The following is a 50,771-nucleotide window of genomic DNA, read 5'->3' as shown; positions in this document are numbered from 1 at the left end:
AAATCACGGGATTTTCCAAACAAAATTGTCCAATCCGAGAAAAAGAACGGATTGGACAATTTTATAAGAGGATTTTGCAGAGGTCTCATTATATGAGATGGGGGGTGAAATTCGTTTAACTCCGGCATACGATCTGCTTAATGCGACCCTCATCAACCCCAAGGATGACGAGGAACTGGCATTAACCCTGAATGGTCGGAAAAAGAAACTGAAAAAAGAAGATTTCATCCAATCGGCAACCACACTCGGTATTGACGAGGTGGTTGTGGATCGACTGATCAACAAATACGTCAAGTTGTTGCCTAAGTTTGAAGTTGTCATCCAAAACTCTTTCATCAGCACAAAACTTAAAGAGAAGTACAACAGCTTGTTGCGAGAACGGATTGACCGACTTTCAAGATGACGGACAAATTTTGTCCGACGTTTGCCCAAGATGGATAGTACTCTCTCTTCTTCCCGTTTTCCCGATTCTTCCCGTTTTCCCGCTTCTTCCTCTTTTTCTTCGCCGAAACCCTCCGACGCACTCTTGTCGGGAGGTTTCGGCGAAGTTTTTGCGGTCGTGTGGCGTGGCGTGTTTTTTCGTCTGTCAATCGTTCGCGCGTTCGGCGAAATTGTTTGTATACTTGCTCGCAAAATCAACATTAAAAGCACTTTTCATGAAGACAATCAAGCCTTTTTTTTGCCTTCTTGCAGTTTTTGTTTTCTCCCTTTCGTCGGGCGCGCAGACCGCGGCGTGGCAGCACGGCGTGGTTTGCCTTCGAACCGACCGAAAAGCCCAAAATACAATCGCCCCGTTGCCCTTGTCGCGATGGGGTGTGTTTTTGAGGCATGATTGTCCGATAAATTCAAATAACTTCCGAGTTCTTTTGTCATTCGTATGTGTTCAAAGACCACCTCTTCGCTCGGTTCGGGGTGTGCGTTTGTTTTTATGCGTTCCGTTTCCTCCGCTCTCGGCGCAGAAATGCGAAAAAAGAGAACAAACACAAGAAAATACGGACAGAGAGGCTTGTCTTTCAATAAAAAAGGGTAATTTTGCAGTGCCTGTGCCGATGCCGAAACGCGGGGGATGCTCCGACTGAGGCGTAAGCGCAGGGCAAAAACGGCTCGACGCCGAAGATACGAAAAAAGAATATTCAATATCATCAACAACACCTTTATGAACAAAATCAAACTCCTCGTGCTCGGCATCATTGCCCTGACGGTGATGCCGGCGGTGGCGCAGATGTCGCAAATTCCGCAACTGCCGATCGACCCGGCCGTGCGCCACGGCAAGTTGCCCAACGGATTGACTTACTACATCCGACACAACGCCGAACCCAAAGGACAGGCCGACTTCTACATTGCCCAAAAAGTGGGCTCCGTGCAGGAAGAAGAGGAACAACGCGGACTCGCACACTTCCTCGAACACATGGCTTTCAACGGCTCGAACCATTTTCCGGCCGACGGACAGCTCGTCAAGTATTGCGAGAGCATCGGTGTGAAGTTCGGCCAAAACCTCAACGCCTACACCTCAACCGACGAAACCGTCTACAACATCGACAACGTCCCCATGACGGGCAACAATCTCGACTCCTGCCTCTACATTCTGCAAGACTGGGCGGGAGGTCTGCACCTGACCGACAAAGAAATCGACAAGGAGCGCGGCGTGATCAACGAGGAGTGGCGCATGAGCACAACGGGTGCCATGCGCATCTATGAGCGTCAGCTCCCCAATCTCTACCCCGGCAGCCGCTATGGCAACCGTCTGCCCATCGGACTGATGTCGGTGGTGAACCATTTTCCCTACGACGTGTTGCGCGCGTACTACAAGAAGTGGTACCGCCCCGACCTGCAAGGCATCGTCATCGTGGGCGACATCGACGCGGACGAGGTGGAGCAGCGCGTGAAAACCCTTTTCTCGCCGCTCACCATGCCCGAAAATCCCGCCGCCTATGAGCACTATCCCGTGCCCGACAACAGCGAACCGATCTACATCATCGACAAAGACAAAGAGCTGCGCAGCCCCTCAATCGGCCTCTCTTTCAAACACAAACCCATGCCTGCGGAATTGCGCAACACGATGGTCTTTTTGGCGCAGGGCTACATGCACGGCATCATCAACCGAAGCATCAACGCCCGCCTCAATGAGTTGAGTCAAAAGCCCGACTGTCCGTTTGTTGGCGCAGGAGTGAGTTATGGAAACTATCTTCTTTCCAAAACTTGCGATGCTTTTGAACTGAACATCGTGCCCAAAAACGGACAAGATGCCGCCGCCGTGAAAGCCGCCTTGCAGGAAGTGGAGCGTGCCGCACGCCACGGCATCACCGCCACTGAAATCATACGTGCCCGCGATGAGTTTCTCAGCGGCATGGAGCGCATATACGACAACCGCGAGAAGCAGAAAAACAGTTTCTACACGAAGCAGTATGTGCGTCATTTCCTCGAAAACAACGCCGTCCCCGGCATCGAAACGGAGTATGATCTCTGCAAGATGCTCGCGCAGCAAATTCCCTACGACGTGCTCAATAAAGAGATTGCACGCCTTGCCGCATCGATCGACACCAACTTTGTGTTTTTCGCCATGTATCCCGACAAAGCGGAGCAGACCATTCCCACCGTCGAGGCCATGAAGGCCGCCGTTTCCGAAGCCAAGGGCGCAGACCTCGAAGCCTATGTGGACAACGTGAAAAACGAGCCCCTCATCGCCAAGCTCCCCAAGAAGGGCAAAATTTCCAAGGAAAGCCCCGCCGCCTTCGGCTACACCAAGTGGACGCTCTCCAACGGAGCCAACGTCTATTTCAAGAAAACCGACTTCAACGACGCGCAAGTCATCATGTCGGCACACAGCTTCGGCGGAAACTCCAAGTTTGCCGATCGCGACCTTGAAAACTTCCTCTTGCTCGACGACGCCATTTCCTCCACCGGACTAGGCAACTTCAAGGCCACCGAGCTCGAAAAGAAGCTCGCCGGGAAGCAGGCCTCCGTTTCGTTCGGCGTGGGCGAACTCTCCGAGTCCGTCAGCGGCATCTCCACTCCAAAGGATCTGCGCACGCTCTTCGAGCTGATCTACCTCCGTTTCCAAAAGCCCGTGGACGATCCCGACGCCTACAACAACTTCATGGCGATGATGAAAACGCAGCTCGAAAACGCCGGAAAGCTCCCCATGAGCGCGTTTAGAGACTCCATTTCGTCTACCCTCTACAAGGGCGTCGCCCGCAAGCAACCCGTCAGCCTCGCCACCCTCGCCAAGGCCGACTACAACACCATGAAGCGGCTCTACACCGAGCGTTTCAACGCCGCCGGCGACTTCGACTTCTACTTCACCGGAGCTTTCGACACCGACTCCCTCCGCGCCTTCACCGAGCAGTACATCGCCCCCCTGCCCAAGGCCAAGAAGCGCGAGGCCTACACCGATCTCGGCATCGAAATGACCAAGGGAGAGGTGGAAAACCGCTTCCGCCGCAAAATGGAAACCCCGCAGGCCTATATCCTCCAAGTGTGGCACGGCGAAACCCCCTATTCCCTCAAAACGGCCGCCACGATCTCGGCCTTTGGCGACATTCTCGAAAAACGCCTCCTCAAAACCATCCGCGAAGACGGCGGCATGGCATACAGCGTCAATGCCTCGGCCTCGGCCGAAAAGGGCAAGAAGGAGCAATACAGCCTCCAAATCGTGTGCCCCTTCACCCCCGAAAAATGCGACTCCGTGCTCTACCTCATCGAAGAGGGCATACGCGGCATTGCCCAAAACGGCGTGACCGAATCCGAACTGGAAGACGTGAGAAAGTTTGAACTCAAAGAATATGCCGAAGCACAACGCAACAACGGCTACTGGCAGGGGCTCATCTTGAACCGAAACAACTGGAACGTGGACAGCCGCACCGGCTACGAAGACTGCATCAAAACCGTCAGCTCCAAAGACATTCAAGACTTCGTCAACAACGTGCTCTATCGCCACCGCAACCGCTCCACCGTCATCATGCTCCCCGAAGAGCAAGACACGGACGGCGCGAAATAAACACAGCCTTTTCGGCCGAATACTTGTCAAAGCCGCAACTTCACAGGGAGTTGCGGCTTATTTTCTGTTAGAAAATAATTGAAAACCCTCTCAAAAGTTTGGAAAACCGAGACGAACGCATTACTTTTGTGCCCAAATCGTCCGTGCGATCCTTTCTTTTTTTGAACATCTTATAAAACAACTCTCCGATATGAAGAAAATCACCCTTCTCCTTGCCCTTCTTGCCACTGCGACCGCAGGCATGGCACAACGCTACACCGTCAGCGGAAAAGCCCCCGAAGTCGGAAAAACCGTCCGCCTCTTCCACCTCGAAGCCGAACGCGACTCCGCAGTCGTAGCCCCCGACGGCACTTTCCGCTTTGAAGGCGACGCCGGCGGCAAGCCCTTTGCCAAAATCGAACTCGACGGACACCTCGCCTTTCTCGTGCTCGACGGCGACGTGCAAGTCGATTTCAACACCCGCACCACCTCCGGCACGGCCGAAAACAAACTCATGGACGAACTGGAAAAACGCATGCGTCCCCACTCCGCCGCTGCCGACGCCCTCATGAAACCCCTCTTGGAACACATCAAAGCCGGAAAGTCGCGCCAAGACCCCGAATTTCTCCAAGGCTATGAGAAAATGATGACCCACGTCAGAGAAATGGCCGGGGAAATCAAGAAAACCGTCCTCGCCCATCCCGACCGCATCTTCGCCGCCCCCCACGTGGCCGAAATGGCACAGTTGTTCGACGAGGGCGACATGGTCGAAATGCACGCCGCAGGCGCAGCCATTTTCAAAACCAACCTCCTCAAACCCATCGCCTCCGAACTCGCCGCCATGAGCCGCCGCGCCGTGGGGCAGCCCTTCATCGACCTCAAAATGCACAACCCCGACGGCATGGTGCGTTCCCTCTCCGACTTCTGCGGCAAGGGCAACTACGTGCTCATCGACTTCTGGGCATCGTGGTGCGGACCCTGCCGAGCCGAGATGCCCGCCGTCAAGGCTCTCTACGACAAATATAAGAGCAAAGGCTTCGACATCGTCGGCGTGTCGTTCGACCAAGACAAAAACGCATGGACGGGAGCCATCAAGAAGCTCGGCCTCGACTGGCACCACATCTCCGACCTCAAAGGTTGGCAGTGTGCCGCCGCCGAAGCCTATGGCATCAGAGGCATTCCTGCCACCGCCCTCATCGCCCCCGACGGCAAAATCGCGGCTTTCGGACTCCGAGCCGAGGGATTGGCCGAAAAACTCAAAGAAATCTACGGCGAATAAGGCCGTCGGCATCGCCGCTGCGTGAAAGGGGGAGAAAGCCCCCTTTTCGTGCAGATAAGCAAACCCTAAACCTCACAACATGAAACGCAAACTCACCCTCTTCCTCTCGGCCTTTCTGCTCACTGCCGTTGCCACATGGGCGCAGGTCTCTTTTCAAGTAAGCTATAAGCGTGTCAGCCCCACCGAAATCGACATCATCTTCACCGGAAAAGCCGAAAACGGCTGGCACATCTACGGTAAAGACATCGCCGACGGCGGCCCCACACCTGCCACTTTCTCCCTCGACAATGCCAAAGGCGCGCGGCTCAAAGGTACACTCAAAGAAGGCGCGGGCATCAAGAAGAAACACGATCCGATCTTCGACATGCCCGTCACCTATTTTGAGAACACCGCCGTATTCACCCAGCGCGTCGAACTGACCGACAAAAGTTATCAACTCCGCGGCTACCTCCGCTACGGCGCGTGCAACGACCAAAGCTGTCTGCCTCCCACCTCCGTAGACTGTTCTCTTCTCGGCACCGACGGTCCTGCGGTCGCTACTGCTAAAACCGAAGCACCGAAACCTGATGTCCACACCGCTGCGACGGCACTTGATGAGCACGACAAAGAAACCGAAGAATTGACCGATGACGAAGAAACAGAACTCCTCCCCACCGACACCGTTTCCAGTGTCTTGCTGTCAGCCTCTGCCGCCGACCTTTGGAAACCCGTCGTGGCCGAACTGCAAGCCTTCGGCGGCGATGCCCACTCCACCGGCAACAAGAGCTTCCTGCTCATTTTCGCCCTCGGCTTTCTCGGCGGATTGCTTGCCCTCGCCACTCCCTGCGTCTGGCCGATCATCCCCATGACCGTCAGCTTCTTCCTAAAACGCAGTGCAGACCGCACAAAGGCCGTGCGCGACGCCGTCACCTACGGCGTTTCCATCATCGTCATCTACGTAGCCCTCGGCCTGCTCATCACCTCCCTCTTCGGAGCCTCCGCTCTCAACGATCTCTCCACCAACGCCGTTTTCAACATCATCTTCTTCCTCATGCTCGTGGTGTTTGGCGCATCGTTTCTCGGCGGATTTGAAATCACTCTTCCCTCCTCATGGGGCAATGCCGTCGATTCCAAAGCCTCTGCCACCACCGGCCTGTTGAGCATCTTCCTCATGGCCTTCACCCTCGCCCTCGTCAGCTTCTCGTGCACGGGGCCCATCATCGGTTTCCTCCTCGTCGAAGTTTCCACCGCCGGCGGCAGCACCCTCGCCCCCACCATCGGCATGCTCGGCTTTGCCTTGGCCTTGGCCTTGCCCTTCACTCTCTTTGCCCTCTTCCCCACGCTTTTGAAAAAAACAAGCCGCGGCGGCTCGTGGATGAACATCGTCAAGGTCACCCTCGGTTTCCTCGAACTGGCCTTTGCCCTCAAATTCTTCTCCGTTGCCGACTTGGCCTACGGCTGGGGACTGCTCGACCGCGAAACTTTCCTCGCCCTTTGGATCGCCCTCTTCGCCCTCTTGGCCTTCTATCTTTTCGGTTTCATCAAGTTTCCTCACGACGATCCCGACGAGCGTCAAACCTCCGTTCCCGCCTTCTTCGTGGGCATCGCCTCGCTCGCTTTCGCCATCTACATGGTGCCCGGTCTTTGGGGCGCGCCCTGCAAAGCCGTCAGTGCCTTTGCCCCGCCCATGACCACGCAGGATTTCAACCTCGACCACGTCAAAGTGGAGCCGCAGTTCAAAGACTACGAAGCCGGCATGGCCTATGCCCGCAGCCAAGGCAAGCCCGTGCTCATCGACTTCACCGGCCACGGCTGCGTCAATTGCCGAAAGATGGAAGCCGCCGTTTGGCACGACGCCCAAGTGCGCGACCTCATCAACAAGGACTACGTCCTCATCTCCCTCTATGTCGATGACAAAACCGCCTTGCCCGAACCCATCGTCGTCACCGAAAACGGCAAGCAAACCACCCTCCGCACCGTCGGCGACCGTTGGAGCTATCTGCAACGCGTCAAATTTGGTGCCAACGCCCAGCCTTTCTACGTCCTGCTCGACAACGACGGCAAGCCCATTGCCCCGAGCCGCAGCTACGACGAAGACATCGACGCCTATGTCAGTTTCCTGCGCAACGGTCTGAAAACCTATGCCGCCGGAACATCCGAATAAACCCGAAAACCAACGGACGGAGCTGAACATTCAGCTCCGTCCGTTTCTTTTCGAAAAAAAGAACCTATTGGGCGTTTTTGTGGCGTTCCACTTGGTGTTTTTGCGGTGCTTCGCCGGATTTTTGCCGCAACAAGGAGAGAAGAGAGAAACAACGATGAAAACGCCGGAAAAAGAGATGTAGCAGGGAGAAAATAAAGCCTGCCGCCAAAGAAAGAAACAAAAGATGAGGGAGAAATGCGATGTTAGCCGAGAGGCGAAGCGCGTCAGGAGGAGGAAGTAAGATGTTTTTTGTATTCGGTGGGGGTGACGCCGCAGATGTTTTTGAATACTCTCACGAAGTTGGAGTAGTCTTTGAAACCGCTTCGCTCGGCCACTTCGCTCAGGTTCATGCCGGGATCGGAGATGAGGAGCGTTTGTGCCCGATTGATTTTGAGTTGGTGGAGATGAGCGGTAGGGGTTTGGCCGGTGAGGGCGGTGATTTTGCGGTAGAGCTGGCTGTTGCTCATGCACATTTCTGAGGCAAGGAGGGTGACGTCGATTTCGAGTTTTTGTTCGAGCAGACGATCGAAGGTGGCGGTCAGTTTGGAGAGGAAACGGGCGGCGGCTTTTGTTCGGGGATTGTCGGCGATGTCGGCGAGAGCGATGTCGGAGGTTGAGGGAGAAGGTGCGGAGATAGAGGGGGAAGATTCGGAGAGCATTGGGGCGAGCGGTCGGGTGAGTTCTCGTGCATATTTCTCTCGCAGACGTTGTCGGCTTTCGAGGAGTTTTTCGACGCGTGTGCGCAGTTCGTCGCTGTTGAAGGGCTTGGCCAGATAGGCGTCGGCTCCGGCTTCCAAGCCTTTGACGCGCTCGGCTTCGGTGATTTTGGCCGTCACCATGATGAGGGGAATATGGCTGACGATGTCGTTGTTTCTGATGCGGCGACACACTTCGATGCCGTCGATGCCGGGCATCATGAGGTCGGTGATGATGATGTCGGGTACGAGTTCGAGAGCTTGGCGCAGGCCTTCGTTTCCGTCGGTGGCATAGTGTAGGTTGTATCGGCCGCCGAATTGGGAGCCGATGTAGTCGGCCACGTCGCGATTGTCTTCGATGACGAGGATCCGGCACTTGTCGGGATGTTCGGTTTCGGGGGTGATCGGCGGAGCGACATGGGGGAGGAGTGGCCGATTGACGCCGTGGTCGGGCGAGGCTTTGAGGCGGATGTCGTTTTTTATGGGCAGATCGAGCCGAAAGTGTGAGCCTTTGCCGAGGGTGCTCTCGACGGAGATGATGCCGCCGACGGCATCGACGATTTGCTTGACGAGGGTGAGGCCTATGCCGGTGCCGAGGTTGCAGGCACGGTCGGCGGCCTGATAGAAGGTGTCGAAGATGTGGGGGAGGCTTTCGGGGGCAATGCCGCGTCCGTTGTCGGCCACTTCGACGTGGAGGCGTTTGTTTTCGCGACGCAGGGTGATGGTGACGATGCCGTGTTGCGGAGTGAACTTGAAGGCGTTGGAGAGGAGGTTGTTCATGACCTTATTGACGTAGTCGGGCACGAAGTCCATCTCGACGGCTTCACGGGCGACGAGGCGGAGGTCGATGTTTTGCGAATGGGCATATTCGCGATAGCTTTCGACGATCATGGCGACGTGTGCCACAATGTTGCCGTTGCGCCAATCGGGATCGCCGACGGCAGATTTGATTTTGGAGATGTCGAGGAGTTGGTTGATCAGGGTGAGGAGGCTGTCGCCTTGCCGCTCGATGGTGTGTGCTTTTTCGCGCAACTCGTCGCAGAGTTGGGAGGATTGCGACATTTCGCGGCTCAATCCGAGGATGAGGGTGAGGGGTGTGCGCAGCTCGTGGGTGATGTTGGTGAAGAAGTTTTCGCGCAGGTCGGCGAGTTGTTTTTGCATGAACAGGCTGTGGCGGTGGAGGCGCATGAGGTAGAGCAGAAAAAAGATGACCAGCCCCAAGATGATGACCACTGCGACGCTGAGGAGCAGGAGGTTCATGCGCTCGGCCTTGCTCTGTTCGATGCGCACGGCGTATTCGTCGTTTTTATATTTGGCGTTGTAGTTGCTGATGCTTTGCTGCATCTCTTTGTCGTAGACGGAGTCTTTGAGTTGGAGGAGTCGTTCCAAGTGCTCGGTGGCGCGAGGCAGGTCGATAGCTTTGAGAGACAGGTAGAGTCCTTTTTGGGCGCGGCTCTCGTTGTAGAGGTCGCCCTCTTTTCTAAACTCTTCGGCGGCTTGTTCAAAGTGGGCGACGGCTTCTTGTGACCTTCCGGTGTTGTGGAGCATCTCTCCCATTTGGTTGTGGCAAATGGCGAGCGAGTGGACGTTTCCGGCAGCTTTGAGGAGGGGCATGGCGCGCTGCAAGGATCGGCCGGCGGCGTGCCAGTCGCCGAGATCGGCTTGGGCGGAAGCCATTTGCGAGAGTCGGATGCCGATTTTGTCGGTATTGCCTTGTTCGGTGTCGAGGTCGAGTGCGCGTCGGGCGTGGCGGAGCGACTTGCGGCTGTCACCCATGGCGTGGTAGATTTCGGAGGCCATGCCGTGTTGCACGGCCATGCGGTTGCGATCGCCGACCTTAGTGCTGTGTTTGAGGGCTTCGAGGATGTATCCGGCGGCTTGATCGAGATGTTTGGCAGCCAGACTGATGGCGGCCAAGTTGCTGAGCGAGGTGCTGATGCGCAGTTCGTCGCCGAGGCTGCGGTCGAGGTCGAGGGTGTTCCGGGCGTGGGTGAGGGCATTGACGTAGTCGGCCTTGCGAAAGTGGAGGAGTGTGAGTAGGGCTTCGCAGTCGGCGGTTTGGGGGAGGTTTCGGCCGAGGCGGCTGAGGCGTGCGGCGCGGTCGGTGTAGTCGATGCCGAGGTCGTAGCGGCGGTTGTCGTAGAAATAGCTCCCTGCCCAATAGCACACGATCAGATCGACGCTGTCGGGGTGGGTGCCGGGCGCGAGGCGGACTTTCTCGTCGAAGACCTCTTCGGCCTCCAAACGTCGGAGGAGCTTCTCGGCGGCGGCAAGGCGTTTTGCACCGCGACTGTTTTCGTAGTTTTCGAGGAGCGTTTCGACCGATTCTCCCTCAATGCGCGCTACACCGGGCGCGGCAGCCGTTGCCGAGCGCACCATGCTGCCCGAGGGGGATTTCGAGGAAGAGGGGGAGGAGGTGGGACTTTTGCCGCAAGAAGCGGACAGAAGACCGACTGCAAGAAAAACAAAAATGCCCGACACCCGGCAAAAAAGACGAGAGAAGAGCGAGAAAAGAAAAGAGAGGAGAAAAATGCCGGGGAAGAGGGCGCGGAGGCCGTGCTTTTCAAGGTTCATAGAAGGGGCGGAGAGAGTCGGACAGAAGAGGAGCGACCGAAAGGATAGACAACAAGAGAAACGAAAAAAAAGAGTGACGGCATGAGTCATGAGGTTCACCGAGAGATCGAACTTCGCGACGCGGCGGCTTTCAAAAAGAGAGCGAACGAAGCGTTTTTTTCGGATTTTTTCCGCGATGAGAGGGCGGATTTTTCGGCAAAGTTATATAAAATATTTCGACGCGACAAAATTTCTTTCGGCATTTTCGGGCTTTCGACAGCAGAAATAAGCGGCAAAAAGCAACAAGAAAAAGGAGAAACAGCTCTATTGCGCACTGTCGCCGACGTGTGGAGGGGCAATGCCGTATAGTGAGACAAGACGCTATAAAACACATATTTAAGTTCAAAAATGAACGATACGGCTCAAACAGACAGGAAAAAATGCACGATTTTGCAAGATTTTTGAACGATTTTGCAAGGGAGGGTTCGAGAGTATTTAATTAACTTTGCGGTAGAAAACATTATTCTTAAAAAAACTTCGCCGAAGCGTTTCAGCGTGCACCATACTTTCTCGCATCCACGCCTCCCCACTCGCCCGACCGCAACAAAGAGGGCAGGCCGAAAAAAGGAAACCGGCCGGAAAGAGGGACGAAACAGACCGACCGTTTTTTCTATTCGCACATCAAGCATCTATTGCAAACCTTTTTTTAATATTCAATTTCTTATGAAAAGCAACTTACTAAGGAACACTTATGCGGCCGCTGTCGCATTGTTCATCGCCTTGTTTTCCGTTTCACTCGCGACGAGAGCGGAAAACTACGACCTCGAAGTGGCAGGAATACGGGTCACCTCCCAAAACTGCAACAACATCGCAGGCGATCCCAAAAACTTCTCGGAAAATACCCTCGGCAGGATAAGACCCCGAGCAGGCGGATATGTGAAATACGTGCCTCACAGCAAGACGCTCTACATCAAAGACACCAACATAGTGGGAATCGGTGAAACGGGATTTTCATACGCCATTAGGTCTGCCATCGAAGGTCTGACCATTTTGGTGGAAGGCACCAACAGCATCAGTTCGCAAACGGAAGGAGATTTAGGTGTCGTGCTCAACAAAAAATGCACCTTAACAGGTGGCGGCACATTGGATGTTACGATATGGGATAATGCGGATTTCATACTTGCGGCTCCCGTCACCATCCAAAACTGCACCATCATCGCCAACAATACACAAAACGCTTTCTATGGCTATGGCAGCAGCCTCACCGTAAGAGGTGCCAAAATGGTAGTCAAAGGGGAAATGAGCGGTTTCGACCTCATACTCAGAGGCAGCAAACTCATTACTCCCTCGGGCGTGAGTTGGAATGCCGAAAAGAAAGCCATGTGCAATGCGGCAGGCCAGTTGGTTTACGACGCCGTGATCACGATTGAACGCGATGTAAAAAACTATGGTTTGACCATTGCGGAAACTACTGTGACCTCGACCAACTGCGACCTCATCTCCGATTTTTCGGGCGTGAGCGGCACGGTGAGCTACGACCCCGCCACCAAAACCCTCTATCTCAAAAATGCCGAAATCAGCACATACAGCGAAGAAGCCGACGCCATATATTCGGAAATAGAAGACTTGAACATTCAAGTGGAAGGCAATTGCACCGTCAAGGCAGCATTTAGCGGACAAGACGATGATTGCGAGGGAATCGCCGCATTAGGTTCTCTCAAAATCTTGGGCAACGGCACGCTCAATATCAATTCCGAAACCTATGGCATATATATATATAATGACAAGAAACTAACTATCGACAACTGCACCGTCAAAGTCAAAGGAACATCCTACGGCATTCGCGGAGGAAATAACACCACCCTCCTCATCATAAACTCCGACGTAACGGCGGAGGGTTCCCTTTCGTCCGTCAGCAACATCAACAACTTCTCCACAATCGGCTGCGGCATCAGAGTGCCCCAAGGTGCGAAGTATGACAAGGACAATAATGCCGTGTGCGACGCCTCCGGAAACATTGTGACAAGTCCGGTGCACATCAAACCGAGCGTGAAATACGGGCTGACCATCGCCGACGTGCCGGTGACCGAAGACAACTGCAACGACCTCTCCGTCATTCCCGGCGTGAAAGGCACGGCGAAATACGACCCGTCCGCCAAAACCCTCACCCTCAACAACGCCGAAATCATTTCAAACGAGGCAGACGCTTCGGCCGTATCTTCCAAGATCGAAGGGCTGATCATCAAGCTCGAAGGCATCAACACGCTCAAAGCCACCGACGGCGATGTGGCAGGACTTTCCGTAGACAACAGCTGCACCATCACCGGAACGGGTACGCTCAACGCCGAGGGCATCACCACAGGCATATTCCTCGACAAAGATCTCACCATTGACGGCTGCACGCTGAACCTCAAAGGCAATTACGGATTCTTGGGCACGAGCAGCCAAAAAGAAGAAAAACTCACCGTCAAAAACGCCACCCTCACCATAGAAAACAGCGAAGATGGTGCTATCAGCGATTTGTCCGCCCTCATCCTCGACGGCTGCAAAATCGTCGAACCCGCGGGTGCCGTGTTCAACGCCGAGAAGCGAGCACTGTGCGACGCATCGGGCAACATCATCAAGTCGAAAGTCGTGATTGCCCCCACCGTGAAATACGGGCTCTACATCAACGACGTGGAAGTGGACGAACTCAACTGCAACGACCTCTCCGTCATTCCCGGCGTGAAAGGCACGGTGAAATACGCCCCCTCCACCAAAACCCTCACCCTCAACAATGCCGAAATCATCAGTGGAGAAGACACCGATGACGCCATCTCTACCAGCGTCGAAAACCTGCGCATCCGTCTCGAAGGCACCAACACGCTACGCGCCTCCGACGACGGTATTGAAACCACAAAAAGCATGACCGTCTTCGGCAGCGGAACGCTCAACATCGAGAGCAGCTACGGCATCTACCTCTCCGGCAGCCTCACCGTTGAGAACGGCACGATCAATATCAAAGCAACTAACTACGGCATCTATGGTGATGAAGAATATCTCGACAACAACAAACTCACCGTCAAAAACGCCACCCTCACCATAGAAAACAGCGAAGATGGTGCGATCTGCCAATTGTCCGCCCTCACCCTCGACGGCTGCAAAATCGCCGAACCCGCGGGTGCCGTGTTCAACGCCGAGAAACACGCACTGTGCGACGCCGACGGCAACATCATCAAGTCGAAAGTCGTGATCCGAAACACCCTCACCGCCATCGACGGCATCGGTATCGGAAACCAACACCACCGCAGCGGCATCTACACCCTCGACGGACGCCGCCTCGACACCCCGTTCCGCCACCTGCCCAAGGGCATCTACGTGGTAGACGGACGGAAAGTGGTGAAACACTGATCCCACAACACCCCGAAGCACCGATGCTTCGACATGCTCACACACTCCCCCTCGACACCTTCGGGCATCGGGGGAGTGTTTTTTTGGGGGGAAAGGAGGCATTTTATTCTAACTCTGAGGTAGGAATTTCTACCTCAGAGTTAGAATATCCTGCAAGCCATGTAGTTTTGGCCACCCACAGCCACTCCTCCTCCCCCTCGTTCCGTCGGTTTCTTTTTCCTCGACGTTGTTCTTTTCTCAAACATCGTTGTCGAAAAAACAACCCCTGCCATTTTTTTATGCTTTTTATCGGGAAAAGACTTGGAATTATAAAACATTTCATTACCTTTGTCACACACATTGAGAACTTATAGCATACAAACCGTTCGTATTCAACATCGAGATGCGCCCTGTCGCCGAGAACTTCCGATCGGAGAAATACCTTTTTTATCCTAATTCTTCCCTCACTTCATTTATTCCTTCCGTCGGCCGCATCGCATCGATCGAAATCAGTGTAACCACTTTAATCTTTTATCGCCATGAAAACACGACTATTTCGCGACACGTTCACCATCCTCGTCGCCATGGCCATCGCCATGCTCACCCTGCCCCAAGAGGCGGAGGCGCAGACCGACTACGGCCTCAAAGTGGCCGGAGTGAAAGTAAGTTCGGAAAATTGCAACGACCTCTCCGTCATTCCCGGCGTGACGGGCACGGCGAAATATGACCCTGCCGCCAAAACCCTCACCCTCGACAACGCCACGATCGACGCGCCGAGCGGCAAACGCGGCATTTACGCCGAGGAGGACATCACCGTTGAGGTCAAGGGCACTTGCCACGTGACGAGCAACGACATGGAGGCCGTCTTTTTGGGCAACGGCACACGAATGACCGTGAAAGGCGAAGGTACGCTCAATGCCGCCTGCACCACCGACAACGAATCCGCCGTCTTCATCGAACCCGATGCCACCCTCACCATCGACGGTTGCACACTCTACGCCAAAGGAGCACACGGCATCTGCGGACAAGACGGAACGAGCAGCGAAACCCTCATCGTCAAAAACGCCAACCTCACCGCCGAGGGAATGGGCATGACCATCAGCCGACTGGCCGTCTTCACCCTCGACGGCTGCCATATCATCCTGCCCATAGGCGCAACGTTCGACACGGATCAACACGCCGTGTGCGACCAAACGGGATACATCACCAACCAAAAAGTGGTGATCGAAAAAACGCCCACTGCCATTGAAGCCGCCACGCTTGCCTCACCACACCGCCACGGCATCCACATCCTCGACGGCCGTCGCATGGGCATGCCGTTCGGAGATTTGCCCAAAGGCATCTACGTGGTGAACGGACGAAAGGTGGTCAAACACTGATGCAACAAACCCGAAGCATCGGCACGACAACTCCGAACAATGTACGGACAACCCGAAGCATTGCGCCGACAACTTAAACATTGATTGAACAACTTCCCTTTCCCCCTCGACACCTTCGGGCATCGAGGGGGATTTGCACGAAGGGAGGAAGCGGCCGCCGCGAGCGGAATGCCGACGACGAAGCCCCTCGCAACAGCCGCCGCTCATGGGTTGGCGGATTGCGGCGAGTGGCCGTAAGAAGGGGGACTTTTGCATCGTGGGAAAGCGAAAATGAGAAAAAGACACGCGTGTCGGCGGATTTCATGGTTCAACGTGTCAGAATTGAAATTTTATTTGCATCTTTGTCGTCGTAAAGTGTCAATGCTGATAGTATGGAAAATATCTATATGTTGTCGGATACGGAAATCACAAAGAAAATTTCCGCACGATTAAAGGAGGTAAGGTTGAAGCAGAACATCTCCCGACAGGAAATGTCTGCAAGTTCCGGTGTTTCCGTGTCGTCCGTCGTTCGCATGGAGGCCGGCGAGATAAAGTCGTTTGAATCGTTTCTCAGAATTTTGCGCACCTTGGGAAAAATGAACGTGTTGCTCCCCTTGGTGCAAGAAGAGGAGATGAGCCCGAACGAGTATTTCAAATGGGTGCATTCCGCAAAGAAAACACTGCGAAAACGCGCTTCCAAAAGCAATAACATCAAAAAAGGGGAGGACTCGGAATGGTAGACGTGGCACGGGTTAAAATGTTTGGCAAAACGGTTGGTGCCGTCAGTTGGGACGCCCGATACGGCATTGCACGTTTTGAATATGACCCCGATTTTGTGAAGAGCGGCATACAGCCGTCGCCCGTCCTGATGCCGACACGCGAAGGGCGTGTGTATGAGTTCGGCGGTCTGAACCGAGACACCTTCAAAGGGCTTCCCGGTATGTTGGCAGACGCTCTTCCCGATACGTATGGCCGTGCTTTGTTTGACAAATGGCTGGCATTGACGGGAAGAACAAGCGGAAATGCCGTTGAGACGCTTTGCTTCATGGGGAAACGCTGTATGGGTGCGCTTGAATTTGAACCGGCCATAGAGGGGAATTTCGCAGCAGAACGGCAAATAGAATTGGACACCCTTGTTGCGGTGGCGCGAGAAGCCCTGACGGAGAAAGACGATTTTCGGACAAATCTGGGCGATGACCGGAAAGCTGCCATCGCAGAGATCTTGCGGCTGGGAACATCTGCGGGCGGACAGCGAGCAAAAGCCATCATCGCTTACAACAAAAAGACCGGTGAGGTGAGGTCGGGACAGATCGAAGCACCCGAAGGGTTTGAACATTATCTGATCAAACTCGACGGCGTTTCGGCGACGGCGGGATTTAAGGAAACCGAAAACTATGGTCGCCTTGAATATTCGTTTGCCAAACTGGTGAGGGCTTGCGGTATTGATATGACCGCGTGCTCGCTCATCGAAGAGAATGGCAGAGCCCATTTCCTGACAAAACGCTTTGATCGCGTAAACGGTGAGAAGATACACATGCAGACGCTCTGCGGTATGGCGCATTTTGATTATCGTCTGCGGCGAGGATATTCGTACGAGCAGGCATTCCATGTTATGCGTCAGCTTCGTCTTTCGTATGAGGAAGCACAAGAGCAGTTTCGCAGAGTGGTGTTCAATGTCGTGGTGCGAAATCAAGACGACCACACCAAGAATATCTCGTTTCTGATGGATAAGGAGGGCAAATGGCGTTTGTCGCCGGCCTATGATATGGGCTATGCGTATAACCCGAACGGCGCGTGGACTTCCACCCACCAAATGTCGGTAAATGGTAAATTTGACAACATCACACGGAAAGACTTGCTGGAACTGGCCGCTCGCAACAACATTTGTGGTGCTTCGCAAATTATAGACGAAGTGTGTGAGGCTTGTGCCGGCTGGCATCGGCTGGCCGAGGAGTGTGGCGTACCGCAAACCATGATAGCGCAAATCGAACCTGAGATGCAGCGAGATCTTTGAGAAAAAGACACGCGTGCCGGCGGATTTCATGTAAGCGGATCTTATGGTTCAACGTGTCAGAACTGAAATGTTGTTTATTATTTTGCTGTCGTAAAGTGTCAATGCTGACAGGTTGCGAAATTGTCCGTATGTTCTCCGAATGTCCGAATTGTAGTGGGAACGGCAGACGTGGCACAAGAACACAAATAGGCCGAAGCCTCGCCGACGAGCAATTCGTCGTGCGAGGCTTCGGCCTTTTGGCGGGAGGGTATGCCCTTGGGGAGGATACGGAGCGGTTGCCCGGCTTTTCCGATCCGCCTATTTCACGCCGCTGATGCGGAGCTTGAAGGTCATCGGGGCTTGGGGCACGTGGTAGGGGGGGCAGGTGTCTACACCGCCGCAGGAGGCGTTGCCCACACCGCGATAGGCGGCGTCGAGGTGGAGCACGGTGTAGGGACGGCGTTGCAGTTCCCAAGTGTGTTGGGCGGCGGCCATGTCTTCTTCGGTGTAGGGCACGGCCGAGAAACTCACCTTGCCCTCCGTTTGGATGCGGAGGCCGCGGCCGCTGTGGTCGGTGAAGACAACTTCGCGGAGATCTTCGCGATTGCCGGTGCTTTGGGGCTTGACGTAGCGTTCCTGCATGTCGTCGACGGTGGAGGAGTAGCGGCCGATGGTCATGCCGGCGCGGCGGTCGTTGTAGTTTTCGAGAGGGCCGCGGGCGTGATAATCTACACGCGAAAGGGCGGCGTTCAGACCGACGCGGATGCCGGCGCGGCGCAGGTCGGCGCGATGAGGGGCGAAGGACACTTCCACATCGACAACGCCTTGGGGGAGGAGGCGGTAGGTGGCGGTGAGGTCGCAGAGGCGGCCGCGGCGACGAGTTTCGACGATGGCGGCTTTGCCGTCGGCATCGAGGCGCACGTGGCATTCGCCCCGGTCTTCCATGCCGGAGGAGGTGTCTTTTTGGCGGTCGTTTTCGATGAAGCGGAAGTGGGTGTAGTCCAAATCGAGGCCGCATCCGAGCACTTCGCGGCCGTCGAGCTGCATGGAAACGAGGCGGGCGGTGTGTTGGTCGAACACGAGGCGCACCTTGTCGTTGCCCACGATGTGGCGGCCGTCGGCGACGGTGGCGGTCAGGGCGCGGCCTTTGGCAGAAAGAGGAGCGAGGGGGGCGCGCGGGGTGAGGGCAAACTGCGCCACGGCAAGTTCGTGGTTGGCTGCGCTCCATGGGGTGGCGGCTTTGAGGTCGGCGTGGAGATTGAGCAGCATTTCCGCGCCCCGGCTGCGCGCTTTGGCGAGGTCGGCCTTGCGGAGGGCGAGGGTCAGCACGGTGCTGTCGCCGGGAGCGACGTGGGGAAGGGCGAGGGTTTGGGTAGAAACGACGCGGCCGTCGCGCAAGAGGCTCCAACGGAGGCGGAAGTCGGCGAGGGAGAGGAAGGCGTAGGCGTTGCGGAGGCTGACGCGCGCCGTGTTGCTCCGCTCATCGACGGAGAGGAGACGAAACTTGACAAACTGATGGGCGGCCTTGACTTCTTTGAGCTTCGCGCTCTCGTGGCGAGTGGCGGGGATGATGCCGTTGGAGCAGAAGTTGCCCTGATGAGGGCCGGGGTAGTCGTAGCCGGTGTGGAGGCGACGGATGCCGAGTTTGAGTTCTTGGGGATCATAAATGGCCTGATCGACCCAGTCCCAGATGCAGCCGCCGATGCAGGAGTTGGAGGCTTCGATGACGTCCCAGTAGTCGGGCAGGTTGCCGATGGCGTTGCCCATGGCGTGGGCGTATTCGCAGATGAACATGGGCTTGTCCATGCCGGAGGTGTAGCGAGACATCCAGTTCATGTCGGGATACATCTTGGAATAGAAGTCGGAGAAACGCTCTCCGCCGAAGGGTCGCTTGATGCGCGTGCCCTCGTAGTGTATGGGGCGCGTGGGATCGAGGCGCGCGGCTTCGTCGTAGCAGGCCTTGAAGTTTTCGCCGTTGCCGGCTTCGTTGCCCAAACTCCACATCACGACGGAGGGGTGGTTTTGGTCGCGGCGCACAAGGCGCGTGATGCGATCGACGAAAGCGGGTATCCAGCTCTCCATGTCGGAGATGCTTTGGTTGGCGTGGTCTTCGAGGTCGGCTTCGTCGCAAACGTAGAGTCCGAAGTGGTCATACATGGCATACATGCGCGCGGCGTTGGGGTAGTGTGCGGTGCGCACGCAGTTGATGTTGTTTTGCTTCATCAAGACGATGTCGCGCAGCATGCTCTCGTTTTCCACGGCGCGGCCGCGGAGGGGGTCGGTGTCGTGTCGATTGACGCCTTTGAGGAGGACGCGGCGGCCGTTGACGTAGAAGAGAGAGTTTTTGATTTCGATTTTGCGGAAGCCGTATTTCGTAGACCACGCCATTTCTTCGCGACCGTCGGCATCGCGCTGAATGAAGCGCACGGTGTAGAGATTGGGGGTTTCGGCCGTCCACGGCAACACTTCGCCCAGTCGGATCGTGGCAGTGCGTGCGGCGAGGGGCGAGAGGCTGTCGGCCGGGGCGACGGCGGCATAGCGGAGGGTGTGTGTCGCCACTTGGCGGCCGGAGGGGTCGCACACCTTGATGTCTATGGTGCGGTCGGCGGAGGCGGCGGTGGTGTTTTCAAGACGCACGTCCACATTGAGCGTGGCGCGGCGGTAGTCGGCCGAGAGGTCGGCGGTGAGATAATGTTCGCGCGCGCCGACGCGGGGAATGCTGTACAGATAGACGTCGCGATAGATGCCGCTCATGCGAAACATGTCCTGACATTCCAAATAGGAACCGTCGCTCCAACGAAACACCTGAACGGCGATGCGGTTTTCGCCGCGGCGCAGGTGGGGCGTCAGGTCGAACTCGCTCACGTTGTTGGCTCCCTGCGTGTAGCCCACGTAGCGGCCGTTGAGCCACACCTTGGCGGCGGAATAGATGCCGCCGAAGTGGACGATGGTGCGCCGCTCCGCCCAGTCGTCGGGCAGGGTGAAGGTGCGGGCGTAGGAGCCCACGGGGTTGATGCCGTAGTTTGCGCCGCCGTCGTTGAAGCCGGGGCGGGCGGTGATGAAGGGCGGCGTGTTGCCGTGGGGGTATTCGACGTTGCAGTAGATCGGTTTGTCGTAGCCGTGCATCTCCCAGTTGGAAGGCACGGGCAGGAGCGGCCACGCCGAGTCGTCAAAACCGTCTTTTTGGAAATCGAGGGGGCGGAGCGAGGGTTCGCTGACGAGATTGAACCGCCAATCGCCGTTGAGCGAAATCATGCGCGTGGTTTTCGGCTCCGTCCACGGGGTGTCGTAGAATGCGCGGTCGGCCGTCATCTCGGCTTCCGTGGCATAGGGGCGATAGGTGGGGACGGCGGGGAGTTTGTGTTGCTCGAACACGGTTTCGTCCTCCCAAAGGGGCGATTGTATTTTGGGTTTTTCGGTCGGTTCGAAGGCAAACCACGCCGTGCGGTCGTTCACGTCGAGCGGCACGATCTTCATTGCACCGTTGCGCACGGCAAACATCTTTCCGCTCTTTTTGTGGGAGGCAATGACGTAGGTGTCGGCGCGTCCGGGCACGGCCACGATTTCGAGCTGCGCGTTGCCGGGATGGCTCAGCGAGGCCGGCCATTGCAGGAGGTAGTCGATTTTGGCGTTGTTGCCCCCGTCGTCGAAGTGTTGGGGGAAAAACGCATTGCCCACGACGCGGCGACGGAGATCGAGCATCTTGACCGTCCAGTATTGTCCGCGGCTGTTCGCGCTTTGGGTTTCGGGCACGATGGCGGCTCCGTTTTCAAACTTTTCGCCGTTGCCCAGCACAAGTTGGGGCTGAGCCACGGAGCGTATGCGATAGGTGGCCGCTTCGTCGAAGCCCGACGCCTTGGCGCGCGGAGTGGCAAAGACAGCCCCTTTGTGTGTGGCGGCGCGTGCTTTGTCGATCAGCGTGATCGTGCCGTCGGGCATTGCGGCGAGCACGCGGTCGGGGCGTGTGGCGGCCACGAAAACGGTGCCTCCGCCGAGGGTTTCGGGCTTCCAGAGTTGGTTTTCGTCCGATCCGTTCACCTCTCCCGTTTCTGCGGTCTCGAAATTGTGGCGCACGGCTTTTCCGGTGAACGGATTGATGATGCGCCATGCTCCGGAGAGTGGCGTGAGCGTCCAGTGTTGTTCTTTTCTGTCGGCATCGGGTGCTGCGTTTTTAAGCTGTGTGCCGTCGTGGTCAAGTTGTTGTTTTTGCGCGCCGGCCACCAAGTGGTAGAGCACGCCGCGCTGCCACGCCGCCGTCTGCGCGCCCGACGAAAGGGCGAAAACAAAAACTGCGAGAAGGCAAAAAAGGGGCTTGATTGTCTTCATGAAAAGTGCTTTTAATGTTGATTTTGCGAGCAAATATACAAACATTTCGCCGAACGCGCGAACGATTGACAGACGAAAAAAACACGCCACGCCACACGACTGCAAAAACACTTCGTTGGTCTATGCAATGAATTAAACGAATTTCATCCCCCTTCTCATATAAGAGACCTCTGTGTGGTGTTCTTTGACATCATCCTTTCATGCTCAAATCTTACTGAAAAACGACCGCACCGGAGATTTATTTCCGTGTGCGGTCGTTGTCGTGAGCAGGAAGTGCCATGAACTTGTGAGGGGGAATTGTTCGGCCATCAGCTCTGCTCGTTGAGATACCATTTGTAGAGTTTCCCGATCCCTTCTTCGATTTCCACTTTGTGGTGCCAACCGAGTCGATGAAGTTTGGAAACGTCGCAAAGTTTACGGAGTGTGCCATCGGGCTTCGAGGTGTCCCAACGCAATTCTCCGGCAAATCCTATTTCTTTCATGATCAGTTCGGCCACGTCGCGAATGCTTATTTCGCGTCCGGTTCCGACATTGATGTGACAATTGCGCACTTCGATGATTCCGTCGGCACCGGGTCGGGTGTTTTCGTGTGTGTCATTGAAATTGACATTGAGCAGAATATGCACGCAGGCATCGGCCATCTCCTCGCTCCAAAGAAATTCTCGCATAGGTTTTCCGGTTCCCCAAAGCGTCACGGCGGAGGAGGTGATGCCATAGTGTGCGAGGACGGCGAGGATGTCGGCCTCGGAGGAGGATGCGTCAATGTGTGGCTCTCCTCCCCGAATGGTGACGGGACGGCGGGCAAGGTCTTTACGCACGGCAGTCATATTGCCCTCGTTAAGGCATTTGGCCAGATGGATTTTGCGTATCATGGCCGGGAGGACGTGTGAGTTTTCGAGATGAAAATTGTCGTTCGGACCATAGAGATTGGTGGGCATGACGGCCATGTAGTTTGTGCCGTATTGCAAGTTGAAACTTTCACACAACTTCAATCCTGCTATTTTTGCGACGGCATACGGCTCGTTGGTGTATTCGAGAGGCGAAGTGAGCAAACAGTCTTCGCTCATGGGCTGCGGTGCTTGACGCGGATAGATGCAGGTACTGCCTAAGAAGAGGAGGTGTTTGACACCGTGTCGCCAAGCCTCTCCTATCACATTTTGTTGAATTTGCAGATTGCGATAAATGAAATCGGCTCGATATTGCAGGTTGGCCATGATTCCTCCCACGTGAGCGGCGGCCAAGATGACGGCATCGGGGCGTTGCTCGTCGAAAAAACGGCGCACGGCGAGGGCATCGAGCAGATCGAGCTCGGCATGTGTGCGTCCCACGAGGTTGTTGTATCCTCTTGTTTCGAGATTTTTCCAAATGGCCGAACCGACAAGTCCGCGGTGGCCGGCGACATAGATTTTGGACGAAGAGTCTATCATTGAAAGGGTGATGTTTATTTGACGATTCCTTTTTCGAGATATTCGGCCAGATTGACGCGAAGCGTATCGGCCACGTTCTCGACGGCGACTTTGTTCATGTCATGTTTGACCATGATGCGCACCAAATCCTCAAATGAGGTTTTGGCCGTCGGATCCCAGCCCAGCTTTTCTTTGGCTTTCGAGGGGTCTCCCCACAAATTGACGACATCGGTGGGTCGATAGAAATCGGGCGACACCTCGATGACGACTTTTCCGGTTTTCTTGTCGATGCCTACCTCATTGAGTCCTTCTCCGCTGAATTCGAGCTCGATGCCGGCGGCTTTGAAGGCATGATGACAGAATTCGCGCACGGAGTGTTGCTCGCCGGTGGCAATGACAAAATCTTCGGGGGTGTCGTGTTGAAGTATGAGCCACATGCACTCCACATAGTCTTTGGCATAGCCCCAATCGCGCAAGGAGGAGAGATTGCCGAGATAGAGTTTTTCCTGCTTGCCTTGTGCGATGCGGGCAGCGGCAAGGGTGATTTTTCTTGTGACGAAAGTTTCGCCCCGGCGTTCGCTTTCATGGTTGAAGAGAATGCCCGAACAGCAAAACATGTTGTAGGCTTCGCGATATTCCTTTACGATCCAAAAACCATAGAGTTTGGCCACGGCATAAGGGCTGTAAGGGTGGAAAGGGGTGTTTTCGTTTTGAGGCACTTCTTCTACCTTTCCGTAAAGTTCGGAGGTGCTGGCTTGATAGATGCGACAGGTGTCGGTCAGTCCGCATAAACGAACGGCTTCGAGCACACGCAGTACACCGACGGCATCCACGTCGGCCGTAAATTCGGGAGAATCGAACGAAACTTGAACGTGACTCTGTGCAGCGAGATTATAGATCTCGGTGGGACGCACTTTGCTGACGACTTGCAAAATGGACATTGAGTCGCCCATGTCGCCATAGTGCAAGTGAAAGCGTTCCACTCCTTCAAGGTGGGCTATACGCTCTCGATAGTCTACGGATGAACGGCGAATCACTCCGTGTACTTCATATCCTTTTTCCAATAAGAATTCGGCCAAATAAGATCCATCTTGACCGGTCACGCCGGTGATGAGTGCAATGTTTTTCATGTTTTGTGGGGTTTGGTATTATAATTTTGATGTCTGATAAAACTTTTGGTACTCTTCTACAAACTGTTTTATCGATCTATTTCATTTCCGCTTAAACAAGCAAGCAGGTGTTGAAAATCAAACGAAACGGCAAGGAGCTTCGGTTTGATATTTCCTTCTAAAAAAGCATTTCACGTATATCAGAACGGGATATACAAAACATCTTTCAAAAGAGCTCCACTTTCACAAAGGCGTCTTGATCATTTTCGACACAAATCAATCGAAAACACGCCGTCAATGAAAGAAGGGAAGACGCAGTGTTTGCGTTTGAGGGCAAAACGGAGCATCAGGTTCAAAGCGCCTCGCCCTCAGCGTCGTATTCTTGAAAGAGGAAGTCGTTGTAGGGATATTTCTGCACGTGCAGTTCGCGCACGCGGCGATAGAGCAAATCGCGGAGGGCTTCGACGTTCTGCCGCTCGCGTGCGGAAACGAAGACGACGTCGAGCACGGTGGGTGAGTTGGGATTGGCGGCCGTTCCTCCGGAGGTGCGCGCCATCCATGTTTGCATGAGCTGTTCGAGGGTGAGGTTTTCTTTGGTGGCGGGGGTGAGGTCGTCGGGCGATTTGGGAGTGAAGGTGTAGGCGTCGATCTTGTTGAAGAGCAAGATGCGCGGTTTGTCGGCACATCCCAAGTCGCAGAGGGTGCGATCGACGACTTGTATTTGTTCCTCGAAATCGGGATGGCTCACATCGATGACATGAATGAGGAGGTCGGCCTCCCGCGTTTCGTCGAGGGTGGACTTGAAGGAATCAACGAGGTCGGTGGGGAGTTTTCGTATGAATCCGACGGTGTCGGCAAGGAGAAAGGGGAGGTTTTTGACGATGACCTTGCGCACGGTGGTGTCGAGGGTGGCGAAGAGCTTGTTTTCGGCAAACACTTCGCTTTTGGAGAGCAGATTGATGAGGGTGGATTTTCCGACGTTGGTGTAGCCCACGAGTGCGACGCGCACCATTTTTCCCCGGTTTTGCCGCTGTGTGGTTTTCTGCCGATCAATTTCGGCCAATCGCTGTTTGAGGAGCGACATGCGGTTGAGAATGATGCGTCTGTCCATTTCGAGCTGCGTTTCTCCCGGGCCGCGCAGCCCGACGCTTCCACCTTTTCCTCCTCCGGCTCCGCCCGATCCTCCTCCTTGCCGTTCGAGGTGCGTCCACAGTCGTTGCAATCGTGGCAGCATGTAGCGGTATTGGGCGAGTTCGACCTGCGTTTTGGCATTGGCCGTTTGGGCACGCATGGCGAAGATGTCGAGTATGAGGGATGTGCGGTCGAGGATTTTCACTTTCAGTTCGGCCTCGATATTGCGCAACTGTTTGGCCGAGAGTTCGTCGTCGAAGATGACCATTCCTATGGGTTGCGGTTTTTCGACGTCGGCCGGCCACAGGGGATCTTCGTCGGCCTCTTCGGCGAGACGTTCGCACTCCTCGATGTAAGCGCGTATTTCTTGGAGTTTTCCTTTGCCCAAGTAGGTCACGGAGCTTGCACCGTCCATGCGCTGTGTGAAGCGTTTGACGCTGACGGCTCCGGCGGTTTCAGCGAGAAATTCGAGTTCGTCGAGATATTCTGCCGTTTTGCGTTCGTTTTGGTTTTTGGTGATGAGTGCCACGAGCACGGCCGTCTCGGCCTTGGTCGAGGTCTGGATAAATTCTTTCATTTCGTCTGTGAGGGAAAGTGCGTTAGTGTAAATGCGGCGGCAAGGTCGTTCACCAAAGTTGCCACCATTTGCGCGAGGCCGTCTCGTCGAGGTTGTTGCCGTAGCCGTAACCATAGCCATAGCCGTAGCCATAGCCATAAGTGCGGGCTTTGATGTCGCAATCGTTGATAACGAGACAGATGTTGCCGATTTTGCGCGAGCGATAAAGCTCCGCAACGGCGGGCAGACCGTGTTTGCTCTGCACACCGACACGCATGACAAAGAGGGTGACTTCGGCCACGCGCGACACGATGCCGGCATCGGCCACGGCGAAACAGGGGGTGGTGTCGAGCAGAATGAAGTCGTAGTGTTGGCGAAGGGTGGCGATCATTTGCTCGAAGCGTTCGCTCATGAGCAATTCGCTGACGTTGGGGGGTATAGTGCCTGCGGGCAGGAAATCGACGCCTTTGCAAACGCCGTCGGTGTGAATGATGTCGTGCGGGGCTTCGCTGTCGCCGATAAGGTATTCGGTCAGTCCCTTCTTTCTGCCGTTGGTGAAGCCGGCGGTGAGGTTTTGCTTGCGCACGTCGGTATCGACAAGCAGCACCTTCTTGCCCGTCATGGAGAGGGCAACGGCCAAATTGCGACTCACAAAACTCTTGCCCTGACCGGGGGAGGCGGAGGTGATGAGGAAGACCTTGGCCGTGCGGTTCATGAAGTGAAGCCCGTAGCGCAAAAGACGGAAAGCTTCGGCCGAGGGGCTGTTTTGGTCGGTATCGACGTCGTAGACCAGCGTTTGGTCGGTGGTTTTCTTGACATGGGGCAGTTCGCCGACAATGGGGATGTCGAGGGCGTTCTCCACGTCTTGGCGACCGGAAACGGTGTGGTCGAACAAATCCAACAGCCAGAAGGCGAACGAGGGAATCAGAATGCCGAGCAGGAGGGCAATGAGCATGATGATGCCCTTGCGAGGGGAAATGGGTCGGGAGGCGAAGAGGGGCTCTTCGACCACTCGCACGTTGGCCTCCTCAATGGCGAGTTGAAGGGCGACTTCCTCGCGCTTGTTGAGCAAGAAGGTGTAGAGGGCTTCTTTGAGGTTTTGCTGGCGCACGATGTCAAGGGCTTCGCGCTCCTTGACGGGAATGGCACCGGCCTGCCCGTCGAATCGCGACTGTGTGGAGCGGGCGGCACGGAGTTCGAGTTCGATGCTCTTGACGTGGTTGGCGAGCGAAGTGTTGATGGCACTGCGCAGGGCTTCGAGCTGTCGGTCGAGATCGCGCACGGCGGGGGTGTCGTCGTTGGAATTGACGGCGTAGCGATTGCGGGTGAGGACGAGGCGGTTGTATTCGGTGATCTGCTGTGCGAGTGCGGCGTTGGTAAAGCCGGCGACGGCGGGAATGACCTCTTTGCCCTTGCCGGAGGATCGGAGGTGGTCGGCAAGGAAAGAGGCAACGGAGAGTTCGGTTTCAAGCTCAATGGTTTTTTGCCGGGCTTGTATCGACTGCTGCGTCATGGCGGTGGCGGTGGCGGTGAGATCGACGATGCTGTTGTTTTGCTTGAAGGTGGCCAAACGATGCTCTACGTCCGACAATTCGCGGCTGATGAGGGTGAGGCGTTCGTCAATGAACTCTGCGGTGCGTTGGGCAACGCGATTTTTGTTGTCTACGATGTCTTTTTTGTAGATATTGCAGACTTCGTTGAGCACGTCTTCGGCTCGATGCTTGTTGATGTCGGTGCAGGTGAGCAGGAGGAGCGAACTCTCCTTGCTGTATTCGGCGGCGGTGAGTGCCTTTTTATAGATGCGTGCCGCTATCTCGTTGGAATAGTGGTGTACGACGATGGGCGTGCCCTTGGGGAAGCGTCGGAAAGGCGTTTCTTTGTAGAGGGTGAGCGTGCCAATGGGGGTTTTGGTCTTCACGCCGAAAGGCACTTTTAGTTTGAGGTTTTCCTGCTCGGAAGAGAGTCCGCGAATGCCCTCGAAATCGGTGAGAGTCACGGTGTTGTCGGGGTTGATCACGGCTTCCATCCGGGTGTATCGCTTGGAGGGGCGGTCGAAATGCACGGTAAACGGGCGGTCGCGATAGAGCGCAACGTTGTGCAATCCCTCGCGGCAGGTGTAGTCCACTTCGAGGCCAAGGGTGGCGACGACTTGTTTCATCAGCCGCAAAGAGGAGAGAATGAAGAGTTCGTTTTCAAGATTGTCGCCCACGTTGATGCCGTTGAGTTGCATGAGGGTGTTGAGCGAGTTTTTGGAACGACTCCGCATGCCGCCGTGAGAGGAGTCGGAAGAGGAGTCGATCAAAATCACGGCTTCGCCGCTGTAAACACGATCTTGCATTTGCTGATAGACGTAGCCGGCTATCAGGCTCAACACCGTGGAAAGGGCGAACCAATACCAATAACGTCGAAAAATGCCCCAGCACTTCAAAAGGACGGGGAGTATGTTGGTATCTGAATCAGAGGGCAAATGGGGATAGTCGGGATGTGAGGAAGAAGATTGTATCACGATGGGGCGATTGGTTAAAACCGGCTCGGTCGGCCTTGGTCGGAAAAGAAGGCGGCAGAAAGCGGAATGAAAATATGGCCACAAAGTTACGATATTTTTACATGTTTACAAAAGTTTCGACCATATTCTGAGTCGCGATGCCACTTTCGGCGCGTTGAAGAGGCTATCCCGCAATATTTTTGTAAGTTTGCAGCCTAATCTTCGCTCATGACCTCACCACGCATCCTCATCATCTACACCGGCGGTACGATCGGCATGATGGCCAACCCGGCAACGGGGGCACTCGAAACCTTCGACTGGGAACACGTCAGCAACTGCGTGCCCGAGTTGCAAAGGTTCCACTATCGGATCGACGCCCTCACCTTCGGGAAGCCCATAGACTCCTCGGACATGGAGCCGAAATACTGGGCGCGAATGGTGGAAATCATCGCCGAAAACTACGACCGCTACGATGGTTTCGTGCTTCTGCACGGCACGGACACCATGGCTTTCACGGCATCGGCACTGAGCTTCATGCTTGAAAATCTCGGAAAACCCGTGATCATCACCGGCAGCCAACTCCCTATCGGACAGCTCCGCACCGACGGAAAAGAAAATCTATTGACAAGCATCGAAGTGGCTGCCGCACAACATCCCGACGGGCGGCCGATGGTGCCGGAGGTGTGCATCTTTTTTGAAAACAGACTGATGCGCGGCAATCGCACCACCAAAATCAACTCCGAGGGCTTCAACGCTTTTCGATCGCACAACTACCACTCGCTGGCACACGCCGGCATACACATCAAGTTTGAAGAGCCCTTCATCCTGCGCCGCGATCCGAGCCTGCCTTTCCGCCCACACTATCTGCTCGACAATCACGTGATGATCCTCACGCTCTTTCCCGGCATTCGGGAGGAGGTGGTGGAGAGCGTGTTGTCGCTCCCCTCGCTGCGCGGACTGATCCTCAAAACCTACGGCGCGGGCAACGCTCCGCAAAAGCCGTGGCTCTTCGAGCGGCTCAAAGCCCTCAGCCGACGGGGAGTGGTGATCGTAAACACCACACAGTGTTCGCTCGGCGCGGTAGAGATGGGACGCTACGAAAGTTCGCTGCAACTCATCGAGGCCGGCGTGATCAACGGACACGACATGACGCTCGAATGCGTCGTGACGAAACTGATGTTTTTGCTCGGTCACAACTATTCGGCCGAACGCATCCAACAACTGATGAATACCTCGATTGCCGGCGAAGCCACCCTGCCTTCTTCATGAAACTCCCATTTTTTCTCCTCCTGCTGCTCGCCCTCGCGGGTTGCGCCGCTCCCGACGCCGTCGAGGGCGGCCGTTTGCGCCACGCCACCCTTCTCCACATCGGGCGCGGCGACGATCACTCCGTGGTCACGGTGCGCAATCCGTGGGACACGACGCGCGTGTTGCAACGCTACGTCCTCGTGCCCCACGATGCCCCCTTGCCATCGCCGCTGCCGGAGGGCACGCTGATTCGCACACCGCTGCGCCGCACTCTCTCGCAAAGCAGCGTGCACGCCGCCTTGGCCGTCAGACTGCAAGCCGAACACCGGTTGGCCGGTATCTGCGACGGGGGCTACGTGATCAGCCCGGCCGTGCGCACCCTCGCCTTGACCGACTACGGCAGCGGCATGCAGCCCGACGTGGAGCGCATTGCAGCCGACAGCGTGGACGCTCTGCTGGTGTCGCCCTTTGAAAATGCCGGACACGGCAGCCTCGCGCGGTTGAACATCCCCATCGTGGAATGTGCCGACTACATGGAAGGAACGCCCCTCGGCCGCGCCGAATGGATGCGTTTCTACGGCATGCTGTGGGGATGCGAGGAGCGTGCCGACAGTCTTTTTAGTGCGGAAGAAAAGGCTTATCTCGACCTCCGCCGAAAGGTGGCCGACGGCGCACGAAACCGCCCGACGCTGATGGTAGACCGAAAAGAGGGGGCGGCATGGCACGTGCCGGGCGGCAAGAGCTATCTCGCCGTACTATATGCTGATGCCGGCGCGCACTATCTGTTTGCCCACCATGCCCGATCCGGCAGCGTCGCCCTCAGCCTCGAAAGCGTGTTGGCCACGGCAAGATCGGCCGACGTTTGGGTCATCAAATATGGTGCTTCGGCCAACTTGACCTACGCCTCGCTACTCACCGACAACGCGGCCTGCGAAGCCTTTCGCCCCTATCGGGAGCGGAGGGTGTTTGGTTGCAACACGCTCGCCGTGCCCTACTACGAAGACCTCCCCTTTTCACCCTCGATCCTGCTCGCCGAATGGGTGGCGATGCTCCACCCCGAACTTCTGCCTGCTCATCGGCCGCGCTATTTCTTTCCGCTGCGATAGGGCGGTTGTTTCATCCGATTTTCGTTCTTACCGTTCTGCCTCATGCTCCGCCTCCTCCTGCTGATGCTTCTCGTACTGTTGCTTGCCTTCGCCGACTTGACGGTGGGAAGCGTTTCGCTGTCTTGGAGCGAAGTGTGGCACGCACTACTCGGGCGGCAGACCGACGAGGCAGTGTATTTCATCGTGTGTCGCCACCGCCTGCCGCAGATGCTCACCGCCCTGCTGTCGGGAGCGGCACTCGGTGGCGGCGGACTGATCATGCAAACCCTCTTTCGCAATCCGCTGGCCGATCCCTCGCTGTTGGGCGTCACCGCCGGCGCAGGATTGGGGGCGGCCGTCGCGATTCTGCTCTTTGGCGGAGCAGTGGGCATCGGAGCGGCCACCCTTTCGGGCTTTGCTCTGACGATGAGTGCCTCCTTTGTCGGAGCGGGCGCGGCATTGGTGTTGCTTGTGGCGGCTGCTCATCGGGTGGGGGGAAGCATACGGTTGCTCATCGTGGGCGTGATGCTCTCTTTCATCACCTCGTCGGCCATATCGCTGCTCAACTTCTTTGCCACGGCCGAAGGGGTGCGTTCCTACGCGCTGTGGGGCATGGGCGACTTCTCGTCGGTAGGTGCGGAACGGATCGGTCTCTATGCCGCCGCAATCCTTCCGCCACTGCCGGCCGCACTGCTGTTTGCCAAACCCCTTGACACTCTGCTGTTGGGCGACGACCATGCTCGCTCGATGGGCATCGACGTGAGACGCACGCGCCTCACGCTCCTGCTGATTGTGGGCTGGCTGTCGGCCGCCGTCACCGCCCTTTGCGGCCCGATCGCCTTCATCGGTTTGGCCGCTCCACACATGGCACGCCTGCTCATCCGAACCGCCACCCACCGCCTGCTCCTTCCGGCGAGCCTTGCCTTGGGAGGAGCCACCACGCTCTTCTGTCTTTTGGTAAGCCTGCTGCCGGGTGAGCGCGGCATACTTCCCCTCAACGCCATCACGCCGCTGGTGGGCGCGCCCATCGTTTTGCTACTCATTTTGAAGAGGCGTTGATCGTTCCCTAACATCGGAGCGACGACGTCTTTTTCTCTTTTACGATTATAATATCACATATTTCACAAACATGTCGAAACCTCTCATTCTCATTTCCAACGACGACGGCTATCAAGCCGGGGGCATCCGCGCACTGATTGAGGCACTGCGCCCCGTGGCCGACCTGCTCGTGGTGGCTCCCGACGGCGGACGATCGGGCTTCGGATGCGCCATCACCTCTGTTTCTCCCATCTACAACCACCTTGTTTGCTCCGAAACGGCCGACGACGGACGCGGCAGTCTGGAATTATATGCCTGTTCGGGCAGTCCGGTGGATTGCGTGAAACTGGCCTTCAACATTCTCGCACCGCGCCTCGGACGTCGCCCCGACTTGGTGGTATCGGGCATCAATCACGGCGACAATTCGAGCGTAAACACCTTCTATTCCGGCACGATGGGTGCGGCCTTCGAAGGAGCACACCAAGGTGTGCCGGGCATCGGTTTTTCGCTCTGCGACCACCACTCGCGAGCCGACTTCACCCCTTGCATCGCCCCCATTCAACAGATCGTACGCAAAGTGTTGGCCGAAGGACTGCCGCCCTTCACCACGCTCAACGTGAACTTCCCCTTGGCCAAAGCCTTTAAGGGCATACGCATGTGTCGCATGGCGCGCTCGCGCTGGACGGAAGAGTTGGTAGAACAACACCGACCCGTCACGCGCACTCCCTATTACTGGCTCACGGGAACCCCCGTGGAACTCGAACCCGACGCTCCCGACACCGACCGCCGTGCACTGGCCGACGGATACATCGCCATCACGCCGCAAACACTCGACGTCACCCACTACGGACTGCTCGACACATGGACACCTCCTGCTCTCGATACCGACACTCCGACGACCGAAGAAGCATGACCCTCTTGCGCCACCGAACCTCCGTCTTTCATCCTCCAATCCCATGCGCTATTTCATCATAGCCGGCGAAGCCTCCGGCGACCTCCACGCCTCCCTACTTATCCGCGCCCTGCGCCAAAACGATCCCGAAGCCGAATTTCGAGGTTTCGGGGGCGACCTCATGGCCGCCGAGGGCATGACACTCCTGCGCCACTACCGCTCGCTGGCTTTCATGGGCTTCGTGCAGGTGGCTCTCCATCTGCCCGACATTCTCCGAGGCATGGCCGAATGCCGGCGCGCCATTGAGGAGTGGCGGCCGACGTGCGTGATTTTGGTAGACTACCCCGGTTTCAATCTCCGCATCGCCCGTTGGGTCAAACGCCACAACATCTGCCCCGTGTTCTACTACATCGCCCCAAAAATATGGGCATGGAAGGAAGGGCGCATCGACGCCATTCGCGACAACGTCGATCGCGTGCTCTCCATTCTGCCCTTTGAAACCGAATATTTTGAACACCGCCACCACTACCCCGTATCCTACGTGGGCAACCCCTCTTTCGACGAAGTCGAGGCCTTTCTTGCCACACCGCCCCCCTCGCGCACAGACTTCTGCCATGCCCACCGGCTCGACCCCTCACGCCCGATCGTAGCCCTGCTGGCCGGTTCGCGACGGTCGGAAATCGCCGCCAACCTCCCCCCGATGCTGCGCGCCGTGCGCCTTGCCGACCCCGACGGACGCTGCCAAATCGCCGTGGCCGCCGCACCCGGCACCGCCCCCGAAACCTACGCCCCACACCTGCACCAAACGCCCGCCGTGCTCCTGCGCGACGCCACCTTCCCCCTCCTCGCACACGCACACGCCGCCCTCGTCACAAGCGGCACCGCCACCCTCGAAACCGCCCTCTTCGGCGTGCCCCAAATCGTGTGCTACCACCTGCGCGGCGGACGCCTCGTCAATCTCCTGCGCCCCTACTTCCTCAAATGCCGCTTCATCTCCTTGGTCAATCTCATCGCCGACCGCGAAGTGGTGCCCGAACTCATCGCCGCCGACATGCACCCCACACACATCGCCCGACGACTCGCACCACTGCTGACCGACGACTCGCCCGAACGCGACGACCAACTGCGCGGCTACGCCTTGCTCCGACACCGCCTCGGACAAACCGGCGCACCCCGACACGCTGCCGACGAAATTGCGCGCCGCCTGAAACAAGCCGACGAAGCCTGACACATTTTCCGACGTCACATTAGGCCAAACCGCCAATAATTCATACCTTTGCCTCCAAATTCACCCACCTTTTATTTCCGCTTTTTCCGCCATGTACAAAAAGACCAAAATAGTCGCAACGATCTCCGACAAACGTTGCGACGTGGAGCTTCTCCAAAAACTCTACGACGCCGGCATGAATGTGGTGCGCCTCAACACCGCCCACCAAGACCACGAAGGCATGAAGCGCGTGATCGACAACGTGCGCGCCGTCAGTGAAGACATCGGCATCCTCGTCGACACCAAAGGTCCCGAAGTGCGCACCACCGTCTGCCAAGAGCCCATCAATTTCGTCAAAGGCACCACCGTGCACGTCGTGGGCGACCCCGACCGCATCACCACCCAAGAGTGCATCGCCGTGACCTATCCCCACTTCGTCCACGACCTGCGCGTCGGCTCCCACATTCTCATCGACGACGGCGCACTCGGTCTGATCGTCTACGGCAAAGAGGAAGAACACCTCGTCTGCACCGTCGAAAACGATGCCGTCCTCAATTCGCGCAAAAGTGTCAATGTGCCCGGCGTGCGCATCAACCTCCCCTCACTCACCCCCAAAGACCGCGACAACATCATCTTCGCCGTCGAAAACAACCTCGATTTCATCGCACACAGTTTCGTGCGCTCCAAAGAAGACGTGCGCGACGTGCGCGAAATCCTCAGCGAGCGAGGCAGCAACATCCGCATCATCGCCAAAATCGAAAACCAAGAAGGCGTAGACAACATCGACGAAATCATCGAAATGGCCGACGGCATCATGGTAGCCCGAGGCGACCTCGGCATCGAAGTACCCGAACAATTCATACCCGGCATACAGCGACGCCTCATCGACAAGTGCATCCGCGCACACAAGCCCGTCATCGTCGCCACGCAGATGCTCCAAAGCATGATCACCAACCCGCGCCCCACGCGCACCGAAGTCACCGACATCGCCAACGCCGTCTACTCACACACCGACGCCCTCATGCTCAGCGGAGAAACCGCCTACGGAGAATATCCCGTCAAGGCCGTCGAAGTCATGGCCAATATCGCGTGGCAGGCCGAAAAAGACCTCATCGCCAACGGCGGAAAAATCGACATTCCGCTGCCCGAGCAACCCTCCATCACCGAGTTCTTCGCCAAAGAAGCCGTGCAAGCCACACAACTGATGAACCTGCGCGCCATCATCCTCGACAGCCTCACCGGACGCTCCGCACGATTCGTATCCTCATACCGAAGCAAAAACACCGTGCTCGCCCTTTGCAATCGCGACGAAACCGTGCGCCACCTCGCCCTCAGCTACGGCGTATACGCCATGCACATGCCCGAAGAAAGCACCGGACACGAATTTCTCCAAGTAGCCCTCCGATACCTCCTCGAAAAGCGCATCATCACACACGAAGACCGCATCGTATTCCTCGGAAGCCACCGCAAGGAGCAAAGCACAAGTTTCATGGAACTCGACGAAGTGAGCGACCTGCTCGAACTCGAACAATAACCCCTCACCACCGAAAAAAACACGCGGCCGACACGCCGCAACCACACATCCCTCCACACATCGACAAGCACCCCGCCCGCGCGAGGTGCTTTTTTTCGTATCCCCCACACCTGCGCCCACCACTCCTGCCGCCATCTCCATGCTTCCCTCCCGACACCCTCACATCCCCCTCTGCCGCCGCATCGCCACAAACTCAGAGGTAGAAAATTCTGCACCGCGGTGCAGAATTTTCTACCTCCAATCCAAAAAAATCCGCCTCCTATCCCTTTCCCCCTCAATCCGGTTCTGCACATTTCTAATCGAAAGACAATGCTTCAAGCATCTTGTCTGATTTTACCCTTGCAACAAAAATCCGCCCTGCGTACCCGGTTGAAATTTAACCCGACATCCGACGGAAATGACCATAGTAAGATTGTAGTAATTCACATTGCAGCTTTTGCCGTCTTCCGCAGTTGTACGGAAATTCCGAACAACTGAATTTGCGTCCAATTCCCTTTCATCAAAAATTTTGTTGATGTGTTCGCTTATCGCTGACTTGGATTTATTAAACAACTCACACATTTGGCTTTGTGTCAGCTACACCGTTTCCTTTTCAAAACGAACCTCAACATTTAATCTGTCCGTTTTGTGATCTACCTCCTTCCCCGATGTGTGACGAAGCAAATACAAGTTTAGCTCAACCCGACTCAAATAACCGCCGTGCCCGACCGTTTTTTTTTGCAACCCCCGACAACGAAACTACGAAAAAATGCGTACCTTCGCACCGGCGCAACGCATTCTCCGCCTGCGCCGCAATCCCCAAACCACTCATCGACAAATAAAAACCACCTCAACCCTTCACAACATGAAACGCATATTTCTCTCCCTCCTCTTCGTCCTCGCATCGGCCGCCGCCCTCGCCCAGCAAACCCCAAAATACGTGTTCTACTTCATCGGCGACGGCATGGGCGTCAATCAAGTGAACGGCACCGAAACCTACCTCGCCGCCCGACAAGGACACATCGGTACACAACCCCTCCTCTTCGCAGGATTTCCCAACACAGGCCTCGTCACCACCCAAAGCCACAGCCACGGCATCACCGACTCCGCCGCAGCCGGCACCGCATTGGCCTGCGGACACAAAACCTACAACAACGCCATCGGTCTGCTCACCGACAGCCTCACTCCCATCACCTCCGTGGCCGTGTGGGCGCGCGAGAGCGGAGCCGCCGTGGGCATCGCCACCAGCGTGAGCGTGGACCACGCCACACCGGCCTCCTTCTACGCACACCAAAAGCACCGCAAAAAATACTACGAAATCGGACAAGACCTCACCCGATCCGGCTTCGACTTTTTCGGCGGAAGCGACTTCCTCAAACCCGACGACCCCACCCCCGGAGCACCCGACCTCTACCAACAATCGCGCAACGCAGGCTACACCATAGCCAGAGGACGGGAAGACTTCATCAAAAAACGCGACAAGGCCGAACGCATCATTCTCCTGCAAACCGAGCAAGCCTCGCAACGCGACCGCTCATCGCTGCCCTACGCCATCGACCGCACCGAACAAGCCATGACGCTGACCGAAATCACACAATCGGCCATAGAATTTCTGATGAAGAAAAACGCCCAACGCTTCTTCTGCATGATCGAAGGCGGAAAAATCGACTGGGCATGCCACGCCAACGACGCCGCAACCGCATTCGAGGAAGTCATCGACTTCGACAAAGCCATAGGCATCGCCTACGACTTCTATCGCCAACACCCCGATGAAACCCTCATCGTCGTCACCGCCGACCACGAAACCGGAGGCCTCGCCTTGGGCAACAGCAACTACATTCTGCGCACAGACCTCCTTGCCCATCAACGGCTCAGCAGCTACGATTACAGCCGACACCTGCTCGAACTGCGCGACAAAATGGGCAAAGACTTCGACTACGACGTCGTCAAACGCGACCTCGAAGAACACTTCGGCTTCTGGCGAACACTCCAACCCACCCCCAAGCAAGAGCAACAACTCAAAGAGGCCTACGAAAAGATGATGAAGAAAGCCGACAAGAAATCGGCCTCCCTCTACTCCACCGAAATCGAACTGGCCGACCTCGCCAAACGCATCCTCAACCACCACGCCAAGATCGGCTGGTCGTCCGGTCTGCACACCAACGGCTACGTTCCCGTCTTCGCCATCGGAGCAGGAGCCGAACACTTCCGCGGACGCATCGACAACACCGAAATCCCCCGCACCATAGCCCGACTGGCCGGCTACAAAATGCCCGAAAAACAATAACGCCAAAGGCAGAACCGCCAAAACACAAATTCCGCAAACCGCGCTTTTCATCTTCGCAGAAAACACGGTTTGCGGAATTTACGTTTCTCCCCTCTCGTCGCGCCCAAGGCGGAAAGGCTATCGCTCGAAATCGGCATAAACGCGGAGAGTATTCATCGGTCATTCTTTTTTGGAGGCGCGGAGGCGCGGTTTGAGCGCAAGGTCTTGCAGCCGCCGTCCGATTTCGTCCTGTCGGGCGAGGGCAAGAATGTCGTCGTCGAGCTGCAAGGCATAGAGCACACGGAGATAAATGCCGATGGACACCGTGGGCACACCGCGCTCAATGCGCGAAACGGTGAGCGGCGAGCAGGTGGCACGCTCTGCGATTTGCGCCACGCTCAGATTGCGCCGCAAACGAGCCAACTTGATCTGCTCGCCCACGATCTGCATCTTTTGTTCGAGTTTTCGGGGCAAATTCGTCCCCATCGTTGCTTTACTCATACGTTCAACCTATCATATAATACGCAAAAATAGGCATTTCTCGTCACATAAAGACAAGTTATGCCTGTTTTTCTTATCGACCAACGTGCGGTGTATCTGCGGCGTTCAATCGAACAGCGGGGTCGAAAGATAACGCTCGCCCGTGTCGGGCAGGAGAACGACGATGGTTTTGCCGGCGTAGTCGGCCTCTTTGGCCAGCGACAAAGCGGCGGCAAAGGCCGCACCCGACGAAATGCCGACCAACACACCCTCGGTGCGCGCCAACAGACGGGCATGCTCGAACGCCGCATCGTTGCTCACCGACACGATGCGATCGACCACCTCCGGGCAGTAGTTGCGCGGCACGAAGCCCGCGCCAATTCCTTGAATTTTGTGGGGCGAGGGCGCGCCGCCGCTCAACACGGGCGAGGACTCAGGCTCGACGGCCACCACCTGCACGGCCGGATTGTGGGACTTCAACCCCCTGCCCACACCCGAAATCGTGCCGCCCGTGCCCACGCCGGCCACGAAGACATCGACCCTTCCGGCGGTGTCACGCCAGATTTCTTCGGCCGTGGCGGTTTGGTGGCGCAAGGGGTTGGCCGGGTTGTCAAACTGCCCCAGCGTCACCGCCCCCTCAATGGTCTGCCGCAGTTCTTCGGCCTTGGCAATGGCACCCTTCATGCCCTCGACACCGGGCGTGAGCACCACCTCCGCCCCGTAGGCCGCCACCAGCCGCCGACGCTCGATGCTCATCGTTTCGGGCATGACCACAACGAGGCGATAGCCCCTGACGGCAGCCGCGAGGGCAAGCCCCACGCCGGTATTGCCGCTCGTCGGTTCGACGATGGTGCCGCCCGCGCGCAATGTGCCGGCGGATTCGGCGGCGACTATCATGGCCTCGGCAACGCGGTCTTTGACCGATCCGGCCGGATTGAAAGACTCGACTTTGAGCAGAAGGCGCGCTTTCAGCGACAAGGCGGTCGCCACGCGATTGACCTCGACGAGGGGCGTGTTGCCCACAAGGTCGAGTATGGAAGATGCGATTTTTGACATGTTGTTTCTGATTTATTGTGAACGACACGCGCGGGCTTTCGGGTAGGAATGCGTACCTTTGCCCTCTGCATCGCTCATGTCGGTGCAAAGGTACGCAACGCGCCACAAAGTCGAAGCTCCCTCCGTCAAAATAATTCTCAAAATCGCCGACATCGGCCGGCACAACCGCCCTTTCCCCATGCTACACACCCTCACGCCCGACCACATCGCCCGCCTCACGCTCGACCTCTCGCAGCCCGATCCGCACATCCCATCGGTCGAAACGGCCGGCATCGTCCCTGCCCGTCTCGAAGAAGCGATGAGTCTGTTTCGCGACCTCGTCTTTTCGGGCTATTTCACGGCACGCCCCACCGTGGAGTGCCTCTCACAGCTGGCGCGCATCCTTTGCGAACAAATCGAGGTAAGCCTCTGCGTGAACGGTCGCGAAGACTGCGCCCGCACCCTCACCGCCCGTTTCATGGACACCATACCCTCCCTGCGCCGCACGCTCGGGCGCGACGTGAAAGCCATGTTCGACGGCGACCCGGCGGCCGTGAGTTTTGAAGAAGTCATTCTGTGCTATCCCGCCATCCGTGCCATTCTCCACTATCGCATGGCACACGCTCTCCACCGCCTCGGCGTGCCCATTCTGCCGCGCATCATCACCGAATTGGCACACTCCCAAACGGGCATCGACATTCATCCGGCCGCGCGCATCGGTGAGTATTTCGCCATTGACCACGGCACGGGCGTCGTCATCGGCGAAACGTGCATCATCGGGCGCGGAGTGCGCCTCTATCAGGGCGTCACGCTCGGCGCAAAATCCTTTCGCACCGCCCCCGACGGCACCATGCTCAACCTCCCCCGACATCCCATTCTCGAAGACAACGTCGTGGTCTACTCGGGTGCCTCCATTCTCGGGCGCATCACCATCGGGCACGACAGCGTCATCGGTGGCAACGTGTGGCAAACCACCGACCTGCCGCCTTACAGCCGCGTGTTGCAGGGACAATCGCAACACGAACACACCTTCCAAGAGGGCGGAGGCATTTAGACGAACACACCGTGACGACAACCTCCATAAAACCGATGCCGATGCCCTCCACCGAAACGCCGCCGTATCCGGCAGATGTCGCCGCAAACCGCTTTCGGATGTCGCCACGAGCCTTTTGGAAAACACGGCTTCTCATCGCCGAAAAATTTCAACCTATTTTGTCAGCTCCCCGAAAAAGCGTATTTTTGCACAAATCACTATATAAATATACGTGCCCCTCTTTTTTTCGGCGCGCCTCCATTTCCCTCAATCCTCTTTCCAACAGCTCGCCCTCAGAGCTTCAACCATACCTCTCTCCATGTCTGAAAACTACATCACCGACCCTTGTCTGCGAGGTTTCGCGGCCTGCGGCTGCGGCTGTTCCAAGCAGCAGCTCAACACGTTCGACTACATGAGCGACGTGCCGGGCAACAACGACATCTCAGACCTTGTCGAAGTGCAATTCAAGAACACGCGCAAAGGCTACTTCCGCAACGACAATCATCTCGACCTCGTAAAAGGCGACATCGTGGCCGTCGAAGCATCGCCCGGACACGACATCGGCACCGTCACCCTCACAGGATCGCTCGTGCCCCTGCAAATGAAGAAAGCACAGCTCAAAACCGGCACCGAAATAAAACGCGTTTACCGAAAAGCACGACCCGCAGACCTCGAAAAATGGGAAGAGGCACGAAGCCGCGAAAACGACACCATGATCCAAAGCCGGCAGATTGCCAAACAACTCGAACTCGACATGAAAATCGGCGACGTGGAATATCAAGGCGACTGCAACAAAGCCATATTCTACTACATCGCCGACGCACGCGTGGATTTCCGAAAACTCATCAGAGTACTGGCCGAAACCTTCCACGTGCGCATCGAAATGCGACAGATCGGAGCACGGCAGGAGGCCGGGCGAATTGGCGGAATCGGCCCTTGCGGAAGGGAACTCTGTTGCTCGACGTGGGTGAAAAACTTCCAAACCGTATCGACCGGCTCCGCGCGCATGCAAGACATATCGCCCAATCCGCAGAAACTGGCCGGACAGTGTGGCAAACTAAAATGCTGCCTCAACTACGAGCTCGACGTCTACAACGAAGCCCATCGCCATCTGCCCGACCGAAACACGCCGCTCGAAACCCTCGACGCCACCTACTATCATTTCAAAACCGACATTCTCAACGCACGCGTCACCTACTCCACCGACAAGCGCATGGCAGCCAACCTCGTCACCATACCGGCCGAAAGAGCCGTGGCCGTCATCGAGATGAACCGCAACGGACAAAAGCCCGAATTCCTCGACAACGAAAATGCCCCCACGCTCAAAAGAACCGTAGATTTGGCCGAACAAGACGATCTCACACGCTTCGACAAAACGAAACGAAAAAATCGAAACCGCAACCGAAACAACGGCCGCTCACGCAACGGCGACGATTTCAAATCGGGCAGAGGCAACAACGGAAAGCCTCAATCTCCCCCATCCCTCCAAGCCCAATCCTAAGTATTGCCATGCTTCGCCGACCGCTCTTTCTTCTGCTTTGTTCCCTGCTTCTCACCACGGCCTGCCTCCGCGACGAGGTCTATTTTGCCTATCGGTCGGCCGACGTCGAAGGTTGGGACACGGGCGAACACATCGGGTTTACCGTCGACTCCCTCGCCCAAGGCCGCACCTATCACCCCACCCTGCACCTGCGCACCACAGCCGCTCCGGTCTATCCCTTTCAGACGATCGTCCTCATTGTCAGTCAGTCGTGGCAGTTCCCACACCCCTCCGTTTCCCGGCGCGACAGTGTGCTCCACACCGCCGACACCCTCACCCTTCGCCTGATGACCTCCTCCGGACACCCTACCACCGAAGGCCTCGCCCTTCGGCAGTACACCCACCCTCTACCTTCGCTCCGCCTGCCGCGCGGAGCACGCGGCAAAATCGACGTGCGCCACATCATGCGCAAAGAGGTTGTGCCCGGCATTGCCAACATCGGTTACTCCCTGCGATAGTCTCCAAACTCTCTCTCATGCCTCAACGCCTTCTCCTCTCTCTTTTGCTCCTTCTCATCGCGGCGAGCCTCGGCGCGCAGCAGCGCAAAATTCAACACAAGCCTTACATCGACGAGCGACGCTGGCACTATGGTTTTCACATCGGGCTGCACGACCAAAGCCTCCACCTCCGTCCCAACGGCTTCATCGTCCCCGACGGCAGTGCGCAGTGGATGAGCGAAAACGACCGTCAGAACTTCGGCTTCTCGGCCGGTATTCTCGGCGAATGGCGGTTGCACCGAAATTTCGCTCTGCGCCTCACTCCCGGCCTGCACTTCGGATCGAAACACATCACCTTTCGCAATCAAGCCGACGGCCGCGAAACGACGCAAGACATGAAGTCGGCCTACATCGCCGTTCCGCTCGAACTCAAAATCGCCGCCCCTCGTTTCAACAACTTCCGCCCCTACGTCGTCACCGGCCTTACCGGCATGTACGATCTCACTGCCTCCAAAGGCACCCTCGTCCGCACGCGCCCCTTTCAGACTTATGCACAAATCGGCCTCGGTTGCGATTTCTACATGCCTTTCTTCAAGCTCATTCCCGAGCTCAAATTCTGTTTCGGCCTCGCCGACGTGCTGCAAAGGCACCGCCCCGATCTGACCGACCCCTCTCAGCTCGTCTACACTCGGAGCATTGATCGCGCCACTCCCGGCATGGTCATTCTGAACCTCTACTTTGAATAAACCGGCCATATTGCCTGCGGCCGTCGCGCCACACCTTGTGCCAAAGCCCCCAAACGCTTCTCACGTTTGGGGGCTTTGTTGGTTTTGCCTTCCGGCCTACATTTGCGCCGACGGGCAGGAGGTTTACAATCCGAGTTTGCGGCTGATGTCGAGCATGCGCTCGATGGGGCGTATGGCCTTGGCGCAAAGTTCGGGATCGACTTCGACGGCCGGCCATTCGTGGAGGAGGGTGTTGTAGACCTTGCTCAGGGTGATGAGCCTCATGAAGTTGCACTCGTTGCAGCCGCAGGTGCTGTCGTCGGGAGGGACGGGTATGAACGTGCGGTCGGGGGCTTGGCGTTGCATTTCGTGGAGGATGCCGCTCTCGGTGACCACGAGGAAAGTGTCGTGTTCGGACGAAACGGCATATTTCAGCAATGCCGACGTTGAGCCAACGACATCGGCCAGCTTGATGATGGGGGCTTGACACTCGGGGTGTGCCAAGATTTTGGCTTGGGGGTGGAGGCGTTTCAGCTCGATGAGTTTCTCAACGGAGAAGCGTTCGTGCACGTGGCACGCGCCGTCCCACAGCAGCATGTTGCGACCGGTGATGCTGTTGATGTAGGCTCCCAAGTTGCGGTCGGGCCCGAAGATGAGCGGCTGCTCCTTGGGGAAAGACTCCACAATCTCCTTGGCGTTGGTCGAGGTGACGACCACGTCGGTGTAGGCCTTGGTGGCGGCGGTGGTGTTTACGTAGGAGATGACCTTGTGGTCGGGGTGGGCTTTGACGAAAGCGGCAAAGTCGTCGGCCGGACAGCTCTCGGCCAGCGAGCAGGTGGCGTTGAGGTCGGGGATGAGCACTTTTTTCTCCGGACAGAGGATTTTGTTGGTTTCGCCCATGAAGTGCACGCCGCACATCACGATGATGTCGGCATCGGTCGAGGCGGCCTTTTGCGCCAAGGCCAGAGAGTCACCCACGAAGTCGGCGATGTCCTGCAAAACGCCCTCCTGATAGTAGTGGGCAAGGATGATGGCGTTTTTTTCGCGAGCGATGCGTCGTATTTCGCTTTTCAGGTCGATGCCGGGCGGTATGGGCTCGTCGACGTATCCTTTTTCGATCCAAGAGGCTTTGATGTCCATGTTCGGTCGTTGTTTTCGGTCGTTGTGCTGCGTGATGTCGATGCGTTAGATTTTGGCGGCGCGTTTTCGTACGTTGTGGTCGAGCAGAATTTTTCTCAGACGCATGGATTTCGGGGTGACTTCCACGTATTCGTCTTCGCGGATATATTCGAGTGCCTCTTCGAGCGAGAAAACGGTGGGTGGAATGATGCGCGCCTTGTCGTCGGCTCCCGATGCGCGCATGTTGGTGAGCTGTTTGGCTTTGGTGACGTTGATGACGAGATCGTTTTCGTGGATGTGTTCGCCCACGATCTGCCCGGCGTAGACTTCGTCTTGGGGGGAGATGAAAAACTTGCCGCGGTCTTGCAGATGGTCGATGGAATAGGCAAAGGCCGTGCCGCCTTCGAGGGCAATCATCGAGCCGTTGCTGCGGCGCGAGATCTCGCCTTTGAAAGGTTGATATTCCTTGAAGCGGTGTGCCATAATGGCTTCGCCCTGCGAGGCGGTGAGCACGTTGGTGCGCAGGCCGATGATGCCGCGCGAGGGGATAAGAAACTCAATGTCCACGCGCTCGCCCATGCTCTGCATGGAGGTCATTTCGCCTTTGCGGCGCGTGACCATGTCGATCATTTTCGAGGCAAACTCCTCGGGCACGTTGATCATGAGCTCTTCCACGGGTTCGTGGCGCACGCCGTCGATTTCCTTGAAGATCACCTGCGGCTGCCCCACTTGTATTTCGTAGCCCTCGCGGCGCATGGTTTCGACCAACACCGAGAGGTGGAGCACGCCGCGTCCCGACACGACCCAGCGGTCGGTGTCGTCGCCCTGTTCGACGCGCAGGGCGAGGTCTTTCTGCAACTCTTTCTCCAAGCGTTCATTGATGTGGCGCGAGGTGCAAAACTTGCCTTCTTTCCCGAAGAAGGGAGAGTCGTTGATGGCAAAGAGCATCGACATGGTGGGCTCGTCAATGGCAATGGTGGGAAGCGGTTCGGGGTTGTCGAAGTCGGTGATGGTGTCGCCGATCTCGAAGTTTTCCAGCCCGATCACGGCGCAGATGTCGCCGCTCTCCACGGCGGCGGCCTTTTGCCGCCCCATGCCCACGAAGGTTTGCAGTTCTTTGATTTTGGTCTTTTCGGTGGTGCCGTCGCGGTGGGCGATGGTGATGTTCATGCCCTCGCGAATGACTCCGCGGTGCACGCGCCCCACGGCTATGCGCCCCGTGTAGTTCGAGTAGTCGAGCGAGGTGATGAGCATCTGTGGCGTGCCTTCCAAGCGCGTGGGGGCGGGAATGTGTTCCACGATGCGGTCGAGCAGGTAGTCTATGTTTTCGGTCGGTCGGGTGGGATCTTCGCCCATCCAGTTGTTTTTGGCCGATCCGTAGACCACGGGGAAGTTGAGCTGCTCCTCGTTGCCGCCGAGGTCGAACATGAGGTCGAACACCATTTCGTAGACCTCCTCCGGCCGGCAGTTGGGCTTATCAACCTTATTGACCACGACGATCGGTTTGAGTCCGATCTGCAAGGCTTTCTGCAACACAAAGCGCGTTTGCGGCATCGGCCCCTCGAAGGCGTCGACCAACAGGATGCAACCGTCGGCCATGTTGAGCACGCGCTCCACCTCGCCGCCGAAATCGCTGTGTCCCGGCGTGTCGATGATGTTGATTTTGGTGCCTTTGTAGTCGATCGAAACATTTTTCGACAAAATGGTGATGCCCCTTTCCCGCTCCAAGTCGTTGTTGTCGAGCATGAGCTCTCCGGTTTGTTGGTTGGAGCGGAAGAGGTTTCCGGCCAACAGCATTTTGTCGACAAGGGTCGTTTTCCCGTGATCGACGTGGGCAATGATGGCTATGTTGCGAATGTCTTGCATATCAATATGAAAAGTTGAGTTCTGAGGAACAAAAGTACGGAAAAGGGGTGGGCGAACAAAGAAAAAACGCCGCCTTTTGCCGCCGAAGCCGTCTGATGCGGGCAAAACTTACTTTTCACCTGACAATCGCCCCCTGTTTGCTCCCCCGCGGCCGCGCCGACCGCCTGCGGCAGAAAGACCGGCAAACGAAACGAAAGAACACGCTCCCCGTTCCCCAAAACCTCCTCCCGGCCAAGAGAAAAACACGTTCAAATCAAAAGGAAACGCCCGGAACGCAAATGAGGCGCATTCTCAAATCAAAGAAAGATTCTCTCAGCCCGGAGGCCGTTTTTTTTTAGCTCAGAGGAAAAAAATTTAGCTCTGAGGTAGAAATTTTTAGCTCAGAGGTAGAAATTTTTAGCTCAGAGGGAACTATCAGAGGAAAGGGCATTAGAGAGAGGAAGAGAGGTAAGTAAATGGAAATGAGAGTGATTTGCGCCATGTCTCGGTGGTTTGCATTGAGGGATAAAGTGCAGAAGATGTGGATTTATGCAGAAGTTCCGTTACTAAATCGTTAGTCTATTCCTTGAATGGTAACGAAGAGGTAGGAGAAGGTAACCGACAGAAGAGTGTTCGGTAACTATCCTTTCTGTCATTACGGTGCTTATGCTTTGTAACACAAGGTTTTACATAGCTGAAAACGCTTCGATAACGGGTAACTTTGCCCATAAAAACAGAAGCGTATGCAAACAGACAAATTCAAGGTTTTGCTCTACCTGAAAAAGAGCGGATTGGACAAGTCGGGGCAAGCTCCGATAATGGGGCGGATAACGTACGGGCGAACCATGGCGCAGTTCAGTTGTAAGCTATCGTGCGACCCCAAGTTATGGAATGCTCGTGAGAGCAGACTAAACGGCAAGAGCCGTGAAGCGGTGGTAACGAACGGCAAGTTGGAACGTCTGCTTCTCTCGGTGCAGTCGGCTTATAGAGTTCTTTATGAGCGAGGGATTTTCTTTACAGCGACAGACATCAAAGAGCAGTTCCAAGGAAGTATGCAAACTCAAATCACCTTTTTGGAACGATACGACCGAATGGTCAAGGAGATGGAGCAAAAGGTGGGTGTAGAAATAAAGGCGACGACTTTAAACAGTTACTACACTACTCGTAAACACTTGCAAGCCTTTGTCTGTGAGAAGTACCACACGACAGATATTTCTTTCGGTCAGATTGAAGAAGATTTCTTGGAGTGCTTGCAACATTACTCTGTCGGAAAGTTGGGACATTCGCAAGGTTATTATCGTAAGATGGCTTTGGCGGTGAAGAAAGTCTGCCGTTTGGCATATCGTGAGGGCTTGACAGAGCGACAACTATTCGCTCACGTAGAAATAGAACGAGGTGAGAATAAACAACCTCGTGCTTTGGACAGAACTTCATTGGATAAGTTGAAAGCCTGGACTTTTGAGCCGTATGAAGTGGAGTTGGAAACAGCTCGTAATCTCTTTCTCTTTTCCTGCTTTACGGGTGTTGCCTATTGCGATATGGTTGCCCTTAATCGGGAACACCTCTTTACGGATGATGAGGGAGCTTTGTGGTTGAAGTTCCGCAGACAGAAGACCAATACCCTTTGCCGTGTGAAGCTCCTATCCGAAGCGGTGCATTTGATAGAGCGGTATCAATCTGACGAACGTGCCACGCTCTTTGCTCCCATTGCTTATTCAGTTTACCTTGTTCAGCTCAAAGCCCTGCAACTTCGGGCAGGTATCTCCATTCCCCTTTCGGCACACGTTGGTCGCCACACTTTTGCTACCTTGATTACCTTGGAACGTGGTGTTCCCATTGAAACGGTCAGCCGAATGTTGGGACATAGCAATATCCAAACGACCGAGCGATACGCCCACGTTACCCCGAAGAAACTCTTCGATGAGTTCGAGCGGTTTCTCTCTTTCACTGAAAATCTAACCTTAACCCTATAAGAGCTATGCGCAGTACATTCAAAACCCTATTCTATATCAATAAGAACAAGACTAAAGCGGACGGCACAACGGCAATCCTTTGCCGTATCACCATTGACGGAGCGAACGTAGTGATAACCACAGGCGAAAGTGTCCTTCCTCACGATTGGAGTGTGAATCGAGGAGAGACAACGGACAAGAAGACCAACCAACGCCTGCAAACCTTTCGGGAGGAAATCGAGCAAGGGTACAATACCTTGCTCTATAAATATGGAGCAGTGAGTGCCGAGCTTCTGAAGAACCACCTGCAAGGTATCGGGAGAACTCCGACAACACTTCTTGCTCTTAGTTCGGAGGAACTCAAAGCCCAACGAGAAAGTAAGAGCGAGGGAACGTATAGCAATAATCGGTGTTCCGACAGACAGCTCAACACCTTTGTGCGAAGTCGTGGAGAGGAGGATATTCCCCTAACAGCTCTTGCGACAGACTTTTTTGATGATTACCGTTTTTATTTGAAGAAGGAGGGCTATGCTCCTGCAACGATAAACAAGCATCTCTGTTGGTTGAGTCGATTGATGTATCGAGCTGTCAGTCAGGGAACGATACGCTTCAATCCATTCGAGGGGGCGAAATATGAAGCCGTAGAGCGTAAACCTCGTTTCCTGAGCAAGGGGGAGGTGGCAATGCTCTTGGCATTCCCGTTGCAGGACGAAGGGGCAGAACTAAGCCGAAGGATGTTTCTTTTCTCCGTCTTTACAGGTTTGGCGTTTGCCGACTTGCAGAGCCTGCGAGTTTCGCAAATCGAAACGAATAGCGAGGGGAAGCGGTATATCCGCAAGACACGTCAAAAGACAGAAGTCGAGAGCCTAATCCCACTACACCCGATAGCGGAGCAGATACTTTCGCTTTACACCAAGGAGAAGAGCAAGGAAGATTACAAGATATTCCCTGATACGATGAGCAAGGGCAAACTACTTGCCCATCTCAAAGCCGTGGGTTTGGCGTGTGGCATTCGTACTCCGTTGGGCTACCACGTCGGTCGCCACAGTTTCGGCACGCTGACTTTGGAGGCTGGTATTCCGATAGAAAGCATTGCCAAGATGATGGGACATTCGTCTATTGCCAGCACGCAAATCTACGCCCAAATCACTGACCAAAAGATTGCAAGAGATATGGAGAGGGTGATGTAACAAAGAGAGCAGATAACTTGAATATAGAAAAGAGCTTGTTCCAGTTAATGAAACAAGCTTTTCTTATAGCAAATAATTTATAATGATTTCTTTTGCATTATCCCTTAGATGTTTTGATATGCAATTTTATTTTCTTCATCGCCCAGTCGTAATGGCTGGCAGTTGCCGAAACGCAGTAAGATCCGAGTGGGGAAGTTCCTGTCCAAGCGAGTGCTCCTTTGGCAAAGAGTTCATCGTTGGAGAATTGCTCTATCAGTACCATTACATCTTTGTGGCTCTCTCTTAACTTTGCTTTGGCTTCCTCCAATGGCGTATTTTGGTGCTTCTTCCAAAACTCGACATTCATTGTCGGATAGGTTTTCCAATTATACGGTTCAGGTAAAAATGGCTTACGTTCATCGTTGCTGTTTGCTTTTACCCAATTTAGTAACAACTGATGCCACTCATATAGATGAACAAGAACATCACGCAGGTTTTTATCCCGACTCCAATGTGCTTCTTTACCAGCCGATACCATTTCCTTAGCAAATGTTCTCACCTGTTGTTCCTCGCTCATACTATCAATGAGTTTCCACATTTTCTCGAATTGCCCATTGGCAGATGCAAGTAAATCAACTTTTGTTGTCGCTCGTGCCATATCTTTTTCTTTTAGTTGTTATTCGATTATGAAAGAAAATGGAGCAAATGCCTTTTGTGGGCAATTGCCCCACAAGTTTGATTAAAGTCCATCGTATTCGTTTGAACCACCACCTTCATTAGGTTGTGAAGTAGGTTTTGTTGAACTTTTCTTTACAGTAGCTTGATTATTTCTCCATTCTTCCTGTGTGAGTTTGGTGAAATGCTCTGTGCGAATGTCATTCATCAATGGGACGGGCTTGCTGTATTCTGTATGGCTGTAAGTGAATCCGCATTTCTCTTGCACTCGTTTTGATTTCTCATTGCCATCAAAATATCCGCACCAAATGGTAGTCATCTGCAAATTCTCAAAGGCATATCGAATCAATTCGCTGACGGCTTCGGGAATCAGGCCTTGTCCCCAATATGGCTCGCCAATCCAATAGCCAATCTCACATTCGCTGCCTGTCATCCTTGCGGAGCGAATCTCACTCCTTGCTGTCATGATACCTACGCTGCCGACTGTTTCGCCTGTCTCTTTCAGAACAACAGCGTATGTCTCCGGAGCAGATAACACGCTCTTAATGATTTCGCGGCTGTTCTCTACACTCGTGTGCGGCGGCCAACCTGCGATGGGACCGATATTCGGATTGCAGGCATACTTGTAAAGTGCTTCGGCATCGCTTTCCTGCCACGGTCTTAAAATCAAGCGTTTGCTCTGTAATTCTATATTCCTATTAATAAAAGTTTTTGTCTGCTCTTTGGTCATTGCGTCTGACGAATCACATGATGAGGTTGCCCTCGTTGTCAATCTTCCAAAAAGGATTGTAGGCTACCTCGAACACATAGCCGTCCAAATCCTTGAAATAGCCGCTGTAACCGCCCCAAAACACTTTCTGTGCAGGCTTCACAACGGTTGCCCCGAGCCGTTCGGCTTCGTGCATAACGGCATCGACTTCTTCCTCCGATGTGGCGTTATAGCTGATTGTCATGCCAGAAAAGGATGTCTGCTGATAATTCAGCGTTGTGTCTTTTTCCAATTCTTGAGACCTCTGCAAAATCCTCTTATAAAATTGTCCAATCCGTTCTTTTTCTCGGATTGGACAATTTTGTTTGGAAAATCCCGTGATTTT

33 protein-coding genes and 2 pseudogenes are annotated in these 50,771 nt (G+C 55.6%); 22 read left to right on the top strand and 13 right to left on the bottom strand.

Going from position 1 to position 50,771, the window contains the following annotated elements:
- Positions 1-85 precede the first annotated feature (85 nt).
- The 4 genes and pseudogenes from EII14_RS05455 to EII14_RS05440 all read left to right on the top strand — a co-directional run.
- A pseudogene (locus EII14_RS05455) lies at positions 86-403 on the top strand (type II toxin-antitoxin system HipA family toxin); the annotation flags it as partial.
- Positions 404-1,156: 753 nt separating this feature from the next.
- Positions 1,157-3,997, top strand: coding sequence for a pitrilysin family protein (locus EII14_RS05450; RefSeq protein ID WP_124931544.1), 2,841 nt, complete (start codon positions 1,157-1,159; stop codon positions 3,995-3,997).
- 190 nt (positions 3,998-4,187) lie between these two features.
- Positions 4,188-5,255, top strand: coding sequence for a TlpA disulfide reductase family protein (locus EII14_RS05445; protein WP_233569385.1), 1,068 nt, complete (start codon positions 4,188-4,190; stop codon positions 5,253-5,255).
- A gap of 79 nt (positions 5,256-5,334) precedes the next feature.
- Positions 5,335-7,398 (top strand): protein-disulfide reductase DsbD, encoded by a 2,064-nt coding sequence (locus EII14_RS05440; protein ID WP_124931543.1) that lies wholly within the window; start codon positions 5,335-5,337, stop codon positions 7,396-7,398.
- Positions 7,399-7,661: 263 nt separating this feature from the next.
- Here EII14_RS05440 and EII14_RS05435 read toward each other — a convergent pair whose 3' ends face one another.
- Positions 7,662-10,706: an ATP-binding protein gene (locus tag EII14_RS05435; protein ID WP_233569384.1), complete on the bottom strand. Its 3,045-nt coding sequence runs from the start codon at positions 10,704-10,706 to the stop codon at positions 7,662-7,664.
- 702 nt (positions 10,707-11,408) lie between these two features.
- Here EII14_RS05435 and EII14_RS05430 point away from each other — a divergent pair.
- The 5 genes from EII14_RS05430 (at position 11,409) to EII14_RS05410 (ending at position 17,426) form a co-directional block, all read left to right on the top strand.
- Entirely contained in the window at positions 11,409-14,075 is a 2,667-nt protein-coding gene (locus EII14_RS05430; protein ID WP_124931542.1) for a carbohydrate-binding domain-containing protein, read from the top strand.
- A 518-nt stretch (positions 14,076-14,593) separates the two neighbouring features.
- On the top strand, positions 14,594-15,433 hold the full coding sequence (locus EII14_RS05425) for a peptidase (RefSeq protein ID WP_124931541.1): 840 nt from the start codon (positions 14,594-14,596) through the stop codon (positions 15,431-15,433).
- A gap of 80 nt (positions 15,434-15,513) precedes the next feature.
- Positions 15,514-15,786 carry a hypothetical protein gene (locus tag EII14_RS05420; protein WP_124931540.1) on the top strand — a complete coding sequence of 91 codons (273 nt, stop codon included), beginning with the start codon at positions 15,514-15,516 and terminating at the stop codon, positions 15,784-15,786.
- Positions 15,787-15,804: 18 nt separating this feature from the next.
- Positions 15,805-16,152, top strand: coding sequence for a helix-turn-helix domain-containing protein (locus EII14_RS05415; RefSeq protein WP_124931539.1), 348 nt, complete (start codon positions 15,805-15,807; stop codon positions 16,150-16,152).
- Complete coding sequence (locus EII14_RS05410) at positions 16,146-17,426, top strand: type II toxin-antitoxin system HipA family toxin (protein WP_124931538.1); 1,281 nt, start codon at positions 16,146-16,148, stop codon at positions 17,424-17,426. The genes EII14_RS05415 and EII14_RS05410 overlap by 7 nt, the downstream gene beginning before the upstream one ends.
- Before the next feature lie 297 nt (positions 17,427-17,723).
- Here EII14_RS05410 and EII14_RS05405 read toward each other — a convergent pair whose 3' ends face one another.
- The 5 genes from EII14_RS05405 to EII14_RS05385 all read right to left on the bottom strand — a co-directional run bounded on the left by EII14_RS05405 (position 17,724) and on the right by EII14_RS05385 (position 28,439).
- Entirely contained in the window at positions 17,724-21,731 is a 4,008-nt protein-coding gene (locus EII14_RS05405; RefSeq protein WP_233569383.1) for a glycoside hydrolase family 2 TIM barrel-domain containing protein, read from the bottom strand.
- A gap of 308 nt (positions 21,732-22,039) precedes the next feature.
- Entirely contained in the window at positions 22,040-23,158 is a 1,119-nt protein-coding gene (locus tag EII14_RS05400) for a GDP-L-fucose synthase (protein ID WP_124931537.1), read from the bottom strand.
- 14 nt (positions 23,159-23,172) lie between these two features.
- A complete protein-coding gene (gmd, locus tag EII14_RS05395; protein ID WP_124931536.1) occupies positions 23,173-24,267 on the bottom strand; it encodes a GDP-mannose 4,6-dehydratase in 1,095 nt (364 codons plus the stop codon).
- Positions 24,268-24,598: 331 nt separating this feature from the next.
- Positions 24,599-25,954: a GTPase HflX gene (hflX, locus tag EII14_RS05390; RefSeq protein WP_124931535.1), complete on the bottom strand. Its 1,356-nt coding sequence runs from the start codon at positions 25,952-25,954 to the stop codon at positions 24,599-24,601.
- A 49-nt stretch (positions 25,955-26,003) separates the two neighbouring features.
- Positions 26,004-28,439 (bottom strand): tyrosine-protein kinase, encoded by a 2,436-nt coding sequence (locus EII14_RS05385; RefSeq protein ID WP_124931534.1) that lies wholly within the window; start codon positions 28,437-28,439, stop codon positions 26,004-26,006.
- A 207-nt stretch (positions 28,440-28,646) separates the two neighbouring features.
- Here EII14_RS05385 and EII14_RS05380 point away from each other — a divergent pair, with 207 nt between their 5' ends.
- From EII14_RS05380 to EII14_RS05345, 7 genes are all read left to right on the top strand, one after another.
- Positions 28,647-29,687: a type I asparaginase gene (locus EII14_RS05380; protein ID WP_124931533.1), complete on the top strand. Its 1,041-nt coding sequence runs from the start codon at positions 28,647-28,649 to the stop codon at positions 29,685-29,687.
- Positions 29,684-30,772: an ABC transporter substrate-binding protein gene (locus EII14_RS05375; RefSeq protein ID WP_158608332.1), complete on the top strand. Its 1,089-nt coding sequence runs from the start codon at positions 29,684-29,686 to the stop codon at positions 30,770-30,772. Before EII14_RS05380 ends, EII14_RS05375 begins: the two co-directional genes overlap by 4 nt.
- 42 nt (positions 30,773-30,814) lie before the next feature.
- The gene (locus tag EII14_RS05370; RefSeq protein WP_124931531.1) at positions 30,815-31,810 is read left to right on the top strand and encodes an iron ABC transporter permease; all 996 of its coding nucleotides are present in this window, start codon (positions 30,815-30,817) and stop codon (positions 31,808-31,810) included.
- A 70-nt stretch (positions 31,811-31,880) separates the two neighbouring features.
- Positions 31,881-32,702: a 5'/3'-nucleotidase SurE gene (gene surE, locus EII14_RS05365; protein WP_124931530.1), complete on the top strand. Its 822-nt coding sequence runs from the start codon at positions 31,881-31,883 to the stop codon at positions 32,700-32,702.
- Positions 32,703-32,745: 43 nt separating this feature from the next.
- Positions 32,746-33,909: a lipid-A-disaccharide synthase gene (lpxB, locus tag EII14_RS05360; RefSeq protein ID WP_124931529.1), complete on the top strand. Its 1,164-nt coding sequence runs from the start codon at positions 32,746-32,748 to the stop codon at positions 33,907-33,909.
- A 91-nt stretch (positions 33,910-34,000) separates the two neighbouring features.
- Entirely contained in the window at positions 34,001-35,422 is a 1,422-nt protein-coding gene (gene pyk, locus EII14_RS05355) for a pyruvate kinase (protein WP_124931528.1), read from the top strand.
- A gap of 748 nt (positions 35,423-36,170) precedes the next feature.
- Entirely contained in the window at positions 36,171-37,688 is a 1,518-nt protein-coding gene (locus EII14_RS05345) for an alkaline phosphatase (protein ID WP_370241984.1), read from the top strand.
- Positions 37,689-37,847: 159 nt separating this feature from the next.
- On the opposite strand, the gene EII14_RS05340 is transcribed toward EII14_RS05345, so the two are convergent.
- Both EII14_RS05340 and cysK read right to left on the bottom strand, forming a co-directional pair.
- Positions 37,848-38,168 (bottom strand): helix-turn-helix domain-containing protein, encoded by a 321-nt coding sequence (locus EII14_RS05340; protein ID WP_124931526.1) that lies wholly within the window; start codon positions 38,166-38,168, stop codon positions 37,848-37,850.
- A 105-nt stretch (positions 38,169-38,273) separates the two neighbouring features.
- Positions 38,274-39,203 (bottom strand): cysteine synthase A, encoded by a 930-nt coding sequence (gene cysK / locus EII14_RS05335; RefSeq protein WP_124931525.1) that lies wholly within the window; start codon positions 39,201-39,203, stop codon positions 38,274-38,276.
- Positions 39,204-39,285: 82 nt separating this feature from the next.
- Between cysK and EII14_RS05330 the strand changes: the two genes are divergently transcribed.
- The 4 genes and pseudogenes from EII14_RS05330 (at position 39,286) to EII14_RS05315 (ending at position 42,938) form a co-directional block, all read left to right on the top strand.
- Complete coding sequence (locus tag EII14_RS05330; RefSeq protein WP_233569381.1) at positions 39,286-40,236, top strand: serine O-acetyltransferase; 951 nt, start codon at positions 39,286-39,288, stop codon at positions 40,234-40,236.
- 298 nt (positions 40,237-40,534) lie between these two features.
- A pseudogene (locus EII14_RS05325) lies at positions 40,535-41,710 on the top strand (stage 0 sporulation family protein); the annotation flags it as partial.
- 14 nt (positions 41,711-41,724) lie between these two features.
- Positions 41,725-42,213 carry a gliding motility lipoprotein GldH gene (locus tag EII14_RS05320; protein WP_124931524.1) on the top strand — a complete coding sequence of 163 codons (489 nt, stop codon included), beginning with the start codon at positions 41,725-41,727 and terminating at the stop codon, positions 42,211-42,213.
- A 17-nt stretch (positions 42,214-42,230) separates the two neighbouring features.
- Complete coding sequence (locus EII14_RS05315; RefSeq protein ID WP_124931523.1) at positions 42,231-42,938, top strand: porin family protein; 708 nt, start codon at positions 42,231-42,233, stop codon at positions 42,936-42,938.
- 123 nt (positions 42,939-43,061) lie between these two features.
- Here EII14_RS05315 and nadA read toward each other — a convergent pair whose 3' ends face one another.
- Both nadA and typA read right to left on the bottom strand, forming a co-directional pair.
- The gene (gene nadA / locus EII14_RS05310; RefSeq protein WP_124931522.1) at positions 43,062-44,057 is read right to left on the bottom strand and encodes a quinolinate synthase NadA; all 996 of its coding nucleotides are present in this window, start codon (positions 44,055-44,057) and stop codon (positions 43,062-43,064) included.
- A 45-nt stretch (positions 44,058-44,102) separates the two neighbouring features.
- Positions 44,103-45,902 carry a translational GTPase TypA gene (gene typA, locus EII14_RS05305; RefSeq protein WP_124931521.1) on the bottom strand — a complete coding sequence of 600 codons (1,800 nt, stop codon included), beginning with the start codon at positions 45,900-45,902 and terminating at the stop codon, positions 44,103-44,105.
- A gap of 722 nt (positions 45,903-46,624) precedes the next feature.
- On the opposite strand from typA, the gene EII14_RS05300 reads away from it, so the two are divergent.
- Both EII14_RS05300 and EII14_RS05295 read left to right on the top strand, forming a co-directional pair.
- Entirely contained in the window at positions 46,625-47,854 is a 1,230-nt protein-coding gene (locus EII14_RS05300) for a site-specific integrase (protein WP_124931520.1), read from the top strand.
- A 5-nt stretch (positions 47,855-47,859) separates the two neighbouring features.
- Positions 47,860-49,023 carry a site-specific integrase gene (locus EII14_RS05295; RefSeq protein ID WP_124931519.1) on the top strand — a complete coding sequence of 388 codons (1,164 nt, stop codon included), beginning with the start codon at positions 47,860-47,862 and terminating at the stop codon, positions 49,021-49,023.
- A gap of 97 nt (positions 49,024-49,120) precedes the next feature.
- Here EII14_RS05295 and EII14_RS05290 read toward each other — a convergent pair whose 3' ends face one another.
- The 3 genes from EII14_RS05290 to EII14_RS05280 form a co-directional block, all read right to left on the bottom strand.
- Positions 49,121-49,660 carry a ClbS/DfsB family four-helix bundle protein gene (locus EII14_RS05290; protein WP_124931518.1) on the bottom strand — a complete coding sequence of 180 codons (540 nt, stop codon included), beginning with the start codon at positions 49,658-49,660 and terminating at the stop codon, positions 49,121-49,123.
- An 81-nt stretch (positions 49,661-49,741) separates the two neighbouring features.
- Positions 49,742-50,368 (bottom strand): GNAT family N-acetyltransferase, encoded by a 627-nt coding sequence (locus EII14_RS05285; RefSeq protein ID WP_233569386.1) that lies wholly within the window; start codon positions 50,366-50,368, stop codon positions 49,742-49,744.
- A 52-nt stretch (positions 50,369-50,420) separates the two neighbouring features.
- Positions 50,421-50,630 (bottom strand): VOC family protein, encoded by a 210-nt coding sequence (locus EII14_RS05280; RefSeq protein ID WP_233569380.1) that lies wholly within the window; start codon positions 50,628-50,630, stop codon positions 50,421-50,423.
- Positions 50,631-50,771 lie beyond the last annotated feature (141 nt).

It is taken from the genome of Alloprevotella sp. OH1205_COT-284, assembly GCF_003859795.1.
Classification (GTDB): Bacteria; Bacteroidota; Bacteroidia; order Bacteroidales; family Bacteroidaceae; genus Alloprevotella.
Note: the sequence above shows the minus strand (reverse complement) of the source record. Positions and strands in the feature narration are given on the sequence as shown.

What these genes read in the sequence shown, in the direction of transcription:
- EII14_RS05440 (WP_124931543.1), top strand. Translation starts at nt 5,335, where the DNA reads ATGAAACGCAAACTCACCCTCTTCCTCTCGGCCTTTCTGCTCACTGCC.
- EII14_RS05410 (WP_124931538.1), top strand. Translation starts at nt 16,146, where the DNA reads ATGGTAGACGTGGCACGGGTTAAAATGTTTGGCAAAACGGTTGGTGCC.
- EII14_RS05315 (WP_124931523.1), top strand. Translation starts at nt 42,231, where the DNA reads ATGCCTCAACGCCTTCTCCTCTCTCTTTTGCTCCTTCTCATCGCGGCG.
- EII14_RS05425 (WP_124931541.1), top strand. Translation starts at nt 14,594, where the DNA reads ATGAAAACACGACTATTTCGCGACACGTTCACCATCCTCGTCGCCATG.
- EII14_RS05295 (WP_124931519.1), top strand. Translation starts at nt 47,860, where the DNA reads ATGCGCAGTACATTCAAAACCCTATTCTATATCAATAAGAACAAGACT.
- EII14_RS05445 (WP_233569385.1), top strand. Translation starts at nt 4,188, where the DNA reads ATGAAGAAAATCACCCTTCTCCTTGCCCTTCTTGCCACTGCGACCGCA.
- cysK (WP_124931525.1), bottom strand. Translation starts at nt 39,203, where the DNA reads ATGTCAAAAATCGCATCTTCCATACTCGACCTTGTGGGCAACACGCCC.
- EII14_RS05415 (WP_124931539.1), top strand. Translation starts at nt 15,805, where the DNA reads ATGGAAAATATCTATATGTTGTCGGATACGGAAATCACAAAGAAAATT.
- surE (WP_124931530.1), top strand. Translation starts at nt 31,881, where the DNA reads ATGTCGAAACCTCTCATTCTCATTTCCAACGACGACGGCTATCAAGCC.
- EII14_RS05375 (WP_158608332.1), top strand. Translation starts at nt 29,684, where the DNA reads ATGAAACTCCCATTTTTTCTCCTCCTGCTGCTCGCCCTCGCGGGTTGC.
- EII14_RS05320 (WP_124931524.1), top strand. Translation starts at nt 41,725, where the DNA reads ATGCTTCGCCGACCGCTCTTTCTTCTGCTTTGTTCCCTGCTTCTCACC.
- EII14_RS05280 (WP_233569380.1), bottom strand. Translation starts at nt 50,630, where the DNA reads ATGACAATCAGCTATAACGCCACATCGGAGGAAGAAGTCGATGCCGTT.
- EII14_RS05290 (WP_124931518.1), bottom strand. Translation starts at nt 49,660, where the DNA reads ATGGCACGAGCGACAACAAAAGTTGATTTACTTGCATCTGCCAATGGG.
- EII14_RS05380 (WP_124931533.1), top strand. Translation starts at nt 28,647, where the DNA reads ATGACCTCACCACGCATCCTCATCATCTACACCGGCGGTACGATCGGC.
- EII14_RS05430 (WP_124931542.1), top strand. Translation starts at nt 11,409, where the DNA reads ATGAAAAGCAACTTACTAAGGAACACTTATGCGGCCGCTGTCGCATTG.
- typA (WP_124931521.1), bottom strand. Translation starts at nt 45,902, where the DNA reads ATGCAAGACATTCGCAACATAGCCATCATTGCCCACGTCGATCACGGG.
- nadA (WP_124931522.1), bottom strand. Translation starts at nt 44,057, where the DNA reads ATGGACATCAAAGCCTCTTGGATCGAAAAAGGATACGTCGACGAGCCC.
- EII14_RS05405 (WP_233569383.1), bottom strand. Translation starts at nt 21,731, where the DNA reads ATGAAGACAATCAAGCCCCTTTTTTGCCTTCTCGCAGTTTTTGTTTTC.
- EII14_RS05370 (WP_124931531.1), top strand. Translation starts at nt 30,815, where the DNA reads ATGCTCCGCCTCCTCCTGCTGATGCTTCTCGTACTGTTGCTTGCCTTC.
- EII14_RS05400 (WP_124931537.1), bottom strand. Translation starts at nt 23,158, where the DNA reads ATGATAGACTCTTCGTCCAAAATCTATGTCGCCGGCCACCGCGGACTT.
- pyk (WP_124931528.1), top strand. Translation starts at nt 34,001, where the DNA reads ATGTACAAAAAGACCAAAATAGTCGCAACGATCTCCGACAAACGTTGC.
- EII14_RS05345 (WP_370241984.1), top strand. Translation starts at nt 36,171, where the DNA reads ATGCGTACCTTCGCACCGGCGCAACGCATTCTCCGCCTGCGCCGCAAT.
- gmd (WP_124931536.1), bottom strand. Translation starts at nt 24,267, where the DNA reads ATGAAAAACATTGCACTCATCACCGGCGTGACCGGTCAAGATGGATCT.
- lpxB (WP_124931529.1), top strand. Translation starts at nt 32,746, where the DNA reads ATGCGCTATTTCATCATAGCCGGCGAAGCCTCCGGCGACCTCCACGCC.
- hflX (WP_124931535.1), bottom strand. Translation starts at nt 25,954, where the DNA reads ATGAAAGAATTTATCCAGACCTCGACCAAGGCCGAGACGGCCGTGCTC.
- EII14_RS05450 (WP_124931544.1), top strand. Translation starts at nt 1,157, where the DNA reads ATGAACAAAATCAAACTCCTCGTGCTCGGCATCATTGCCCTGACGGTG.
- EII14_RS05340 (WP_124931526.1), bottom strand. Translation starts at nt 38,168, where the DNA reads ATGAGTAAAGCAACGATGGGGACGAATTTGCCCCGAAAACTCGAACAA.
- EII14_RS05300 (WP_124931520.1), top strand. Translation starts at nt 46,625, where the DNA reads ATGCAAACAGACAAATTCAAGGTTTTGCTCTACCTGAAAAAGAGCGGA.
- EII14_RS05435 (WP_233569384.1), bottom strand. Translation starts at nt 10,706, where the DNA reads ATGAACCTTGAAAAGCACGGCCTCCGCGCCCTCTTCCCCGGCATTTTT.